Here is a 57220-nt window from a genome sequence, read left to right as displayed (position 1 = left end):
GCCAGCCTCGCGCTGGCTTTTTCTTTATCCGCCCAAAGCGCCGGCATTGCCGGACCAACAAGTGCGCTATGGGAATGGGCTACAATTGGCAACCGGTCAGGCCGAATATTTGCCGCAACCCGCCCGCAGCGGCGCGGAGTATCGGAACCGGATCCAGCTGTACCGCCGATCGGCTCGAAGCTGAACGTCTTCCTTGAGGAGTGGCATCCATGGCAATCCTGGTTCTCGGCCTGATCCTTTTCCTCGGCATTCACCTGCTGCCGACGCTGCCCCGCATGCGAAACCGCCTGTTTGCAAGCTTCGGCGAGAAGCCTTACAAGGGGATGTTTTCGTTGATTTCCGCACTGGGCCTGGCATTGATCGTCATCGGTTACGCCCGCGCGCCGGCTGATGCGCGCCTGTTCGATCCGGTTGCCGGCGCGATCGCGATCGCACCGCTTGCCGTCACTATCGCTTTCATCCTGCTGGCCGCGGCCAACATGAGGACGTACATACGCCGTGCGCTCAGGCACCCGATGCTGATCGGCCTCGGCATCTGGGCGGCGGTGCATCTGCTGGCCACCGGCCAAACCAGGTCGACCTTGCTATTCGGCGCTTTCCTGGCGTATGCGCTGATCGACATCATTTCCGCCGCCGCGCGCCATGCGGTCAAGCCGTTCCAGCCGGTCGCCAGGCAGGACGCCATCGCGGTGGCCGCCGGCATACTGCTGGCCTTGCTGGTGATGGGCTTCCATCGCCTGCTGTTCGGCGTGAAGGCAGTGCCCTGGGGCATTTGAGGGTTTCCACTGCCGCCGACATCAGCGCCTAAAACCCAGCACGAACACGCCCAGCGCGACCAGGCCGATGCCCAGCCATTCGCGCCAATTAGGCCGCTCGCCGAGGAACAGCACGGCGAAGATCGCCACCAGCACCAGGCTCAGCTTGTCCACCGGCGCCACCTTCGAGGCGTCGCCGATTTTCAGCGCCCGGAAGTAGCACACCCAGGACGCGCCGGTGGCCAGGCCCGAGAGCGTCAGGAACAGCCAGGTCTTGCCGCTCAATGCGAATGGATTGCTCCATTTGCCGGTGAATAGCACGAACAGGGACAGGACGATGATGATGATGAAGGTGCGCACCAGCGTCGCCAGATCGGAGTCGATTCCCTCCAGCCCGATCTTGGCGAAGATCGCCGTCAGGGCGGCAAAGATGGCGGAGAAGATTGCCCAGTAAAACCATTCGCTGGATGCCTGCATGATATCGGTGTGCCGCTCGGAATAAAGACCGTTGCATTGTCGCATCCGACGCCGGCATTGCCCATCGGTACCTTTCTTGCATGCCTTGCGGGGAATTTCGACCGCCTCACCCATCCAAACTAAAATCCTCGTTGATATTTTCAATGATAATGATTATCATTTGTATCGTCGATATTAACCGGGAACCATGATGCTATTGCGCTCGCTCTTTCTGTCTCTCTTGCTGTTGTCGTCCGCAGCCTTTGCCGCCGACGAGGTGGTGCTGACAATCAAGGACCACCGTTTCGTGCCGACCGAGTTGAAGGTGCCGGCTGGCAAGAAAATCAAGCTGGTGGTGGAAAACCAGGACGCGACCGCCGAAGAATTCGAAAGCCACGACCTGAACCGCGAAAAGGTGATCGCGCCAAAATCGAAGGCCACGATCTTCATCGGCCCGTTGAAGGCCGGCACCTACAAGTTCTACGGCGAATTCAACCAGGCCACTGCGCAGGGCGCGGTGATCGCGGAGTAAGCACTTATGTTTGGCGCTTCGATCATCGTCTTTCGGGAGTCGCTGGAAGCGGCGCTGTTGATCGGCATCATCGCCGCCTCGACGCGCGGCTTGGCGCAGCGCGACCGCTGGCTGGCGCTCGGCATCGGCGCCGGGCTGGCCGGATCGCTCTTGGTGGCGGCGGCCACGCAATCGATCGCCAACCTGGCCGACGGCAGCGGCCAAGAGCTGTTCAATGCGGCAATCCTCGGCGTCGCGGTGCTGATGATCGGCTGGCACAACGTCTGGATGGCTTCGCACGGCAAGGAAATGGCCGGCAAGGCGAAGCAGGTTGGCGCCGACATCCGCAGCGGCCGCCAGGACTTGTCGGCAATTGCGGTGGTGGTGGCACTGGCGGTGTTGCGCGAGGGCTCGGAAAGCGTGCTGTTCCTGGAAGGCATGAGCGCCGCCGCCACCGATAGCGGCGCCTCGATCCTGGCCGGCGGCGCCATCGGGCTGTTGGCCGGCGCCGCGCTGGGTGTGATCGTCTACCGCGGCTTGCTGCGGATTCCGCTACGCTGGTTCTTCTCGGTCACCAGCGCACTGCTGCTGCTATTGGCGGCCGGGCTGGCGAGCCAGATGGCGAAATTCCTGATCCAGGGTGATTTCATTCCGGCGCTGGCGTCGCCGGTGTGGGACACCTCGGCGCTGCTGTCCACCGGCTCGCTACCGGGGATTGCGCTGCACGTGTTGATCGGCTACGACGCCCGCCCGAGCGGCATGCAATTGCTGTTCTATGCCGCCACCTTCGGCCTGATTGCGCTGGCCACGGCCTGGGTGCGCCGCCAGCAAGGCGCCTCCCTCCAGTTGCGCCCGCAATGACGGCGAAGTCGCTGCCGGCTGGCACGCCGGCAGCGACTCATATACTCGATCAATCTACTCCGAATTCCGCCTGTAAAACGGCGACTTTCGGCACATACTCCTTTATTTGATGGCGTACCACGCTCCCGCCTCGCTGGATTACGGCTACGGCTGGCGCAGCCGCTCCACCAGCGCCGCCAGCCGCGGCTGCACTTCGTGCAGCAGGTAATCGGGCGACAGGTGGAACGCCGGGCCGCCGCAGTTGATGGAGAGCGGCGCGCTGCCGTCGGCCGGCCGGAACGCGATCGCGATCGCATTGACGTCCGGCTGCCAGCAGCCGAACGAAGTGCTGCAACCGAGCCGCGCCGATTCCTCCAACGAGCGCATGATGCCGTCGTAAAGCGCCGGCCACGCCATTTCATCCAGTTCGCGCACCCGCTCCAGGATGTCGTTGCGCTCGCTATCCGAAAGGATTGCCAGGTAGGCGCGCCCCATTGCGGTGCTGGCGATCGGGATGCGCGAGCCGACGTCCAGGCTCAGGGTCAGCGCGGTCTGGCTGCGGCGGTTTTCGATGTAGATCATGCTGAGCCGGTCGCGCATGCCGAGCGACACCATGCTGCGCGAAAAATCGGCCAGTTCCTGCATCAGCGGCCGCGCCAACTGGCGGATATCCAGCTTGGCCAGCATTGCCGACGACAGCGCCAGGGTGGCGCTGCCGAGTCGGTACTTGCCGCTGGCCGCCTCGTATTGCAGATAACCGGCCTTGGTCAGCGTATAGGTCAAGCGCGAGACGGTCGACTTCGGCAGCTTGCAGCGCTCGGCCAGTTCCTGGTTGCCCAGCAGGCGATCACCGGAACGAAAGCAGGACAAGAGTTCCAGCCCGCGCGCCAGCGCCGTCACGAAGTGGCGGTCTTCCTTGATGTTGGCCGTCTGCGCCGCCGGCTGCACCTGCCCGGGCGCGGTATTGCGTTCGTGTTCAGCCATCGGCTCATGTTGGAAAGAGGAAAAATCTCCCGTATTTTAAATTAATATTCCGCTGTGCAGAATATTGATCTCACCAATAAAGCCTCGCGCAAATCCAGCCGACAACAATCAAATTCACAGAACTTAGTCCATATTCGGTCCAGATTTACGCATTTATACCGCCAATTCCTGGTTCATTGACACACGGACAGCAAAGCAAATACAGTTTTACTTTAGGATCTCCATTCCACTTTGCAGAACAAATGCCGTTCCGAGTCGATATCACCGGCATTCCCACGAACAGGACCACGAGACGAGCCCTACTCCGCGCTACTAACGGGACGCGCCCAGACCGTCGTCGGCACGTCATAAAACACCGGAGTATTTTTGATACCGCATGAATTACGGGCGGAAATCGAATATTTTTAGGCATACTCCTTATATCTGAAAGTCGGCAAGGGCCCCGCCTGCGCGCCGGCAAGCCGAGAAGAACAAGGACACAATGAGGACGTTATGGACCTGAATTTCACCGCCACCGAACTTGCCTTCCGCCAGCAGGTGCGGAATTTCCTGGCGCAAGCGCTGCCGGCCGACATCAGCCACAAGGTGCACAACGGCCTGATCCTCGAGCGCGACGATTACGTGCGCTGGCAACGCATCCTGCACGCGCAGGGCTGGGGCGGCCCGGCCTGGCCGGTGGAATTCGGCGGTCCCGGCTGGAGCGTCGTGCAGCAATACATCTTCGAGGAAGAATGCGCGGCCGCCGGCTGCCCGCGCACGATTCCGTTCGGCCTGAAGATGGTGGCGCCGGTGATCATGGCCTTCGGCTCGAAGGCGCAGCAAGAGCGCTTCCTGCCGAAGATCCTGGCCGCCGACGAATGGTGGTGCCAGGGCTATTCCGAACCGGGTGCCGGCTCCGACCTGGCTTCGGTCAAGACCCGCGCCGAAAAAATCCGCACCGACGACGGCGCGTTCTACCTGGTCAACGGCCAAAAAACCTGGACCACGCTCGGCCAGTACGCCGACTGGATCTTCTGCCTGGTGCGCACCGACCCGGCGGCCAAGGCGCAGCGCGGGATTTCGTTTTTGCTGATCGACATGAAGTCGCCCGGCGTCACGGTACGGCCGATCATCACGATGGACGGCGCGCACGAAGTCAATGAAGTCTGGCTGGAGAACGTGCGGGTGCCGGCGGCAAACCTGATCGGCGAGGAAAACGCCGGCTGGACCTACGCCAAGTTCCTGCTCGGCCACGAGCGCACCAACATCGCCGGTATCGGCATCGCCAAGCGCGAGCTGGCGCGCCTGAAGCGGATCGCCGCGCAGGAGACCAAGAACGGTGCGCCGCTGTTGCGCGACCCGCTGTTCGCGGCGCGCATCGCGCAGATCGAGATCGATCTGACGGCGCTGGAAATCACCAACCTGCGCGTGCTCTCGGCCGAGGCCGAGCGGCGCGCACCGGGGCCGGAAGCCTCGATCCTGAAGATCAAGGGCACCGAAATCCAGCAGGCGATCAGCGAACTGCTGGTGCAGGCGGTCGGCCCCTACGCGCTACCCTTGCGGCGCGAGGCGATGGCCGCCGGCTACCAGGGCGAGCAAGTCGGCCCCGACTACGCCGTCTCTCTGGCGGCGAATTACCTGAACATGCGCAAGCTGTCGATTTACGGCGGCTCGAACGAGATTCAGAAAAACATCATTGCGAAAATGATCCTGGGGATCTAAAGCGTTGCTAGACCGAGCTTAGCGAAGCGGCACCCTGCCCCCGACAGATAACAGCACTGAACACAGCCGTACTCCGCGCCAATAGAACGACACCAGGAACCACCATGGATTTCACCTTCAGCGCAGAACAGCAGATGCTGCTGGAAACCACCCGCCGCTTCATCGCCAAGGACATCGGCTTCGAAGCCCGGCGCCGGAATGGCGCGCAATCGGCGGACGGCTTGTCCCGCGCCGCCTGGCAGGGTTTCGCCGACCTTGGCCTGCTGGCCTTGCAGGTGCCGGAAGCCGATGGCGGCCTCGGCGGCGGCGCGATCGAGACCATGCTGGTGATGGGCGCGCTGGGCGAAGGGTTGGTGCCGGAACCTTATCTGGCGAGCGCGGTGCTGGCCACCCGCGCCATCGCCGCGCTCGGCAACGCCGAGCAGCGCGCCGCGCTGCTGCCGACGCTGGCCGCCGGCGAAACGATCGCAGTACTGGCGCATGACGAGGCGGCCACCCGCTTCGACTGGCGGGCGGTGGCCACGCACGCGCAGCCACACGACGGAGGCTACGTGCTGAACGGCCACAAGAGCGTGATCGTGCACGGGCCGTCGGCCGACACCTTGCTGGTGACGGCGCGCCTGGCGAATACGGAAGAACTGGCGCTGTTCGCGGTGCCGCGCGACGCCGCCGGCCTGCATCAGGGCGCCTACGCCACGGTGGACGGCATCCCCGCCAGCGAGATCCGGCTCGACCAGGTTGCGCTGCCGGCCGGCGCCCGCCTGGACGGCGCCGCCGATGCCACCAGCGCACTGGCGGAGATCCTCGACGCCGGCCTGGCCGCCATCTGCGCCGAAGCGGTCGGCGCGCTGGACCGGGTACTGGCGGCGACCGTCGAATACACCCGCACTCGCCAGCAGTTCGGCGTGCCGATCGCCAGCTTCCAGGCGCTGCAGCATCGGATGGCGAACATGGCGCTGCACATCGAACAGGCGCGCTCGATGAGCTATCTGGCGGCGGTGCGCTGCCAGGACCGGGATGCGGCGACGCGCAGCGCGGCGCTGTCGGCGGCCAAGGTGGTGATCGGCCAGGCCTGCCGCTTCGTCGGCCAGCAGGCGGTACAGCTGCATGGCGGCATGGGCGTCTCGGACGAACTCGACGTCAGCCATTATTTCAAGCGGCTGCTGGCGATCGAGCTGCAGTTCGGCAGCACCGACTGGCATCTGGAACGCTATGCGCGCCAGCTGTAAGTCGCTTCCAACTTCGGCCTAGTGCCGTCCCTGTTCATCCTTGGCGAGCGGGATGGCCGCCCCGGTATTGCGCTTGCGCAGCCGCAGGTTGAGCGCCTCCACCAGCACCGAGAACGCCATCGCTGAATAGACGTAGCCCTTCGGCACGTGATGGCCGAAACCGTCCGCAATCAGCACCACCGCCACCACCACCAGGAACGCCAGCGCCAGCATCTTGATGGTCGGATGCTCGGATACGAAGCGCCCGATCGGCGCCGCGAACAGCATCATCAAGCCGACCGAAACCACCACCGCCGCGATCATCACCTCGATCTGGTCGGCCATACCGACCGCGGTAATGATCGAATCCAGCGAAAATACGATGTCGATCAGCATGATCTGCAGAATCACCGCGGTAAATGTCGCCGCCACCTTGCCGCCGGCGTGCTCGCCGCCGCCTTCCAGCGTCTGATGAATTTCGCCGACGCTCTTCCACAGCAGGAACAGGCCGCCGGCAATCAGGATCAGCGCCCGCCCGGAAATTTCCTGCCCCCATATGGTAAACAGCGGCGCGGTAAAGCCGATGATCCAGGACAGCGTCAGCAGCAGGCCGATGCGCATGAACATCGCCGCAAACAGGCCAAGCCGACGCGCCATCTCGCGCTGATGCGGCGGCAGCTTGTCGACCAGGATCGAGATGAAGATGATGTTGTCGATGCCCAGCACCAGTTCCAGTGCGGTCAGGGTTGCGAATGCCATCCACACCTGTGGATCGGTCAACAGTTCCAGCATAAAAACCTTGCTAATCAATGAGTGAAACCGACATGCTAGCGTTTTCCAAGCTCTAGTAAAAGCGAAGATAATGGAAATATTACTTCCGAAAAACAGAATCTCATGAAATCCAGCGGGTTGAATTTTCGCCATCTGTATTACTTCTGGGTCGTGGCCCAGGAAGGCAGCGTCACGCGCGCCGCCGAGCGGCTGGGGGTGGCGGTGCAGACCATCAGCACCCAGCTCGGCTTGCTGGAAAAAGCGCTGGGGAAATCGCTGCTGGCGCCGCAAGGCCGGCGCCTGGCGCCGACCGCCGCCGGGCGCACCGCGCTGGCGTACGCCGACCAGATTTTCTTGCTGGGCGAACAGATGCAGGAAGCGCTGGCCGACGATGATGTGAATGCGGTGCGCCTGACCGTCGGCATTTCGAATTCGCTGCCGAAACTGATCGCCCATCGGCTGCTGCAGGCAGCGCTGCGGCTGCCGCAGGCGATTCGGCTGGTGTGTTATGAAGATCAGTTCGAGTCGCTGCTGGCCGACCTGGCCCTGCACAAGCTGGACGTGGTGCTGGCCGATCGCCCGGTCAGCCCGGGCGCCGCGCTGCGCGTCTTTTCTCACCTGCTGGGCGAGAGCGAGCTGACGCTGTTCGGCACGCCGGAACTGGCGCGGCGCTTTCGCCCCGGCTTTCCAGCCAGCCTGCAGGGCGCACCGCTTCTGCTGCCGACCCGCAACAATGCGATGCGCGGCCGCATCGAGCAATGGTTCGAGGCCAACGGCCTGCAGCCGGAAATCACCGGCGAATTCGAAGACAACGCGCTATTGAATACCTTTGGCCACAGCGGCCTCGGCCTGTTTTTCGCGCCGGCCGCGATGGCGCGCGAGGTCAAGGAGCAGCTCGGCGCGCTGCCGGTGGGCATCATCGCCCAGTTGCGCGAACCGGTATACGCGATTTCCAGCGAGCGCAAGATCCGCCATCCGGCGGTGGCGGCGATCCTGGAAGCGCCGCATGGCGGCCTGTTTGCGCCGCCCGGACGTGGATAAAACCCAGCCTTGGCGGGGTCGCCCGGCGCCGAGGCGGACAGCACCGGATGGTATAATCTGCCCCTTGCGCGCGGCGCCTGTTTGCCCCCGATACCCGTCATTTCCCGGCACGCTTGATTCGCATCGAGGGCGCGAGCATCGCGCCTTCCGGCCGCCCAGACTGCGACGCCGATACCCTCGTACACGAAACGGAGTTTGCCATGTGGGCTTCCCGCCTGTTCACCGTCTTCTGCCTGCTGCTCGGCAGCCTGCCGGCGCAGGCCTTCGAGCGGCCGTTTCCGCCGAGCGCGAGGCGCGGAACGATGACGCCGGCGCCCTATCCGGCGATCATCATCAACAACCAGCAGTTGACGCTCTCGGCCGGCGCCCGCATCTGGAACCAGGACAACCTGATCGAAATGCCGGCGGCGCTGCGCGGCCAGAATCTGCCGGTGAATTACACGCAGACCAATCAGGGCGAAGTCGACCGGATCTGGATCCTGACCCCGACCGAAGCCAGCGCGCCGGCGCCGAACCCGAATTCGCAAAATCAGCCCTCCAATTTGATCCGATAAGCCATGCCCAAGAAACTATTCATCAAGACCTTCGGCTGCCAGATGAACGAGTACGATTCGGCCAAGATGGCCGACGTGCTGCGCGTGTCCGACGGCATGACCCGGACCGAGCGCCCCGAAGACGCCGACGTGATCCTGCTGAATACTTGCTCGATCCGCGAAAAATCGCAGGAAAAGGTGTTTTCCGACCTTGGCCGGCTGCGCGAGCTGAAGCAGCACAAGCCGGATCTGGTGATCGGCGTCGGCGGCTGCGTCGCCTCGCAGGAAGGAGCGGCGATCGTCAGCCGGGCGCCCTACGTCGACCTGGTGTTCGGGCCGCAGACACTGCACCGGCTACCACAGATGATCGAAAAGCGGCGCAGCAGCGGCCGCTCGCAGGTCGACATCAGCTTCCCGGAGATCGAGAAATTCGACCACTTGCCGCCAGCCCGGGTCGAAGGCCCGACCGCGTTCGTGTCGATCATGGAAGGCTGCAGCAAATACTGCAGCTATTGCGTGGTGCCCTATACCCGTGGCGAAGAAGTCTCGCGCCGCTTCGACGACGTGCTGACCGAGATCGCCGGCCTCGCCGAGCAGGGCGTGAAGGAAGTCACGCTGCTGGGACAGAACGTGAACGCGTTTCGCGGGGCGATGGCGGATGGCGAAGTGGCTGATTTTGCGTTGCTGATCGAATACATCGCCGACATCCCCGGCATCGAGCGCATCCGCTTCGTCACCAGCCACCCGAAGGAATTCACCCAGCGCCTGATCGACACCTACGCCCGCGTGCCGAAACTGGTGAATCACCTGTACCTGCCGGCGCAGCACGGTTCGGACAAGATCCTGGCGGCGATGAAGCGTGGCTACACGGTGCTGGAGTACAAGTCGATCATCAGCCGGCTGCGCCAGGTACGACCCGAGATCGCGATTTCAAGCGACTTCATCGTCGGCTTCCCGGGCGAGACCGAGGAAGATTTCGCGGCCCTGATGAAGCTGATCGACGACATCGGCTACGACAGCAGCTTTTCCTTCGTGTTCAGCGCCCGCCCCGGCACGCCGGCGGCGAACCTGCCGGACACCACGCCGCAGGAGGTCAAGCTGAAACGGCTGCAGCATCTGCAGGCGGTGGTGCAGGCGAACGCGCAAAAATTCAGCCAGGCGATGGTCGGCACGGTGCAGCGCATCCTGGTCGAAGGCCGCTCGCGCAAGGACCCGAGCGAACTGCAGGGGCGTACCGAAAACAACCGCGTCGTCAACTTCCCTGCCGGCAGCGACGCCGCCAGCCTGATCGGGCAATTGATCGACGTCAGGATCGTGCAAGCCAACCCGAATTCGCTGCGCGGCGAGTTGGCTGCCCACCCAACGGTATCCCACGCTTGAAAAAATCACCTATCCAGCCGCTGCATTTCACTCCGGAACCGGTCGACAATACCCGGCTCGCGCACCTGTGCGGGCCGATGGATGAAAACCTGCGGCAGATTGCCGCCGCGCTTGACGTCACGATGTTCCGGCGCGGCGAGAAATTCATCGTCAGCGGCACGCAGGCGGCGCAGGCGGTGGAATTGCTGGCGCGATTCTACGAGCTGGCCGGCAAGCCGATTTCGGTCGAGGACATCCAGTTGGCGCTGGTCGAACAGCGTGCCGCACGGGCGCCGCGCCCGCCGGCACGCAAGAGCCGGCCCGAACAGGCGGTGGAGGCGATGCCGGCCGAGACCGAATCGCCGATCCTGAAAACCCGGCGCAGCGACCTGCGCGGCCGCACGCCGCACCAGAGCCAGTATATCCGCGCCATCCTGGAGCACGACGTCACCTTCGGCGTCGGCCCGGCCGGCACCGGCAAGACCTATCTGGCGGTGGCCTGCGCGGTCGATGCGCTGGAACGCGACGCGGTCAAGCGCATCGTCCTGACGCGGCCGGCGGTGGAAGCCGGCGAACGGCTCGGCTTTTTGCCGGGCGACCTGGCGCAAAAGGTCGATCCCTACCTGCGCCCGCTGTACGACGCGCTGTACGACCTGCTCGGCTTCGACCGCACCCAGAAGATGTTCGAAAAGCAGGCGATCGAAGTGGCGCCGCTGGCCTACATGCGCGGACGCACGCTGAACCACGCCTTCATCATTCTGGACGAGGCGCAAAACACGACGCCGGAACAGATGAAAATGTTCCTGACCCGGATCGGCTTCGGCAGCAAGGCGGTGGTCACCGGCGACATCACCCAGATCGACTTGCAGCGCCACCAGAAAAGCGGCCTGATCGACGCGCTCGACGTCCTGCAGGAGGTGCGTGGCATCGCCTTCACGCGTTTTTCCAGCAGCGACGTGGTGCGCCATCCGCTGGTGGCGCGCATCGTCGATGCCTACCAGGCGGCCGGCGACGATGCGCAGCCGTCCGCGCCCCTGACGCTGAAGAAACCGGCCAGGCATGCGACGAGAAAATAAGCTGTCGCTGTCGGTGCAATATCCCGACCCGCGTCTGAAAGCGCAGATCACGCGCCCGCTGCTGCGGCGCTGGGTCCATGCCGCGCTGCTGGCGCCGGCCGAACTGGCGATCCGCTTCGTCGATGCCGCCGAAGGCCGGGCGCTGAACCGCGACTACCGCGGCAAGGACTACGCCACTAATGTCCTCACCTTCGCCTACAGCGAGGACGTGGAACTGGCCGGCGCGGCCGGCAGCGAGCTGCCGACGCAAGCCGACCTGATCCTGTGCACCGACGTACTGCAGCAGGAAGCCGCCCAGCAGCGGAAATCGATCGAAGAGCACACCGCGCACCTGGTAGTGCACGGTGTGCTGCATGCGCAGGGCTACGACCACGAAACCGACGCCGAAGCGCTGGAAATGGAGCGGCTCGAAACCGAGATCCTAGCCGGCCTCGGCTATCCCGATCCCTACCAAACGCGCTGATTCTCCGCCCCCGCCGGCTATAAAGCAGCCGGGCCGCGACGCCTAGCGCCATCCATTTTTTTACACGCCGGCTTGCGGCGCATCATGTCTTTTTTCGATGCCAAAAAGGCACGTAGTCGCGACTTGTCCTAAAATTGCCGGGCGACCGAGCCGGTGCTTCGCCAGCCAACAGTCGCACTTGCCAGGGGACATTTCATGGCCCGCACCACACCAATCGAGCGCTACCGCAACATCGGCATTTCGGCTCACATCGACGCCGGAAAAACCACGACCACCGAGCGCATCCTGTTCTACACCGGCGTCAGCCACAAGCTGGGCGAGGTACACGAGGGCGCCGCCATCATGGACTGGATGGAGCAGGAGCAGGAGCGCGGCATCACCATCACCTCGGCCGCCACCACCGCGTTCTGGAGCGGCATGCACCACGATCAGCCCTTGCACCGGATCAACATCATCGACACCCCGGGCCACGTCGATTTCACGATCGAAGTCGAACGTTCGATGCGGGTGCTGGATGGTGCGCTGATGGTGTACGACGCGGTCGGCGGCGTGCAGCCGCAGTCGGAAACCGTCTGGCGCCAGGCCAACAAGTACCATGTGCCGCGGCTGGCATTCGTCAACAAGATGGATCGCGTCGGCGCCAATTTCCCGCGCGTGGTACAGCAGATGCGCGAGCGGCTGGGCGCCAACCCGGTGCCGATCCAGCTTCCGTTCGGGTCCGAGGACGCCTTTGTCGGCGTGATCGACCTGGTCGAGATGCAGGCCATCGTCTGGGACGAAGAGTCGCGCGGGATGCAGTTCCGCTATGAAGAAATCCCCGCCGCCCTGTTGCCGGCCGCAGCCAGGGCGCGCGAGCGGCTGCTGGAGGCTGTGGCCGAAGCCTCCGACGCGCTGACCGACAAGTACCTGAACGGCGAAACCCTGATGGTGGCCGAAATCAAGGCGGCGCTGCGCCAGCGCACGGTGGCCGGCCAGATCGTGCCGGTGCTGTGCGGCTCCGCCTTCAAGAACAAGGGGATCCAGGCGGTCCTGGACGCGATCATCGATTACCTGCCGTCGCCGCTCGACATCCCGGCCGTTGCCGGCCACGACGAACACGGCGAGACGGTGCTGCGGCGCGCCGCCGACGACGAGAAATTCTCGGCGCTGGCGTTCAAGATCATGACCGATCCCTTCGTCGGCCAACTGATTTTCCTGCGCGTGTATTCCGGCGTGCTGCAATCGGGCGATACCGTCTACAACCCGATCAAGGGCAGCCGCGAGCGGGTCGGCCGCCTGCTGCAGATGCACGCCAACCACCGCGAGGAATTGAAGGTGGTGCGCGCCGGCGACATCGCCGCCGCGGTCGGCCTGAAGGACGCCACCACCGGCGACACGCTGTGCGCGCCGGATGCGCCGATCACGCTGGAACGCATGGTATTTCCGGAGCCGGTGATTTCGCAGGCGGTGGAGCCGAAAACCCGCGCCGACCAAGAAAAGATGGGCCTGGCCTTCAACCGCCTGGCGCAGGAGGATCCGTCGTTCCGCGTTTCCACCGACCCCGAATCGGGCCAGACCATCATCGCCGGCATGGGCGAGCTGCACCTGGAAATCCTGGTCGATCGGCTGCGGCGCGAGTTCGGCGTCGAAGCCACGGTCGGCAAGCCGCAGGTGGCCTACCGCGAAACCATCCGCAAGACCTGCGACGAGGTCGAAGGCAAGTTCATCAAGCAGTCCGGCGGGCGCGGCCAGTACGGCCACGTGGTGCTGAAGCTGGAGCCGCAACCGCCCGGCACGGGCTATGAATTCGTCGACGCCATCAAGGGCGGCGTGGTGCCGCGCGAATTCATCCCGGCGGTGGACAAGGGCATCCGCGAAACCCTGAACGCTGGCGTCTTGGCCGGCTATCCGGTGGTGGATGTCAAGGTGACGCTGACCTTCGGCTCCTACCACGACGTCGATTCCAATGAAAACGCGTTCCGCATGGCCGCCTCGATCGGCTTCAAGGACGGCATGCGGCGCGCCGATCCGGTCTTGCTGGAGCCGGTGATGGCGGTCGAAGTCGAGACGCCTGAAGAGTTCATGGGCAACGTCGCCGGCGATCTGTCCGGGCGGCGCGGCAGCATCCACGGCATGGACGACCTGGCCGGCAACATCAAGGTGGTCAAGGCCGAGGTGCCGCTGGCCGAGATGTTCGGCTATTCGACCACGCTGCGCTCGCTGACCCAGGGCCGCGCCACCTATACGATGGAATTCAAGCACTACGCGGCCACCCCGCCGCAGATCGCCAGCGCAGTGATCGGAGCGCGCGGCCGCCCGTAACGGATTATATACTCCAACACTCGAAGCATTTTATCGCACATAAAATAACGGTTTTTACAACATACTCGCAAAATTTTATTTATTGTCGGGGGATTGAACAGGAATTTTTCGACAGCCGGCGGACGCTGACGCGGCTGCCGCCGTTCGGATTTGCAAACCATTTGTTGTATCCTGTACGCTTCGCAACAACTTCCCAAGCCCGGCTCGCGCCATATGCCCGACTATCCTAGTGACGCCAGATCCTCTGACGCCAAACCCCACCGGTCATTATTCGAACGTCTGACCGCACTGATTTCCCCCGAACCCGAGAACCGCGCCGAACTGCTGGAAATCCTGCAGGACGCGCATGCGCGCAACCTGATCGACGCCGACGCCTTGTCGATGATCGAAGGCGTGTTCCAGGTGTCCGACCTGTGCGCGGCCGACATCATGATTCCGCGCTCGCAGGTGGACATGGTCGACATCAACAAGCCGATCGAGGACTGGCTGCCGATGGTGCTGGAAACCGCGCACTCGCGCTTTCCGGCGGTAGCCGGCGAGCGCGACAAGGTGATCGGGATCCTGCTGGCGAAGGACTTGCTGCGCTACTACGCGGAAGAATCGTTCGATGTGCGCGACATGCTGCGCCCGGCCGTGTTCATCCCGGAATCGAAGCGGCTGAACGTGCTGCTGCGCGATTTCCGCGCCAACCACAACCACATGGCGATCGTGGTCGACGAGTATGGCGGCGTCGGCGGCCTGATCACGATCGAAGACGTGCTGGAACAGATCGTCGGCGACATCGAGGACGAGTACGATTACGACGAGGCCGAAGACAACATCCTGCCGCTCAAGGAAGGCCGCCACGGCCCGCGCTGGCGGGTCAAGGCGCTGACCGAAATCGGCCAGTTCAACGAAGTCCTGCACACCGATTTCCCGGACGAAGACGTCGATACCATCGGCGGCCTGGTGGCCAACCACCTAGGGCGCGTGCCGCACAAGGGCGATCGCTTCGACCTCGACCGGCTGCACTTCGAAGTGCTGCGCGCCGACGCGCGCCAGGTGCACGTGCTGCTGGTGGAGAAATTGCCGTCGAATGCTGCGGATGCGGTGTGACGCCGGCGGCGCTGCCTGACCGTCCGCGCCTGGCGCCGACGCGGGTGCTGGCAGCGCTGGCCGCCGGCGCCGGGGCGTTGCTGGCCTTCGCGCCATTCGGCCTGTGGCCGCTGCAGATCGCCACGCTGGCGCTGCTGTTCTGGCTGGCGCGCAGCGCCACCGTCAAACAGGGTGCGCTGCTGGGCTGGCTGTACGGCTTTGCGTTGTCGGTATGCGGCGTGCACTGGCTGTATGTCAGCCTGCATGATTACGGCGGCATGCCGGCACCGATGGCAGTGCTGGCGGTGCTGCTGCTGGCAGCTTATCTCGGCGCCTGGAGCGCGCTGGCGATCGGCGCCGCGCTCTGGCTCGGGCGCCGCTGGCGCGCCACCCCGGCCCTCTCGCTGCTGTTGCTGCTGCCGGCCTGCTGGAGCCTGAGCGAATGGCTGCGTGGCTGGGTGTTGACCGGCTTCCCGTGGCTGGCTTCCGGCTACGCCCATAGCGACAGCCCGCTGGCGGGCTATGCGCCGCTGCTGGGCGTGTATGGGGTGGCCCTGGTGGCGGCCTTCGGCGCCGGCGCGCTGGCGCTGCTGCCGGCCAAGAGACTCCCACTCGGAATCGCGCTGGCGCTGCTGCTGGCCGGCGCCGGACTGCGCGCGCTGCCCTGGACCGAGGACCACGGCCAGCCATTGACGGTGCGCCTGCTGCAAGGCGCGGTGCCGCAGGAGATGAAGTTCGAGCGGGCACAACTGGAGGCTTCGCTCGGCCTGTATCGCGACATGATCAGCGCCCAGCCGGCCGATCTGGTGGTGACGCCGGAAACCGCGATTCCGGTGCTGCTGGAACGGCTGGCGCCCTCCTACCTGGAACAGTTGCGGGGTTTCGCCCGGCAAACCGGAAGCCATCTGCTGCTCGGCGCCCCGATCGGCGACTCGCCGCTGCACTACACCAATAGCGCGGTCGGCATCGCGCCGGCCGCCGGCGCGCCGACGCCCAACTACAACTACCGCTACGACAAGCACCACCTGGTGCCCTTCGGCGAATTCATTCCGTTCGGCTTTCGCTGGTTCGTCGACATGATGCACATTCCGCTCGGCGATTTCGCGCGCGGCCCGCTGCTGCAGCCGGCGTTCGCGGTGCGCGACCAGCGGGTGCTGCCCAACATCTGCTACGAAGATCTGTTCGGCGAGGAAATCGCCGCCCAACTGGCGGCCGGCCTGGCTTCCGGCACCGCGGCAACGCTGCTGCTGAACATGTCCAACATCGCCTGGTTCGGCGACACCATCGCGCTGCCGCAGCATTTGCAGATTTCACAACTGCGGGCGCTGGAAACCGGGCGGCCGATGCTGCGCGCCACCAATACCGGCGCCACCGCGGTGATCGATCGCCATGGCCGCGTCAGCGCGCAACTGCAGCCTTACACGCGCGCCACGCTGGCGGCCACGGTCCAGGGCAGCAGCGGCGCCACGCCGTATATCCGGTTCGGCAACAAGCTGGTGCTGGGACTGATTTTGCTGGCTCTGGCCAGCGCCTGGCTGCTGGCACGGAAAGGGTGGATTGCGGCCGGCGCGCACGGATAAGCGCCCGGGCGAGCCTCAAAACCGCTAAAATCGCAAGCTTTGGCACTACAGCACGGCCCGCTACGCCCTGCGGCCGCGGCGCCCATCACGATGCTCACATTTCAACAAATCATTCTCAAGCTGCAGGACTACTGGGACGCCCAAGGCTGCGCGCTGCTGCAGCCATACGACATGGAAGTCGGCGCCGGCACCTCGCACACCGCCACCTTCCTGCGCGCGATCGGACCGGAACCGTGGCGCGCCGCCTATGTGCAACCGTCGCGCCGGCCCAAGGACGGCCGCTACGGCAACAACCCGAACCGCCTGCAGCATTACTATCAATACCAGGTGGTCTTGAAGCCGGCGCCGGAAAACATCCTCGACCTGTATCTCGGCTCGCTGCAGGCGCTGGGGCTGGACCTGAAGCAGAACGACGTGCGCTTCGTCGAGGACGACTGGGAAAACCCGACGCTGGGCGCCTGGGGCCTGGGCTGGGAAGTCTGGCTGAACGGCATGGAAGTCACCCAATTCACCTATTTCCAGCAGGTCGGCGGCCTCGACTGCAAGCCAGTGCTGGGCGAAATCACCTACGGCATCGAGCGCCTGGCGATGTACCTGCAGGGCGTGGAAAACGTCTACGACCTGACCTGGACCGAATGGGAGGAGCGCGGCGTCAACCGAAAACTCAGCTACGGCGACGTGTTTCACCAGAATGAAGTCGAGCAATCGACGTTCAATTTCGAATACTCGAACGCCGAGTTCCTGTTTTCGCTGTTCAACAACTATGAGGCGGAAGCCAAACGCCTGCTCGAGGTGCCGCTGGCGCTGCCGGCCTACGAAATGATCCTGAAGGCGGCGCACACCTTCAACCTGCTGGATGCGCGCGGCGCGATTTCGGTCACCGAGCGCGCCGCCTACATCGGCCGCATCCGCAACCTGTCGCGCGCGGTGGCGCAGGCGTATTACGAATCGCGCGAAAAGCTGGGCTTCCCGATGTGCGGGGATGGGCGTGTTGCCGCATAGCTGATCGTTCCCGCGCCGGCGGGACCCCGCGTCGTTAACTAATTTTGCCAAGCCACTGGATTCCCGCCTGCGCGGGAATGACAGCGATAAAAGAAGATGAACCAAACACTGTTAGTCGAATTGCTGACCGAAGAACTACCGCCGAAGGCGCTCGCCAACCTGGGCGAGGCCTTTGCCGCCGGCATTTTCAACGGCCTGAAGGCGCGCGATTTCGTCGCCGCCGACGCGGTCGCCACCGCCTACGCCACGCCGCGCCGCCTGGCGGTCGCGATCAGCCAGGTGCGCCCGATGTCGCCCGATAAATCGATCCGGGAAAAGGTGCTCCCAGTATCGGTCGCGCTCGACCAGGAAGGCCAGCCGACCGCGCCGCTGGCGAAAAAGCTGGCGGCGCTCGGCTTCCCCGATCTGCCACTGTCGGCGCTGGAGCGCGCCGCCGACGGCAAGGCCGAGAGCTTCTTCTACACCCATACCGCGCCCGGTGCGGCGCTGCACGACGGACTGCAGGCGGCGCTGGAAGAAACCCTGGGCAAGCTGCCGATCCCGAAGCTGATGAGCTATCAGCGCCCGGACGGCACCACCGTGCAGTTCGTGCGCCCGGCGCACCGGCTGATTGCGCTGCACGGCGGCAACGTGGTGCCGGTGGCGATCCTCGGCCTGGCCGCCGGCCACACCACGCTCGGCCACCGCTTCCTGGCACCGGGCGAATTGACGATTTCCGATGCCGACAGCTATGCCACCACGCTGGAAGCGCACGGCAAGGTGATCGCCGGCACCTCGGCGCGCAAGGAAAAAATCCGCGCCGCGCTGCTCGACCGCGCCGGCGACGACCAGGTGCTGATGCCGGAGGCGCTGCTTGACGAAGTCACGGCGCTGGTCGAATGGCCGGTGGTGTATGCCTGCAACTTCGAGGATGAATTCCTGGCAGTGCCGCAAGAATGCCTGATTCTGACGATGCAGACCAACCAGAAGTACTTTGCGCTGACCGATGGCAACGGCCGCCTGCGCTCGCGCTTTTTGATCGTCTCCAACATCGAAAGCGCCGACCCGCAGCACATCATCGGCGGCAACGAGCGCGTGGTGCGCCCGCGGCTGTCGGACGCGAAATTCTTTTTCGAGCAGGACCAGAAGAAGAAACTGGCAGAGCGCGTGCCCGGCCTGGCCAGCGTGGTGTACCACAACAAGCTCGGCACCCAGGCGCAGCGCACCGAACGGGTGAAGACGCTGGCCGGCGCGATCGCCCGCGCGCTGCGGGAGGCAAAGCTGGATGCCGACATCGCGCTGGCCGAGCGCGGCGCGCTGCTGGCCAAGGCCGACCTCCTGACCGACATGGTGGGCGAATTCCCCGAGCTGCAAGGCATCATGGGCACCTACTATGCACGGCATGACGGCGAGCCGGAAGAAGTCGCGCTGGCCGCTTCCGAGCATTACCAGCCGCGTTTCGCCGGCGACGCCCTGCCGGCGAGCATGACCGGCACCGTGGTGGCGCTGGCCGACAAGCTGGAAACCCTGGTCGGCATCTGGGGCATCGGCCTGCACCCGACCGGCGACCGCGATCCATTCGCGCTGCGCCGCCATGCGCTGGGCGTGCTGCGCATGCTGCTGGAAAAGAAACTGCCGTTGTCGCTGGACGCCTTGCTGGCGCACGGCGTGCGACTGTTTGCCGGCAATCCGCATTTCACCGATCCGAGCGCGGCGCTCAAGCATTTCCTGTACGACCGCCTGCGCGGATTGCTGCGCGAGCGCGGCTACCATCCGAACGAAATCGAGGCGGTGGTGGCCGGGCAGCCGGATACGCTGACCAACTTGATCGAACGGCTGGAAGCGGTGCAAGCCTTCGCCCTCCTGCCGGACGCCGAGGCGCTGGCAGCTGCCAACAAGCGCATCACCAATATCCTGAAGAAAACCGAGCTCGCCAGCACCAGCGTGCACAACGGCCTGCTGCGCGAGGTGGCGGAAGAAGCGCTGCATTCGGCCATGACGCTATTGAAACCGCAGGTCGATAGCGCTTTTGCCGCCGGCGACTTTGCCGGCGCGCTGAAGGCGCTGGCGCGGCTGCGCAGCAACGTCGACACCTTCTTCAACGACGTCATGGTGCTGACCGAGGACGAACAATTGCGCAACAACCGGCTGGCGCTGCTGTCGAATCTGCACCGGATGATGAATCAGGTGGCCGACATTTCCAAGCTGGCGGCCTGAACTTTCCAACCTCGACCGACCGCACTCATGAAGCTGATCATTCTGGACCGCGACGGCGTCATCAATCATGATTCCGACGAATTCATCAAGTCGCCGGCGGAGTGGACTCCGATCGAAGGTTCGCTGGAAGCGATCGCGCGCCTGAACCAGGCCGGCTACCGCGTGGCCGTCGCCACCAACCAGTCTGGCATTGCGCGCCGCCTGTTCGACATGGTGACGCTGAATGCGATCCACCAGAAACTGCACGTGCGCGCGCAGCACGTGGGCGCCCGCATCGATGCGATTTTTTATTGCCCGCACGCAGCCGACGACGATTGCGGCTGCCGCAAGCCGAAAGCCGGCTTGTTGCAGGAAATTGCGCGCCGTTTCGATACCAGCCTGCAAGGTGTGCCAAGCGTCGGCGATTCGCTGCGCGATCTGCAAGCCGGGGTCGAGGCCGGTTGCCAGCCCTACCTGGTGCTGACCGGCAAGGGCGAAAAAACCCGCGCCGCCGGCGGTTTGCCGCCCGGTACAATGGTCTTTCCGAATCTGGCAGCGGTGGTCGATCAAGTGCTGAAAACCCCCGCGCCCGTTCCAGCCTGAAGCCTTCCCCCCGTTTTTCCCGGAGATTGCATGTTGCGCATCACTTTGTTCCTGCGTTCGCTACTGTTTGTGTTGCTGATGCTGGCTGCCACCGTGATCTGGGTCTGGGCCTGCCTGCTGGCGGCGCCGCTGCCCTACAACCAGCGCTATTACGTGACCGGACGCTGGAATGTGTTCGTGATCTGGCTGGCGCGCGTGTTGTGCGGCATCCGCTACCAGTTCAAGGGTTATGAAAACCTGCCGGATGGGCCGGCGATCCTGCTCTCCAAGCATCAATCGGCCTGGGAAACGATTTTCTTGTTGCCGAACATGCGCCGCCCGCTGGTTTTCGTCTTCAAGAAGGAAATTCTCTACATCCCGTTTTTCGGCTGGGGCATGGCCTTGCTGCGGATGATCCCGATCGACCGCAGCAAGGGACGCGATGCCTTTGCCAGCGTGGTCGAGCGCGGCAAGAAACGGCTGGCCGACGGCCAGTGGATCATCATGTTCCCGGAAGGCACGCGCACCGCAGTGGGCAAGCAGGGCAACTACAAGGGCGGCGGCGCGCGGCTGGCGATCGAAACCAATACGCCGGTGATCCCGATCGCGCTCAACTCGGGCGAATGCTGGCCGAAGAATTCGTTCATCAAAAAGCCGGGCCTGATCACGGTATCGATCGGTCCGCCGATCTCGCCGCAAGGCACGAACGCCGTGGCCCTGATGCAGCAAGTTGAAAACTGGATAGAATCCGAAATGCGCGTGATTTCACCGCACGCCTATCCCGACCAATAACGTCTCGCCCGATGCCTTGAAACTGCTGCGCCGACGCTCGTCCGACCCCAACCAGCTTGAACTGCAGCTTGACCTGTTTGGCGTCGACCCGGTGCCGCCGCCACGCACGCCGGATGCGGCCGTCAGCCCGCCTTCTGTCACTGCCGCGCCATCGCCTGCGCTACCGACGGCACCCGGCCGACGCCGCATCCGCCTCGAACCGCATGACCTGGACTACGTGCTGCTGCGCTCCAAGCGCCGCTCGATCGGTTTCGTCATCGACGACGACGGCCTGCGCGTGACCGCGCCCCGCTGGCTGGCGCTGGCCGAAATCGAGCACGCCCTGCGCGCGCGCCAGCGCTGGATCTTCGCCAAGCTGGCCGAGCGGCGCGAGCGCTCGGCACGCCGCCTGCTGCCGCACATGCAGTGGCGCGACGGCGCCAGCCTGCCCTTTCTCGGCCGCGACCTGACACTGCGCCTGCACGCGGCGCAGCATGGCGCGGTCAGCCATGACGCCGCCGTCGGCACGCTGACGCTGAGCCTGCCACCCGACGCCGACCAGCAGCAATTGAAGGACCGGGTGCAAGCCTGGCTGCAAGCGCAGGCCAGGCAGATTTTTAGCGAGCGCCTGCCGTTGTATGCGGCAAAATTGGGGGTCGGCTACCGCAGCCTGACGCTATCGTCGGCCGCCACGCAGTGGGGTTCCTGCACCGCCGACGGCCGCATCCGGCTCAACTGGCGACTGATCCATTTTTCCCTGCCGCTGATCGATTACGTGATCGCGCACGAACTATCGCACTTGCGCGAAATGAATCACAGCCCGCGCTTCTGGGCCACGGTGCAGTCGATTTTCCCGGAGTTCGAAACCGCCAGAAAAGCCTTGCGCGAGCAAGCGCCGGACACGCTACCGATTTTCTAGCGCGCAAAAAAACAGATACTCCCAGAAAAATCGATCAATTCCGGTCGTAAAATGGATACTTCTACTACATACTCCATGACTTCCGAAAATTTCCCGGTAACCGGCGCGCTATTCTGCCGGCGCCATCAGGCCGCTTGCTCCTTGCGTTCGATCAATTCGATCTTGTAGCCATCCGGGTCCGTCACGAAGGCGATCACGGTGGTGCCGCCCTTGACCGGGCCGGCTTCGCGCGTCACATTGCCGCCTGCCGCCTTGACCGCCGCGCAGGCCTGGCGCGCGTCATCCACCGCAATCGCGATGTGGCCGTAGGCGCTGCCGAGTTCGTACTGGTGGACGCCGTGGTTATAGGTCAGCTCAAGTTCGGCATGCTCGGGATTGCTGCCGTAACCGAGGAAGGCCAGCGTATATTTGTATTCGGTATTTTCGGAAGTGCGCAGCAATTTCATGCCAAGCACCCTGGTATAAAAGTCGATCGAGCGTTGCAGGTCGCCGACCCGCAGCATGGTGTGCAAAATGCGCATGGGAATCCTGTCGCGGAAAGTGGTCCAGGCGATGATTGTATCCGCGGCGCGCGCGGCCCGTTTGCCGCCCATGCAAAAAGGGCGGCCTGAAATTGCCGCCCTGCATCACCCTGCCGCGACGACCGTCAACTGCCGATCAGCGCGGTCTTCAGTTCGGCCCCGGCCGGCTTCTCGCCCAGCCAGATGCGCAGAAAAGCGTTATAGAACGCCAGATCCGGCAGGGTTTCGCCGACCTGCTTGTCGTTGACATAGATTTTCATGCCGGAATTCGGGATCCAGTCGCAGGTAATCGAGTCACCCTTGCCGAGCTTCTGAATCGACGCAAAGATTTCACCCATCTTGACCGTTTGGTTGACGAATTTCGATTTTTCCGTCTTCTCGGTATTCGCGTTCAAGCCATCCATGAACGCCTGCCCCAATTCCTCGCTGTTGACGTCGCGCATCAACACCAGCCGCATGCGGCGCGGACCACTCGAGGCCAGGATGTCGGCCACGGTCTTCTTCTTTTCCTGCAGGTACAGGCCAGCGGCATACACTTTGAACACCGCCCAGTAACGGATGCCGGCACCATTCAGTTTCAGTTCCTGATTGGCGACCCGCACACTGTCATCCAGCTTGACGCCACCCACCTCGGCGGCCTGGGGTCCGGCGCCGAATGCCATCATGAAACCCGCCACGAGGACGATGCGCTTCCAGTGCTTCTGTACTTTCATCCTGCCTCCACGTCTAAATGAACACTTCCGATACCGATTAAAACTCCTGCCACTCCTCGCCGCCATGGGCCACCGCCACCGGAACGGCGGCGGCTTGTCTGCCAGCGACCGCTTGCGCCGCGATTGCCGGGCGCGGCCGCACCGCCGGCGCGTCCGGCACGGCTGCCGGCGGCGTCCGCCCCACCAGATTGTTCAGCTTGAAGACGCTGACCAGTTGCGCCAGGCTGGCGGCCTGCTTCTGCATGGCCTCGGCCGACGCCGCAGCTTCTTCCACCAGCGCGGAGTTTTGCTGCGTTACCTGCTCGACCTGGCCAATCGCGGTGTTGAGTTGAGCGATGCCTTCGTTCTGCCCCTGGTTGGCGGCGGTGATCTCCATCATGATGTCGGTGACGCGCTTGGCGCTGGTCACCACTTCTTCCATGGTGGTGCCGGCCTCGTCGACCAGCTTGGCGCCGGCACCGACTTTTTCGGTCGAGTCGCCGATCAGGGTCTTGATTTCCTTGGCCGCCGCAGCCGAGCGCTGCGCCAGGCTGCGCACCTCGGAGGCGACTACCGCAAATCCTTTTCCCTGTTCGCCGGCACGGGCCGCCTCCACTGCCGCATTCAACGCCAGGATGTTGGTCTGGAAGGCGATGCCGTCGATGACGCCGATGATGTCGACGATCTTCCTGGAGGACTTGTTGATCGAATCCATCGTCTGCACCACCTGCGCCATCACCGTGCCGCCTTTCTCCGCGATTTGCGAAGCGGAGCCGGCCAGTTGATTGGCCTGGTGCGCATTCTCGGCATTCTGCCGCACCGTCTGCATCAGCAGTTCGGTCGAGGCCACGGTCTGCTGCAGGGCGCCCGCCTGCTCCTGGGTGCGTTTGGAAAACTCCATATTGCCGCTCGCGATCTCTTCCGACGCGGAGGCAATCGTGTCGGTGCCGATACGCACCTCGCCTACCAATCTCGACAGGCTCTCGTTCATGTTGCGCAACGCTTCCATCAGCTCTCCGGTTTCGTCATGCGTGCTGACCCGGATCTCGCTGGTGAGGTCGCCGGCGGCAACCCGCTTGGCAACCCCGACCGCTTCGCGCAGCGGCCGCGTGATGCGGCGCGTGGTAAGGAAGCCGACGATCACGCTCAGCAGCACGGCGCCCAGCGCCAGGGCCAGGATGAACATTCCGGTACGCGCGGCGGCGGCGCTCGAATTTTCCCCCGCCAGCGCCATTTCACTGTCTTCGTACTTGATGAATCCGTCGAGCTGCTCGAAATACTTCCCTTGCAGGGGGCGCACGGAAAACATCAGCTTGATCATCGCGTCGTCTTTGTTGTTTTCATTGATCAGCGAAACAAACTTGTCTTGCGCCGGCACGAATTTGTCGCGCAACTCGGCAATCGCCTTGACGTGTTCGCGCCCCTTGGCGTCGGCGATGATGGTGTTCAGCTTGGTAATGGCGTCGTCGACCTGCTTGTTGCGCGCGGCAATGTTGGCCAATTCTTTTTTGATCTGCGCGTCGTCGGTCATGATCAGCACGTTCAGCATGCTGCGGGTACTCTCATTGAGATCGGCCTTGATGGTGTTGACGATCACCGTCTTCGGGTACCTGTCCTGCACCATCAGATTGACTTCCGCGCTCAGATCCGCGATACGCAAATACGCGAGGCTGGCCAGCAAAATAAGGAGGGCAGTGACAACGCTAAACCCCAGTGCCAAACGCTGGCCGATGCGCAAGCGGTTCAGTTTCATTTTTCATTCCTTCTATTGCTGCCTTGGCGAATCGGCAGTGTCTCCGGGCCCGGGCACCCAATGGCCGATTGATTATAGCTTTCTTCAAAACAACTTTTGGCCTTCTTCCTGGAATAGAGGGAGTGCTCGAAAATCGGGTGATCGCAGCGCACTGCGGCAGCCGCCCTCGCTCCGGAAACCGCCGCATGCAGCCATGCCGGTCCCGGCGCTGCGGGGCGTTGTCACCCATGTTGGAGGAACTACGCTGACCAACGGGCAGTTGGGCCGCACACGGAGACGATATCTCCGCCCAGGTGCGGCGCAAAGCACTGAACTGCCGAAAATGATGGTGCCGAACCGATACCGGACAGCGTCGCCTTTTTCAACCCCACCGCAGCCGCATGCAGCGTCAGTTCCCGACGAATTTTTCGCCGAGCAGATTCAGCTTCAACTGGGCGTCCGCCGGGTTATCACCAAGCCAGATTTTCAGCAGCGCGTTGTAAAACGCGATGTCCGGAAGCGGCTCGGAGATTTTCTTGCCATTGTGGGTCGAAACGGTGCCGACGCCGGGTATCCAGTCGACCCCGATCACATCGCCTTTTTTCAATTCCGGGATCGTCGCAAACATTTCCCCGAACTGCATCATTTGCGTCACGATTTTGGTCCGCTCCTGCAGCGTCGAGTTTTTCTTGATGCCGGCCATGAAGGACTGGCCGAGTTCTTCGTTGGTCAGATCGCGCATCATCACCAGGGTCACCCGTTTGGCGCCCGGCGCCGCCAGTACGTCGGCCACCGTAGTCTTCTTTTCGGCCAGATACAGGCCGGCGGCATATACCTTGAAGACGACCTTGAAGCGCACGCCGGCGCCGTTCAGCTTCAATTCCTGGTTGGCCACGCGCACGCTGTCGTCCAGCTTGACGCCGGCGACTTCCGCCGCCTGCACACCCGGCACCAAAGCCAGCGCGCCAAGCAGCGAAGCAAATACCAAAAGCCGTTTGCCCAGAATGTCTCTTTTCATTTTTACTCCCATGTAGCCACGGCGCCCGAGGGCAGTCAATAAAGGAACGGTCGTTTTATTTTTATGGGGTTCAGCATAGTGAAGAAATGTCTATAGTGCAACTGGTAAATTGCCCCCTGACGATTTCCGATCGACGATAAAAAAGCCGCCGGTCAAAAAACCGGCGGCCTGCCAAAAATCGGACTGCAAGAGAAAACCGTCCGCTATTCGAAAAACTCCTTGACCTTGTCCTTCCACGATTTGCTCTGTGGACTGTGGCGTGCGCCGCCTTCGGTGGTTGAGCGCTCGAATTCGCGCAGCAAATCTTTCTGCTGCTCGGTCAGCTTGACCGGGGTTTCCACCGCCACGTGGCAGAACAGGTCGCCGGCATAGCCTGAACGTACGCCCTTGATGCCTTTGCCGCGCAGGCGGAATATCTTGCCGGACTGGGTGCCCTCCGGAATCGTGAAGGACGCCTTGCCGTTCAAAGTCGGCACTTCGATCTCGCCGCCGAGCGCCGCGCGCGCGAACGAGATCGGCATTTCGCAATGCAGATCGTCGCCTTCGCGCTGGAATACCGGGTGCGGTTTGATGTGGATTTCCACATACAGGTCGCCGGCTGGGCCGTTGTTCAGGCCCGGTTCGCCATTGCCGGAAGAGCGGATGCGCATGCCGTCATCGATCCCGGCCGGGATCTTGACTTCCAGCGTCTTGTTGCGCTTGATGCGCCCGGCGCCGCTGCAGGCGTTGCAGGGATCGGCGATCATCTTGCCGCTGCCGTGGCATTTCGGGCAGGTTTGCTGGATGCTGAAAAAGCCTTGCTGCATGCGCACCTGGCCGTGGCCGCCGCAGGTGCTGCAGGTGGTGGGAGAGGTGCCGGGCTTGGCGCCGGAACCGTGGCAGGTGTCGCAACTGTCCCAGGACGGCACCCGGATCGTGGTGTCGAAGCCGTGCGCTGCCTGCTCCAGCGTGATTTCCAGGTTGTAGCGCAGATCGGCGCCGCGATACACCTGCGGCCCGCTGCGGCCGCGACCGCTGCCGCCGCCAAAGATATCGCCGAAGATGTCGCCGAAGGCATCGGCAAAGCCGCCGGCGCCGTTGGCGCCGAAACCGCCGCCGCCCATGTTGGGATCGACGCCGGCATGGCCATAGCGGTCATACGCTTCCCGCTTTTGCGGATCGGACAGCATTTCGTAGGCTTCCTTGGCCTCCTTGAACTTGTCTTCCGCGCCCTTGCTATCCGGATTGCGGTCCGGATGATGCTTCATCGCGAGCTTGCGATACGCCTTCTTGATCTCGTCGTCGGAGGCATTTTTCGCCACGCCCAATACTTCGTAAAAATCGCGCTTCGCCATCGTTTCGGCACCTTGTCTGTCTAAGCAAAAAAGCCGAGCGGAAGCATTTCGCTTCGACCCGGCGCGTCAAGACGGCCGCCAAATTCCTGCGGCCGCCCGACCATGGACACCTTACTTGTTGTCCTTGACTTCCTTGAAGTCGGCATCCACCACGTCGTCTTCCTTGGCCCGGCCCTCGCCGGCATCCGCGCCGCCGGCGCCCGTGCCAGCACCCGCCGCGCCGGCTGCCTGCTGCTGCGCCTGCATGTCGGCATACATCTTCTCGCCCAGCTTTTGCGCAGCAGTGGAAACCGCGGCCGACTTGGCATCGATCGCCGCCTTGTCGTTGCCTTTCAGGGCTTCTTCCAGTTCCTTGATCGCGGCCTCGATCTTGTCCTTTTCGCCGCCTTCCAGCTTGTCGCCGTGTTCGGCGAGAGCCTTCCTGGTCGAGTGCACCAGCGCGTCGCCCTGGTTGTGCGCTTCGGCCAGTTCCTTCAGGCGCTTGTCTTCTTCGGCGTTGGCTTCGGCGTCGCGCACCATCTTCTGGATTTCATCTTCGGTCAAGCCGGAGTTGGCCTTGATCGTGATCTTGTTTTCCTTGCCGGTCGCCTTGTCCTTGGCGCCGACGTGCAGGATGCCGTTGGCGTCGATGTCGAAGGTGACCTCGATCTGCGGCGTGCCGCGCGCAGCCGGCGGAATACCTTCCAGGTTGAATTCGCCCAATGCCTTGTTGCCGACCGCCATCTCGCGCTCGCCCTGGTAGACCTTGATGGTGACCGCCGGCTGGTTGTCGTCTGCGGTCGAGAACACCTGGGAAAACTTGGTCGGAATCGTCGTGTTCTTCTGGATCATCTTGGTCATCACGCCGCCCAGCGTCTCGATACCGAGCGACAAGGGCGTAACGTCCAGCAGCAGCAAGTCCTTGCGGTCGCCGGACAAAACCGAGCCCTGGATCGCGGCGCCGACCGCCACAGCTTCGTCCGGGTTGACGTCCTTGCGCGGCTCCTTGCCGAAGAATTCCTTGACCGTTTCCTGCACCTTCGGCATCCGCGTCATGCCGCCGACCAGGATGATGTCGTCGATGTCGGTGACCTTGATGCCGGCGTCCTTGATCGCGATCCGCACCGGGTCGATGGTCTTGGAAATCAGTTCCTCGACCAGCGATTCCAGCTTGGCGCGCGTCATTTTCAGATTCAGGTGCAAGGGCGCGCCGTTCGCCATCGCAATGTACGGCTCGTTGATCTCGGTCTGCTGCGAGGACGACAATTCGATCTTGGCGCGCTCGGCCGAGGCCTTGATCCGCTGCAGCGCGATCGCGTCCTTCGACAGGTCGAGGCCGTTGATCTTCTTGAACTCGTCCAGGATGTAATCGATCATGCGCTGGTCGAAGTCTTCGCCGCCCAGGAAGGTGTCGCCGTTGGTGGACAGCACTTCGAACTGCATTTCGCCGTCGACATCGGCGATCTCGATGATCGAGATGTCAAAAGTGCCGCCGCCCAGGTCATACACCGCGATCTTGCGGTCACCCTTGCCGCTCTTGTCGAGGCCGAACGCCAGCGCCGCAGCGGTCGGTTCGTTGATGATGCGCTTGACATCCAGGCCGGCGATGCGGCCGGCGTCCTTGGTGGCCTGACGCTGGCTGTCGTTGAAGTAGGCCGGCACCGTGATCACGGCTTCGGTGACTTCTTCACCAAGATAGTCTTCCGCGGTTTTCTTCATCTTGCGCAGCACTTCGGCCGAAATCTGCGGCGGCGCCAGCTTCTTGTCGCGCACCGAGACCCAGGCGTCACCGTTGTCGGCCTTGATGATCGAAAACGGCATCAGGTTGATGTCCTTCTGCACTTCCTTTTCGTCGAACTTGCGGCCGATCAGGCGCTTGACCGCGTACAGCGTGTTCTTCGGATTGGTCACCGCCTGCCGCTTGGCCGGTGCCCCGACCAGGATCTCGCCGTCCTCCTGATAGGCGATCACGGACGGCGTGGTGCGCGCGCCTTCGGAGTTTTCGATGACTTTCGGCTGGCCGCCTTCCATGATGGCGACGCAGGAATTGGTGGTACCCAAATCGATGCCGATGATTTTGCCCATGATTTTTATTCCTTTATTCCTTGATATGACGGATAACTAAAGCTCGGATGTTTTTAATATGCGGAAAAGAAGAGCGCTTTCAAGCACCGTTTTGGAGAATTTTTAGCCGGTTTTTTCCTGGGCCACAGTCACCAGTGCCGGGCGCAGCAGGCGATCGGCGATGGTATAGCCTTTTTGCAGCACTTCGACCACGGTATTCGGTTCCTGCTCGGCCGCCACCAGCGACAAGGCTTGGTGTTTCATCGGGTCCAGCTTCTCGCCAGCTGGCGGGTTGACCTCCAGCAGCTTGTGTTTTTCAAATGCCGTATTCAACTGTTTCAGCGTCATTTCAACCCCGGCCTTCAACGACTCGACAGACGGCGTATCGATTTTCAGGGCCGTTTCCAGGTTGTCGCGGACCGGCAGCAAGGCTTCGGCGAAACTTTCGATGGCGAACTTGCGCGCGCGGGCAACCTCGTCCTGGGCGCGCCGGCGACCGTTTTCAACTTCGGCCTTGGCGCGCATGAAGGCATCTTCCATCTCGGCCGCCTTGGCTTCCGCCTTGGCCAGCTTGTCCGTCAGTTCGTCGGCGGCGGGCGGGGCGGCGTCAATCGCGGCGCTTTCTTCAGCCACGGTCGGTTCCAACTGATTATCCTTGTCTTGCATTCAAAAATCTCCCACGGTCAGTCACGGAATTCATACCAAAAAAATAAATGGGGCTAGCCCCCGGTATTTTCAAGGGATCGCCAGACGGGCATCACTTGCAAGATTGTCACGTTCGGTTACACAAGTTACGGGAGCGAGCGGGTATTCAGGTCAGATCGGCGGCATGCTGGAAAAAATGGAAATGCCCTTCCCCATACCGTACTGTCGGGGTGAAACCCTTGAAACTGTCCCTGATTTCCGCCGCGGTCTTTCTCTACACCGTGCTAGCCACGATCTGGATCTGCTATGCGGAACTGGTCGCGCTCTACTGAGATGCAGCCCGCCATTCTAGCAAACCCCCTTCTCAGCCTTCGGCGGCCTTTGGCGTTAATCCAGAAAAATCGGGGTATGCCTTAAAAGCGACCTGTTGGGCTTAAAAACAGGGCGGACCTGAAAATACCCTTACAAGTATGCTATTTGTCTGCGCCCAGACGCAAGGCCGCTGCACGGCTGGTGGCCCGCTCCGCCATCCGGCTGCCGGCATCTTGCGCGGTTTCGCTCGGCCAGCCCTGCAGATGCTGTTCGGCAATGTCCGCCAGGGCGGCAATCCACTCCGGCGACTCGTTCAAGGCCCCAATGTAGTGAAATTCGCTGCCGCCGGCCTGCAGGAACTCGCCCTTGACTTCCATGCCGATTTCTTCCAGCGTTTCCAGGCAATCGGCGACGAAGCCGGGGCAGATCACGTCCAGGCGCCGCACCCCTTGCCTAGCCAACGCCTGCACGGTGGCACTGGTATACGGCTGCAGCCACTCGGCCTTGCCGAAACGCGACTGGAAGGTGACCACGTATTGATCTTCGGCAAGACCCAACTCCTGCGCCAGCAGGCGCGCCGTTTTCTGGCATTCGCAATGGTAGGGATCGCCCAGCAGCAGCGTGCGCTTCGGCACACCGTGAAAGCTCATCACCAGCTTTTCCGCCCTGCCATGTTGCTGCCAGTGCGCCAGCACTGATTGTTTCAGGGCGCGCAGATAGCCGGGATGGTCATGGTAGTGCTTGACCAGACGCAGTTCCGGCACGTTGCGCACCGTTGCGTAGTGGCGGAACACGGCGTCGTAGGTGGAGCCGGTGGTGGCGCCCGAATATTGCGGGTAGGCCGGCAGGATCAGGATGCGTTGGCAGCCTTCGGCCTGCAGCCTGGCCAGCACCGTCGGCAACGCCGGTTCGGCATAGCGCATGGCGTAGGCGACTTGCAACTGATGGCCGCGCTCGCCCAGGTAACCGCGCAGCAACTGCGCCTGCTTTTCGGTATGCACCTTCAGCGGCGAGCCTTCCGCGCTCCAGATCAACTGGTACTTGGCCGCCGAGCGCGCCGGCCGCAGCGGCAGGATGAAACCGTGCAGAATCAGCCACCAGAGCACGCGCGGGATTTCGACCACGCGCGGGTCGGACAGGAATTCCTTCAGATAGCGGCGCAGGGCGCCCGCGGTCGGCGCATCGGGCGTGCCGAGATTGATCAGCACCAGCCCGGTTTTGGCCGGGGTGCCGTGGGTATAGGGAGGTTCTGGGCGAAAGGACATGGGGATGCGATCGATCAATGAGGGGTGCGGGCGCCGATCAACGGGCGCCGATCGCGGGTTCAACTACAGCGCCAGCAATTCGCGCGCATGCTTGCGGGTGGTGGCGGTAATTTCCAGCCCGCCCAGCATGCGCGCGATTTCCTCCACGCGCGCCTTGCTGTCCAGCAGCGCGATATGCGAGGTGGTCTTGCCGCCGTCGCTGCTCTTGCTGACCTGAAAATGCTGGTTGGCCTGGCTCGCCACTTGCGGCAGGTGCGTCACGCACAGCACCTGGCGCTCCCGCCCCAGCCGCTTCAGCAGGCGCCCGACCACTTCCGCCACGGCGCCGCCGATGCCGCTGTCGACTTCATCGAAGATCAGGGTTTCAGCCTTGCTGCCGTTGACGCTGGCGGTCGACGTGATGACTGAAATCGCCAGCGCGATGCGCGCCAGTTCGCCGCCGGAAGCGACCCGCGCCAGTGCGCGCGGCGCCACGCCGGCATGCCCGGCCACCAGGAACTCGACCTGCTCCAGCCCGTAACTGGCCGCTTCGCACGGATTCAGCGCGACCGCGAAGCGGCCGCCGCTCATCGAAAGCTCCTGCATCGCGGCACTCACCGCCTCGCCCAAAGCCGCACCGGCCTTGGCGCGGGCCTTCGACAGCTTGCGCGCGAGTGCCTGGTAGTCGGCTTCCAGCTTGTCCTCTTGCGCGCGCAGTGAATCGAGATCGCTGACGTTGGCCAATTGCCGCAACTGCGCCGCCAGCGACTCGAATTCCTGCGGCAGCTCTTCCGGCGCGACGCGGAACTTGCGCGCGCTCGAGTGGATCGCTTCCAGCCGCGCCTCGACCGTGCGCAGGCGCTCCGGATCGAGCTCGACCCGGCCCAGGTAATCGTTCAACGCATACACCGCTTCCTGCAACTGGATACAGGCCGGCTCCAGCGCCTCGGTCACCGGCTTCAAGGCGGCGTCGATCCCAGCCAGCTTGCCCAGCCTCTGGTTCAGCGCCGCCAGTTGCGACAGCAGCGGCTGCTCCGCTTCCGAAATCAGGTTCAGCGCCTCCTGCGCGCCTTCGATCAGGCTGGCGGCGTGCGACAGCCGGCTATGCTCGTTGCTGATCTCGGCCCATTCGCCCGGCTTGACCGCCAGCTTTTCCAGCTCGCCGACCTGCCACTCGAGCCGCTCGCGCTCGGCCAGCACGTTCTTGGCATTGCGCTCGAACTCGAGCCGCTGGCGCCGCACCGCCTGCCAGTCGCGCCAGGCCTGCGCCACCGCCAGTGCCTGCGGCTGCAGGCCGGCCTGGGTATCCAGCAGCAGCCGTTGCGCATCGGCGCGCAGCAACGATTGGTGAGCATGCTGGCCGTGGATGTCGACCAGCATCTCGCCCAGCTCGCGCAACTGGGCGGCGGTGGCGGCGCTGCCGTTAATGAAGGCGCGCGAACGACCGGCGTTGTCGATCACGCGGCGCAGCAGCACGCCGCCTTCCTCGCCCTGGAATTCGTTGGCCGCGAGCCAGGCGTCGAGCGCCGGGCCAGCGGCGAAATCGGCGCTGATGTCGGCCCGGGCCGCGCCTTCGCGCACCACGCTGGCGTCACCGCGCCCGCCCAGCGCCAGCATCAGCGCATCGATCAGGATCGACTTGCCGGCGCCGGTTTCGCCGGTCAGGACCGAAAAACCGCGGCCGAACTCCAACTCGAGGGAATCAACGATGACAAAGTCGCGAATCGAAAGTGTGCGCAGCATCTGGATTGCGTTTCAGGCATTCGCCTCGGACACGAAGCTGGTTGGAGGAACAGCGGCGCCAGCAGTACGGCCTGCTGGCGCAGCGGCAATTATTTTAACTGACCCTCTACCGCCGGGTACTCGTGCCAGTGCAACTTTTGCCGCAGCGTGGCGTAATAGCTCCAGCCCTGCGGGTGCAGGAAGGTGATCGTGTGCGGCGAGCGGCGAATCCGGATGCGGTCGTGGTGGGCCAGGCTGGCCAGCGACTGCATGTCGAAATTGACGCTCATTTCGCGCCCGCTGACCACTTCGATTTCGATTTCGCAGGAATCCGGCAGCACGATCGGCCGGTTCGACAAGGCATGCGGCGCGATCGGCACCAGCACGATGCCGTGCAGGGTCGGATGCAGGAGCGGGCCGCCGGCCGACAGCGAGTAGGCGGTGGAACCGGTCGGCGTGGCGACGATCAAACCGTCCGAGCGTTGGTTGTACATGAAACAGCCGTCGACTTCGACTGCCAATTCAACCATGCCGGAAGTGGCGCCGCGCGACACCACCACGTCGTTGAACGCCAGGCCGCTGAAAATCTGCCGGCCTTCGCGCCAGACCGAGCCTTCCAGCAATGTGCGCCGCTCCGATTCCACCTTGCCTTGCAGCATGTCGGCCAGCACCGGAATCATGCGTTCCAGCGGGATGTCGGTCATGAAGCCCAGCCGGCCCTGGTTGATACCGATCAGCGGCACATCGTACGGCGCCAGTTGGCGCGCGATGCCGAGCATGGTACCGTCGCCGCCAAGCACGATGGCGGCGTCCGCGTGCTGGCCGATCTCCGCCGGCGTCATGGTCAGGGGCGTCGACAGAGGGATATTGCGCGCGGTTTCGGTCTCGAACACCACCGTATGGCCGTTGCTCTTCAGGAAATCGGCGATTTCCGATAGCGGCTGGGAAATGCCGGCGGCCAGATACTTGCCGATGATCGCAATGGTTTTCGGTAAGAATGGGGCGCCGGTGGATTTGAGGGGCTGCATGCCGGCGATTAGACCATAATTCAGATGCAACTTGAAAGAGACGGAAACGAACCGATGTACAGACTATGAAGACTTCCCCGATCAAGGCAGTGCTGTTCGATCTCGACGATACGCTGTGGTCGATCATGCCGGTGATTGCGCAAGCCGAAATCGTGCTGCACGACTGGCTGGCGGCCCATGCGCCGGCGGTGGCCGAGCGCTTCTCGATCGACGTCCTGCGCCAGCAGCGCCTCCAGTTGATGGCCACCGATCCGCGCTACCAGATCGACCTCTGGGCGCTGCGCCATGCGGCGCTGTGCCGCGCGTTCGCCAGCGCCGGCGAGGAACTGGCCAAGGTGGACCAGGCGATGGCGGTATTTTCGGCGGCGCGCAACGCGGTGACGCCGTTCGACGATGTCCATCCGGTGCTGGCGCAGTTGCGCGGGCAGGTGCCGCTGGGGGCGGTCACGAACGGCACCGCCGACTTGGAAGTGATCGGCCTCGCGCATTACTTCCAGGCCACGTTGTCGGCGCCGCGCCTGGGCTGTGCCAAACCGGGAGCCGCCATCTTTCACCTGGCATGCGACGCGCTGGGCGTGGCGCCGGCGCAGGCGCTGTATGTCGGCGACGATCCGCGGCTGGACATCGAAGGCGCGCAACGCGCCGGCCTGCAGACCATGTGGATCAACCGTTTCGGGCGGGAATTGCCACCGCATGTGGTGCCGGACGCGCAGTGCACCGACCTGCACCAGTTGCGGCAGTGGCTGGCGCCGCGCACGGCGCTGGCGGCAGCATCCGCCGGCCGCTAGAATAACGCCATGCAACTCGATACCCGCGCTCAAACCCTGCTCAAAGCCCTGGTCGAGCGTTATATCGCCGACGGCCAGCCGGTGGGCTCGCGCGCGCTGTCGCAGATTTCCGGGCTCGACCTGTCGCCGGCGACGATTCGGCATGTGATGGCCGATCTGGAGCAGATGGGCTTCGTCTGCAGCCCGCATACTTCGGCCGGACGGGTGCCGACGCCACGCGGCTACCGGATGTTCGTCGACACCCTGCTGACGGTGCAGGCACTGGACGAAGGCGCGGTCAACACCCGCCTGCCCTCGCGCCAGCAAGCCGGTTCGCCGCAAAAAATCATCGCCAGCGCGGCGCAGATGCTGTCGTCGCTGTCGCAGTTCGCCGGCGTGGTGCTGACGCCGCGGCACGAATCGGTGTTCCAGCAGATCGAGTTCCTGCGGCTGTCGGCGCGCCGCATCCTGCTGGTGATCGTCAGCCCGAACGGCGACGTCCAGAACCGCCTGCTGCTGACCGAGGTCGATTACACGCCGGCGCAACTGATCGAATCGGCAAATTACATCAACCAGCATTACGGCGGCTTGCATTTCGATGAGGTGCGGCGCCGCCTGCAAGGCGAACTGCGCCAGTTGCGCGACGACATGGCGCGCCTGATGCAGGCCGCGGTCGAGGCCGGCAGCGACGCCATGGCGGACCAGGGAGAAGAAGTCGTGATTTCCGGCGAGCGCAACCTGCTGTCGGTGTCCGACCTGTCGTCCAACATGACGTCGCTACGCGAACTGTTCGACCTGTTTGAGCACAAGACCAGCCTGATGCAGTTGCTCGACCTGTCGAGCAAGGCCACCGGGGTGCAGATATTCATCGGCGGCGAGTCGCAACTGGTGCCGCTGGAACAGATGAGCGTGGTGACCGCGCCATATCAGGTGGACGGCCAGATCGTCGGCACGCTGGGCGTGATCGGCCCGACGCGCATGGCGTACGAGCGCGTGATTCCGATCGTCGACATCACCGCCAAGGTCTTGTCGAACGCCCTCAGCCAGCCGTAATCATCCTATACCGGGTTGTGTATTTTTCGGCTCGGTCGTAAACTGGGTGAAAATTGCCGTTTTTTTCAGATACTCCCTGATTTTGAACATCAGCGGTTGCCACCGGGAGCGCTCTCGCGATATGGGCAATCGGGCTTGATGCAATTGCAATACAGCGCCAGCGCATGATCGGCGATACGAAATCCGCGCTCGGCGGCGATCTGCTGCTGGCGTTTTTCAATCTCGTCGTCATAGAACTCTTCGACATGGCCGCAATCCAGGCACACCAGGTGATCGTGGTGCGTACCCTCGTTCAGCTCGAACACCGCCTTGCCGGTTTCAAAGTGATTCCGTTGCAGCAAACCGGCCTGTTCGAACTGGGTCAGGACGCGATACACGGTGGCCAGCCCGACATCCATGCTTTCCGCCAGCAAGGTCTTGTAGACGTCTTCTGCGCTCAGATGGCGCACCGGGCTGCTCTGGAAAATCTCCAGGATCTTCAAACGCGGCAAGGTCGCTTTCAGGCCGCTGGCTTTCAGTTCAGAAGGATTGTTGGTCATCGCTCACTCGGTTCCAGGTATCTTGCTTTATCATATAGCGTTTTAGCATAAACGCTTAACTTTGGATTTCCTATGCGAATGCCGCGTCCCGCTTCTCCTCGCGCCGCCCGCGCCGCGCTGACGTTCTGCCTGCTGGCGGCGGGCCTCACCCTGGCCGGCTGCGCGTCGAAAAATCCGCTGATGGATGATGCACCGGCCGTCGCGCAAGCGCCGGCAGCGGCCACCGCGAGCGCCGCACCGCAGGTTGCCGCACCAAGCGCGCCGGCGAGCGCGAGTGGCGCCGGCACCGGCGCCAAAAATGCCACGGCAAGCGCGAATTCCGGCGTGCAAACCACGCACAACCGCCGCTTCCTGGGGATTTTTTCGCCCTACCGGGTCGATATCCAGCAGGGTAATTTCGTTTCCCAGGAAATGCTGGCCCAGTTGAAGCCCGGGATGACGCAGGAGCAGGTGCGCTTCGTGCTCGGCACGCCATTGCTGAACGACATGTTCCACGCCAATCGCTGGGATTATCTGTTCCGCCTGCAAAAAAGCAATGGCGACGTCACCACCAGCCGGGTGACGGTGATTTTCGAGAACCAGCGCATGGTGCGCTATGAAGGCGGCAACCTGCCGAGCGAGCAGGACTACCTGGCGCGCATCGCCGGCACCCCGCCCAAATCGACCGCCGAGTCCAGCGCGCCGCAGGCACCGGCGGCCGCCAAGCAATGATTCCGCTGCAAACAATCCTATGAATCCAATGAAAATCGCCGTCGCCGGCGCCTCCGGCCGCATGGGCCGCATGTTGATCGAAGCCATCGGCAACGCCACCGACGCCTGCCTGGTGGGCGCGCTGGACGTGGCCGGCGCGCCCAGCCTAGGCACCGATGCCGCCGCCTTTCTCGGCCGGCCGGCCGGGGTGCCGATCGAATCCGAACTGGCGACCGGATTGGCGCAGGCCGAATTCCTGATCGATTTCACGCGCCCCGAGGGCACCCTGCATCATCTGCAGTATTGCGCCGAGCACGGCATCAAGATGATCATCGGCACCACCGGTTTCGATGCCGCCGGCAAGGCGGCGATCGCCGCCGCCGCCCAGCGCACCGCGATCGTGTTCGCGCCCAACATGAGCGTCGGCGTCAACGTCACGATGAAGCTCCTGGAAATGGCGGCGCGCAATTTTGCCGAAGGCTACGACATCGAGATCATCGAGGCACACCACCGGCACAAGGTCGATGCGCCGTCCGGCACCGCGCTGCAGATGGGCGAAGTGATCGCCGGCGCGCTCGGGCGCAAGCTGGATGAAGTCGCTGTGTACGAGCGGCACGGTGTGACCGGCGAGCGCGATCCGTCCTCGATCGGCTTTGCGACGATCCGCGGCGGCGACATCGTCGGCGACCACACGGTATTGTTCGCCGGCATTGGCGAACGCATCGAAATCACCCACAAGTCGGCCAGCCGCGTCACCTATGCGCACGGCAGCCTGCGCGCCGCGCGCTTCCTGCGCGACCAGGCGAGCGGACTGTTCGACATGCAGGACGTGCTCGGCCTGCGCTGAGCCGGCGCCCTTGGCCGGGCAGCCGGCTAAGCGGCCGATCGATCTTGACGGACCATCATGAACCAGACTCTTGCCAATCCAGCTTCCGGTTTCGCCCACTACTGGGCGCAGGGCGATGCGGTGTCGCACGCGGTCGCCTATGTGCTGTTGCTGATGTCGATCCTGTCCTGGTACTACATCCTGACCAAGAGCTGGAGCGCTTGGCGCATGCGGCGCAGCACCGGTGCGCTGGAAGCCTTCTGGCAGGCGCCGACGCTGGCCGACGCCATTGCGCTGCTGCTGCCGATCGACCGCGAAAGCATTTACACGCCGCTTGCCGCGCAGAGCGTGCAGGCGGCCAACGCCAGCGCCCAGGGCGGGTCATTGAACGCCGCTTCCGACCAGAGCGAACTGATCACGCGCACGCTGCGGCGCGAGATCAACCGCGTCTCGGCGCGTCTGGAAAATGGCCTGACCGCGCTCGCCTCGGTCGGCGCCACCGCGCCCTTCGTCGGCCTGTTCGGCACGGTCTGGGGCATCTACCACGCGCTGCTGGCGGTCTCGACCGCTGGCACGGTGCAGATCGACAAGGTCGCCGGCCCGGTCGGCGAAGCACTGATCATGACCGCGCTCGGATTGGTGGTGGCGATCCCGGCGGTGCTCGCCTACAACGCCTTCACCCGCCTCAACCGGCTGACGCTGGCCGAACTGGACGGCTTTGCGCATGACCTGCACGCGCACCTGACGGTCGGCGCCCGCGTCGCCAAAGCGGAATAGCCATGACTTTCGGCGGCTTCAACCACAACCAGCAGGCGGCGCCGATGGCCGACATCAACGTCACGCCGATGGTGGACGTGATGCTGGTGCTGCTGGTGATTTTCATCATTACCGCGCCACTGTTTACGCACGCGATCAAGCTCGACCTGCCGACCGCGCAATCGGCGCCGGCGCCGGAAAAACCGGAAACCATTTCGCTCTCGATCGACGCCCAGGGCCGGATTTTCTGGGACGATGCCGCGCTCGACAGTTCCCAGCTGGATGCCCGGATGGCGGCGGCCGCCAAAAAAACGCCGCAGCCGGAACTGCACTTGCGCGCCGACAAGAGCACGCGCTATGAAGTGATCGCCGAAGTGATGTCGGCCGCGCAGAGCAGCGGCCTGACCAAGATCGGCTTCGTCACCGAGCCCAAGGCGGCCGCCGCCGCGCCGTCGAACAAGGAATAGCGATGGCGCAAGTGCGACTGGATGGCGCCGCGCTGACCGACTGGGATGCGTTCCATGCGGCATCGAAGGCGGCATTCGGCTTTCCCGATTTTTACGGCCGCAACATGGACGCCTGGGTCGATTGCCTGTCCTACCTGCGCGATGACGACGCCATGTCGTCATTCCGGCTGCAACCGGACGAAGTGCTGCAAATCAAGGTGCTGCACGCCGATCTGCTGCGCCAGCGGGCGCCGGAAATCCTGGCCGAACTGGAATTCTGCGTCGCCGCGATCAACGAGCGCTATGCCGATTACGGCGAAAAGCCGGCGCTGGAACTGATGTTGCGTTAGTTCACAGCATCGTCCTGCAAGGCCACATTCACCGACTCCAGTTGCGCCTCATCCAGCTCGCCCCCCAGCGCCGCCAGCCGCAGCCGATCCAGCAGCAGGCCGATGCGCGCCTGCAACAGCATCAACTCGGCATTCGCCGCATCGTTTTCCGCATTCAGCAAATCGAGCGTGGTGCGGTCGCCGACCTCGTTGCCGAGGCGGGTGGCGTCCAGCCGCGCCTGGCTGGCTTTGGACGATTCGGCCAGCGCCTGCACGCGGCCGGCGCCCACCGTCAGGCCCAGCCACAGTGAACGCACCTGCAATGTCACCTGCTGCCGCGTATGGCTGGCATCGGCGTCGGCCTTGGTAGCCAGGGCCAGCGCCTGGTCCTGGCGCGCACTGCGGTAGCCGCCGGTATATAGCGGGATCGTCAACTGCACCCCAATCATGCGCTCGTTGCCGGTATTGCTGGCACTGCCGAAATCGCCGTTGCCGGCCAGCCGGTTGCGCCCGACCTGCAGCACCAGGTCGAGCGAAGGCGAGGCTTGCGCGCTGAATTTGGCCGCCTCCTGTTTCGCCACCGCGATACCGGCGATGCGCATCTGCAGATTCGGGTTGCGCTGCTGCGCCCTGGCCAGCCATTGCTCCAGGCTGCCTCCGGTCGACGGCGCCGCCGCGTCGCTTGGACGGCGCAGCGGCGCCTGGCCGGCGGGCAGCCCGGTCAGATCCGCCAAGGCCGCCTGCTTGACCTGCAGATCGGCGTCGGCCGCCAGCACCTGGGCCTTGACCGCTTCGGCGCGCGCCGCCGCCTCGTGGGTATCGGTGACCTTGACGTCGCCCAGTTGAAAGCGCTCGCGGGTTTCAGCCAAGGCCCGCTCCACCGCCGCCTGTTGCCGGCGCAGCACGCGCAGCGTGTCGGCCGCCAGCACGACGTCGAAATAGCGCTCGGCGACGCGCAGCATCAGCGCCTGACTGGCGTTGCTCCACTCGATTTCGGCGATATCCGCCGCCAGTTCCAGTTGGCGCGCCTGGGCGCTGCGCTCGCCGCTGAGCAGCGGCTGGCGGGCGGAGAGCGCCCAGCGCTGCATGGTGCCGTTGTTGACCGAGGTATCGAACGAGACGCCGTTCGACGACCCCATGCCCGGCGCAGAAAAACTGGCACCGCGCGTGGCGCTGTCGCTGCTGGCCAGGCCGGCGCCGGCAGTGAGTTCGACCGACGGCCGCCACAGCGCGCCGGACTGGCGCCGTTGCGCGGCGCCGGACTGGCGCGCGGCCTGGGCCGCGGCGAATTCCGGATCGTGCTGTTGCGCCGCGCGCCAGGCCTGCATCAGGTCGGCCGCCGATACCGGAGCGGCGGCCGACCACAACAAGGCGGCACCAAGCAGGACGCCGGAGCGGATTCGCTGCATGCTGCCTTCCTTAGCCGCAGCTGGTGCCGGGACGGGCACCCAGCTTGCGCAGGATGGTTTCCATCAGACACCATTTGGTGAACCCGCTTTGCAGCAGGTTGGCGCCGACGAAAGCGGTAAACGCCAGCCACCACTGGCTGACGAAAACCGGGCTGCCGGGGATGCCCAGGGCCAGCGAAGCCAGGATGAAGATGCCGGCGACGACATGAACGATTTGCCAGGAACTCATGGTGTTTCTCCTTTGTGGGTGAGTGAATCGAGACGGTTGCGGTAGGCGACGAAGTACAGCAGCGGAATCACGACCAGCGTCAGCATGGTCGAGACCAGGATGCCGAAGATCAGCGAGATCGCCAGCCCGTTGAAGATCGGGTCGTCCAGGATGAAGAAGGCGCCCAGCATTGCCGCCAGCCCGGTCAGCATGATCGGCTGCGCGCGCGTGATCGCGGAGTGCACCACCGCCTGCTTGAATGGCACGCCGGCGCGCACCTGCAGGTTAATGAAATCGACCAGCAGGATCGAATTGCGCACGATGATGCCGGCCAGCGCGATCATCCCGATCATGCTGGTGGCGGTATATTGCGCGCCCAGCAGGGCGTGGCCCGGCATGACGCCGATGATGGTCAGCGGGATCGGCGCCATGATGATCAGCGGCGTCAGGTAGGAACCGAACTGCGCCACCACCAGCAGGTAGATCAGCACCAGCCCGACCGCATAGGCGGCGCCCATGTCGCGGAAGGTTTCGTAAGTGATCTGCCATTCGCCGTCCCACTTGAGCGCGTATTCCCGATACGGATCGTCCGGCTGGCGGATGAAGTATTCGCGAAACTGGCCGCCGCCCGGCACCGCGACCTTGGCCAGCGCCGAGCGCATCTGGAACATGCCGTACAGCGGGCTGTCGACCTTGCCGGCCATGTCGCCGACCACGTAATTCACCGGCAGCAAGTCCTTGTGGTAGATCGGCTGTTCGCGCAGCGTATCGCTGACCGTCACCAGTTCGCGGATCGGCACCAGCTTGCCGGAGGCCGAGCGCACCGCCAGTTGCAGCAGCGCATCGAGGTCGCCCTGGCGCTCGGCCGGGAGTTGCAATACCGCGGCCGCCGGATACTTGCTCTGGTCGTGCAGGTAAGTCACGGCTTCGCCGGCCAGGCCGGCGCGCAGCGTACTCACAATGGCCTGCTGCGGCACGCCCAACAGCGCCGCCTTGCGCCGATCCACCAGTAGCACGCTGCGCGGGGCGTCGGCGATGCTGCTATCGTCGATGTCCACCACGCCGGCGGTTTTGGCAAACGTCGCGCGCACCGCCTGCGCCACCTGGAGCCGCCCGGCCGCGTCGGCACCGTAGATTTCGGCGACGATCGGCGCTTGCACCGGCGGTCCGGGCGGCACCTCGGCCAGCTTGACGTTGGCGCCGAAGCGGCGGCCGATTTCCTGCAGCGCCGGGCGCAGCCGCATCGCGATCGCATGGCTTTGCTCGGCGCGCAGGTGCTTGTCGACCAGGTTGACCTGCAGGTCGCCAACGTTGCCGCCGCTGCGCAGGTAATACTGGCGCACCAGGCCGTTGAAGTTGATCGGCGCCGCGGTGCCGGCATACGCCTGGTAATCGGTGACTTCCGGCACGGTGCCGAGATAGGCGCCCAGTTCGCGCAGCACGGCGGCGGTTTGCTCAACCGGCGTGCCGGCCGGCATGTCGACCACCACCTGGAATTCGGACTTGTTATCGAACGGCAGCATCTTCAGCAACACCAGGCCGGTGGCCGGCAACAGCAGCGACAGCGCGATCAGCACCGCCACCCCCAGCCCCAGCAGGCGCCGGTTGCGCGTGCCGCGCGCATCGTCCAAAAAGGGCCGGAAAATGCGCTCGAATAGCGGCGCCAGGCGCGCCGCCAGGCCGTGTCCGGCAGCATTGGCGGCGGCCGGCGCGGCACTCTTCATCCACAGGCGCGCCAGCCACGGCGTGACCGAAAAGGCGATCGCCAGCGACAGCAGCATGCCCATGCTGGCATTGATCGGGATCGGGCTCATGTACGGCCCCATCAGGCCGGAGACGAAGGCCATCGGCAGCAGCGCCGCGATCACGGTCAAGGTCGCCAGGATGGTCGGGCCGCCGACTTCATCCACCGCGCCAGGAATGATCTGGGCCAGCGATTTTTCCGGAAAGAGCTGCTGGTGGCGATGGATGTTTTCCACCACCACGATGGCGTCATCGACCAGGATGCCGATCGAAAAAATCAGCGCGAACAGCGACACTCGGTTCAAGGTGAAGCCCCAGGCCCAGGAGGCGAACAGGGTCACGGTCAGCGTCAGGATGACGGCGGCGCCGACGATCGCCGCCTCGCGCCGGCCGAGCGCGATAAATACCAGCGCCACCACCGAGAGCGTCGCGAACAGCAGTTTCTGGATCAGCTTCTGCGCCTTGTCGTTGGCGGTGGCGCCGTAGTTGCGCGTTTCCGCCACCTGCACGCCGTCCGGAATCACCGTGTTTTTCAGCGCTTCGACGCGCCGCATCAGCGCATTGGCGACGTCGATTGCGTTCTCGCCCGGCTTCTTGGTGATCGCGATGGTCACCGCCGGATATTCCGCCGCACGCGCGCCACCTTCCTTGCCAGCCACGCCGTGCCATACATACTGGCTAGGCGGCAATGCGCCGTCGCTCACAAATGCTACGTCTTTCAGGAATACTGGCTTGTTGTTTCGTACACCGACCACCAATTCGGCCAGCTCGCGCGCATTCTGCAGGAACGGCCCGGATTCGATCGCAATCGCCTGGTTGGCGACCAGCAGCTCCCCCACCGGCAAGCCGAGATTGGCCGACTGCAATGCCGCCCGCAGATCGGCGACGGTCACGCCGGAGCCGGCCATGCGCGCCGGATCGAGCTCCACCAGCAGCGCCCGTCCCGGGCCGCCGATGGTATGCACGTCGCGCACGCCGGGCACGCGCTTGAGTTCGGCCTCGATGCTGTGCGCGACCCGCTCCAGATCGTAGGCGCCGCCAGCTTGGCTCTGGTCGTACAGGGTCAGGCTGACCACCGGCACGTCGTCGATGCCTTTCGGCTTGATCAGCGGATCGAGCACGCCCAGGCCTTTCGGCAGCCAGTCGGCGTTCGAGTTGACCGCGTCGTACAGCCGCACCAGCGCCTCGGTGCGCGGCACCCCGACCTTGAACTGGACCGTCATCACCGCCAAGCCCGGCTGCGACACCGACATCACATGCTCGACGCCGGCCATGCGCGACAGCACCTGCTCGGCCGGCGTCGCCACCATCTGCTCGACATCGCGCACCGAGGCGCCGGGAAACGGCACCAGCACGTTGGCCATCGTGACGTTGATCTGCGGCTCCTCTTCGCGCGGCGTCACCAGCACGGCGAAGGCGCCCAGCAGCAGCGCCGCCAGCGCCAAGAGCGGCGTGATCTGCGCGCGCTGGAAGAAGGCGGCGATGCGGCCGGAAATTCCGAGTGACTTGCTCATCGTCGGACCTCAGCGCGAACGCGCAGCCGCTTGCGGATCGAGCGCCACGCGCTCCCCAGCCGCAACGCCGGCCAGTATCTCGATCGCCTCGCCACGCGCGGCGCCCAGGCGCACCTGGCGCAGCAAGGGCTGGCCGCTCTGGCCGATGACATACACGCCGCTCAGTTCGGCGCGGCGCACGACCGCGCTGGCCGGCACGAACAGGCGTTGCGCGCCGTTCGCCGGCAGCGGCAGCCAGACGCGCGCGAACATGCCCGGCGCCAGATCGGCCGCGGGCGGCAGATCGACCCGGATCTGCGCCGTGTGCGTGGCCGCGTCCACCGTCGGCAGCAACTGCACTTTCCCCGACGCCGGCCAGCGGCGCTGCTCCGGCAGGCCGGGCAGTTCCAGCCTGACGGCTGGCGCCGGCCCCAAGCGCGCCACCACCGTTTGCGGCACCGCGACAGTCACTCGCAGCGCGGCCGGATCATACAGCGTGAGCAACGGCCGCCCCGGCATCGCCATGTCGCCCAGCACCACCGGCACATCGGCAACCACGCCGGCATACGGCGCCTTCAGCACGAAAAACCCGGATTGCGTGTGGGCCGCGCTGGCTTGCGCCAGTTGCGCCGCCACCTCGGCGGAAGTGGCGCGAAACTGGGCCTCGGCGCGCTCGAGCGCGGCCTGGCTGATGTATTGCTTCTGGTACAGGCGGCGCTGACGTTCCAGCTCGGAACTGGCCAGCGCCAGCGAGGAACGCGCGGCCTGCACCTGGGCTTCGCTGGCGGCCGCACTCTGATTGGCGGCGCGGGCATCGATGCGCAGCAAGACCTGGTTCGCCGCTACCCGGTCGCCAGCCTTGACGTTGACCGCGACCACCGCTCCGGATACCTGGGCCGCCAACGCGGTTTGCCGCAATGCTTCGACCACGCCGTCGTAGCCGGCATGCTCGGCCTCGCCGGAAACCTGGACCTCGGCACTGGCCAACTCCGCCGCTGTCGCCGATAGCGACGCGCACCATACCGCACCAAGCATTACTGCGCCGAACAGGTATTTCCTCCGCATGCCACCCCTCCCGAATCAATTTGCCGACCGCGCTGCATCGCTCGCGCCATTCCGGCACATTATGTAACTATTTGCTTAAATAAGCAAACAGCTTAATTGTACTCGAGGAGCGGACCGGTGTTTTGATCGCCAGCAAGGCTGCCGCCACGAACTAGCCGTGGCTACCGGTCCTTCAGCTTCAGGATGCCGAGCGCCTTCAGCACATATTTCTCGTAAATCGGCTCCGACGTACCCTTTTTCATCTTGCGCATGAAATATTTTTCAAACGCGACCTTCGCCAGGTGCACCCACTTCCCTTCGGCGAACCAGTTGACGTTGCGCGGCGGAATCTGCGGCAAGGCGACGAAGGCCACCCCGGTGTCGCCAAAATCGGCCAGACAAATCGCGTTCCAGGTCGCCTTGGCATCCGGCTCGCGCCCCTGCAATTGCTGCTGGATGTTGCGCGCGGTGGCAGTCACCATCGACTCGATCATGTAGCCGGTCTTGGGCGCGCCGGTCGGCACCGGCGTCGCCTCGACCGGCGGGATCGCGACACAGACGCCGACCGCGTAGATGTTTGTGTATTTGGGATTGCGCTGATGCTCGTCGATCAGGATGAAGCCGCGCGGGTTGGTCAAGCCCTCGATGCCGAACACGGCGTCGACGCCCTTGAAGGCCGGCAGCATCATCGAATAAGCGAACGGCAACTCGTGCTGTTTCTTGACTGCGCCATTTTCGTCATGCTCGGCCACCAACATCTTGCCCTCTTCCACCTTCAACACCTTGGCGTTGCAGATCCACTTGATATGGCGTTCGCGCAGCGCCGACTCCAGAATGCCCTTGGAGGCGCCAACCCCGCCCAGCCCGAGATGGCCGATGTACGGCTCCGGCGTCACGTAAGTCATCGGCACCCGGTCGCGGATCTTGCGCCGACGCAAGTCGGTATCCATGATGAAGGCGAATTCATAGCCCGGCCCGAAGCAGGACGCGCCTTGGGCCGCACCAACCACCACCGGTCCCGGCGCCGCCACGAATTTGTCCCATGCCTGGCCGGCGGCGGCCGCGTGCTCGACGTGGCAGATCGATTGGGTATATCCGGCCGGACCCAGGCCCTCGATCTCGTCAAAGGCCAGCTTCGGCCCGGTAGCGATCACCAGGAAATCATAGTCCAGCATCCGGCCGTCGCCCAGTTCGACCTGGTTGCGCGCCGGATGCAGGCGTTTCGCGCCGGCACCATCGAACGCAATGCCGCGCCGTTCCAGGTACGGCGCCAGCTCCAGTTCGATGGCACTGCGCTGGCGCCAGTTGACCGCGACCCAGGGATTGGACGGAACGAAGTGAAAGGTGCCGGTATTCGACACCACGGTGATGCGATCGCCGGGACGCAGCAGCGGCTTCAGTTCGTAAGCCATCGGCATGCCGCCGATTCCCGCACCCAGTATGACGATATGAGCCATGCTTCCTCCAGATGTTGAACGAACAGCCATTTCTCCATTTTCACTGGCCCGCCGGACGGGCAGTTCCCAATCCATTCTGTAACTATTTATTTAATTACGCAAGTGCTTGATTAGTTAATTGTGTACATCCAGGTAGGTTTCGGGCAGACTGTGAGCCTTTGGTGCGAATTGGAATTTCGGCATGGACGACCTACCGGTAGAAGCGCTGGCGCAGGTGGCGAATTATTTTCAGGCGCTGTCGGACCCGACCCGACTGCGCATCCTTACCCTGCTGCAAGACGGCGAACGGAATGTCGGCGAGCTGGCGCAGTTGTGCGACTTCACCTCCGCCAACATTTCCCGCCACCTGGCAATCCTCGGCAAGCACGGCCTGGTGGCGCGCAGCAGTCGCGGCACCAGCGTGTATTACCGCATCGCCGACGAGTCGGTGTATGCGCTGTGCGACCTGGTGTGCGGCAGCATTGCGCGCCAGTTCGAGCAAACCGCGCTGGCGCGGCATCCGTTCATGCAGACAAGAAGAGCCGCCAAGGCGAAAAAATGATGGCCGCGGCGCGATAGGCGCGAGCAAGGCGGAACTGGAAGAAGCGCTCGGCATGGCCGTGTACCTGGGCGGCGGCCCATTGCTGATGTACTCGCCGAATGCGGTTGCCGCCTTCGGGGAATTCGCCGGCGCCAGGTAAGGCGGGGCGGTACTGGATGCCGGCTCAAGGGCTGGCCGGCCTCAATTGGACTCCCACGAAAGCCGCCACCACGCCCGCGCAAGGCAAGGATGCGAGCCAGTATAATGTCCGGTTCGTAATTACTTTTTGGCCGCATCCGTCATGCAAGAAAAATACAGCCCCGCCATTGTCGAAAAATCGGCACAGGATCATTGGCAAGCGATCGACGCCTACAAGGCGGTGGAAAACGATCCGCGCTTCCCGAAAGGCAAGTTCTACGCCTGTTCGATGCTGCCCTACCCGTCCGGCAAGCTGCACATGGGGCACGTGCGCAACTACACGATCAACGACGTGATGTACCGCTACCTGCGCATGAACGGCTACAACGTGCTGATGCCGATGGGCTGGGATGCGTTCGGCATGCCGGCCGAGAATGCAGCGATGGCCAACAACGTGCCACCGGCGCAATGGACCTATGCCAACATCGCGCACATGAAGCAGCAGATGCAGGCGATGGGACTGGCGATCGACTGGTCGCGCGAAATGACCGCCTGCAAGCCGGAGTACTACCGCTGGAACCAGTGGATGTTCCTGAAGATGCTGGAAAAAGGCATCGTCTACAAGAAGACTGGCACCGTCAACTGGGACCCGGTGGACCAGACCGTGCTGGCCAACGAGCAGGTGATCGACGGCCGCGGCTGGCGCTCCGGCGCGCTGATCGAAAAGCGCGAAATCCCGATGTACTACGCCAGGATCACCGACTACGCCGAGGAACTGCTCGATCACGTCGAGCACAAGCTGCCCGGCTGGCCGGAGCGCGTGCGCCTGATGCAGGCCAACTGGATCGGCAAATCGACCGGGGTGCGCTTCGCCTTCTCGCACGAGATCAAGGACGAGACCGGTACGCTGATCAACGACGGCAAGCTGTGGGTGTTCACCACGCGCGCCGACACCATCAAGGGCGTCACCTTCTGCGCGGTGGCGCCGGAACATGCATTGGCCGCGCATGCCGCGCAGTCGAATCCGGGACTGGCCGCCTTCATCGCCGAATGCAAGAAAGGCAGCGTGATCGAAGCCGACATGGCGACGATGGAAAAGAAAGGCATGCCGACCGGATTGTTCGTCAGCCATCCCTTGACCGGCCGCCAGGTCGAAGTCTGGGTCGGCAATTACGTGCTGATTACCTACGGCGACGGCGCCGTGATGGGGGTGCCGGCGCACGACGAGCGCGACTTCGCGTTTGCCCTGAAATACAAGCTGCCGATCGAACCGGTGATCGCGATCGAAGGCAAGACATTCTCGCCGGAAGCCTGGCACGACTGGTATGGCGACAAGGAAAACGGCCGCTGCGTCAATTCCGGCAAATACGACGGCATGACGTACCAGCAGGCGGTCGATGCGATCGCGGCCGACCTCGCCGCGCTCGGCCTGGGCGAAAAGAAAGTCACTTATCGCCTGCGCGACTGGGGCATTTCGCGCCAGCGCTACTGGGGCACGCCGATCCCGATCATCCATTGCGCGGACTGTGGCGACGTGCCGGTGCCGGAACAGGACTTGCCGGTGGTGCTGCCGGAAGATTGCGTGCCGGACGGCAGCGGCAATCCGCTCAACAAGCATGAAGGCTTTCTGCACGTCGATTGCCCGAAATGCGGCCAACCGGCGCGGCGTGAAACCGACACCATGGACACCTTCGTCGATTCGTCCTGGTACTACATGCGCTACTGCGTCCCCGGCGCCAACGCGATGGTCGATGCGCGCAACGATTACTGGATGCCGATGGACCAGTACATCGGCGGCATCGAGCACGCAGTGCTGCATCTGCTGTACGCGCGCTTCTGGACCAAGGTGATGCGCGACTTCGGCCTGGTCAAATTCGACGAACCCTTCGTCAACCTGCTGACGCAGGGCATGGTGCTGAACGAAACCTATTACCGCGAAGACGGCAGCGGCAAAAAAACCTGGTTCAACCCGGCCGAAGTCGAACTGACTTTCGACGACAAGGGCCGGCCGCATACGGCATTGCTGAAGGCCGACGGCCAGCCAGTGGAAATCGGCGGCATCGAAAAAATGGCGAAGTCGAAGAACAACGGCATCGATCCGCAAGCCCAGATCGATCAGTACGGCGCCGATACCGCGCGCCTGTTCACGATGTTCGCCTCGCCGCCGGAGCAGACGCTGGAATGGTCGGGCGCCGGCGTCGAAGGCGCCAACCGCTTCCTGCGCCGGGTGTGGGCGCGTTGCTATGGATTTTCGCAAGATTTAACGAACAGAAACCTGTCGCTTGACACTCTGCTCAAGTTTGATTTCTCGGGCCTGAAAAACAAGTATCAGAAAGACTTTCGTCGTCAACTGTATTTAATCCTGCAACAGGCAGACCATGATTTAAAGCGGATTCAATACAACACGGTGGTATCGGCGTGTATGAAGATGCTGAACCTACTTGAATCCGATCTGAAAACTGCAGCCAGCGCTCCGGCCGCCATTGGGAGCGAACATATCGACAGAAGCAAAGATGCTGAGATTGAATCGGCACTGGCGGCCGAAGGCCTGTCGATCTTCCTGCGCGTGCTGTATCCGGTCGCGCCGCACATCACGCACGTGCTGTGGCAGGAGCTCGGCTACGCCAAGTCACAGGGCGAAATCCTGGATGCGCCGTGGCCGCAGGTGGACGCCGCCGCGCTGGTGCAAAACGAAATCGAGCTGATGATCCAGGTCAACGGCAAACTGCGCGGCAGCATCACCGTGCCGAAGGAGGCCGACAAGGCTGCGATCGAAGTGGCGGCGCTGGCCGACCAGCACGTACAGAAATTCGTCAGCGGCGCGCCGAAGAAAATCATCGTCGTCCCCGGCAAGCTGGTCAACATCGTTGTCTAACCCTGCCACGGATTTCCTCATGCGCATCGACCGCCGCACCGCTCTTCGCTGGACACTCACCACCGGTGCCGCCAGCCTGCTGGGCGCCTGCGGCTTTCAGTTGCGCGGGGCCAGCCAGACCGCGCTGCCATTCAAGACCATTTATCTCGGCTTTCCCGACAACTCGCCGCTCGGCACCGAATTGCGGCGCTACATCCGGGCCGGCGGCAGCACGGCCGTGGTCAAGACCGCGCAGGAAGCAGAGGCCATCCTCGACGTGCTGTCGGAGACCCGGGAAAAAGTCATCCTGTCGTTGAACAGCCAGGGTCGGGTGCGCGAATATGCGCTGTACTACAAATTCAATTTTCGGGTTCGCAACAACGGCGGCAAGATTTTCCTGGCACCGACCAACATCACGTTAAAGCGCGATATCAGCTTCAACGAAGCGCTGGTGTTGTCGAAGGAAGCCGAGGAAGCGTCGCTGTACCGCGACATGCAAAGCGATCTGGTGCAGCAAATCCTGCGCCGCCTGGCGGCGCTGAAATCGGCGCCGACGGGATAGGCAATGCAACTACGGCCCGACGCCCTGCCGTCGCACCTGAGCAAGCCGCTGGCTGCGCTGTATGTGATTTGCAGCGACGAGCATCTGCTGGCGCTGGAGGCGGCCGATGCGATCCGCAAGGCGGCCCGCGCGCAAGGCATTGCCGAACGCGAGGTGCTGCAGGTTGACCGCAGCTTCAAATGGGGTGAACTGCTGGCCGCCAATCAGTCGCAATCGCTGTTCGGCGACAAGAAACTGATCGAACTGCGCATCCCGACCGGCAAGCCGGGCAAGGATGGCGGCCAGGCGCTGCAAAGCTATGCGGCAAGCCTGGGGCCGGACAATGTGACGTTAATCACGCTGCCCAAACTGGACTGGGCCACGCAAAAAGCGGCCTGGGTCGCCAGCCTGCAGCAAGCCAGCGTGTACATCGAAATTCCGCTGGTGGAGCGCGCGCAGTTGCCAGCGTGGATCGGCGCCCGCCTGGCTGTCCAGCAGCAAAGCGCGGAACGGCAGGCGATCGATTTCATCTGCGAGCGGGTCGAAGGCAACCTGCTGGCCGCGCACCAGGAAATCCAGAAACTGGCGCTGCTGTACCCGGCTGGCAAGCTGAGCTTTGCGCAAGTGCAGGACGCGGTGCTGAACGTGGCGCGCTACGATGTCTTCAAGCTGAACGAAGCGATGCTGGCGGGCGACAGCGCGCGCCTGGTGCGCATGCTGGACGGCCTGAAAGGCGAAGGCGAGGCGCTGCCGCTGGTGCTATGGGCGATGAGCGAGGAAATCCGCACCTTGCTGAAGCTGAAAGCGGCCACCGCGCAAGGCCATGCGCTCGGCGCGCTGATCAAGCAATACCGCATCTGGGGCCCGCGCGAGCGCCTGATGGCGCCGGCGCTGCAACGCCTGCAACTGGCCAACCTGCAGGCCGCGCTGCGCGATGCCGCGCAAATCGATAAGATGATCAAGGGCCTGCGGGCGCCGAAATTCGCCGGCGATGCGTGGGATGCGATGTTGCAGTTGGGATTGAAAGTCGCGCGCGGAAGCTGACGCCGCCGCTGTTGACTTTGCCGTTGCTTTTGACGTGCCCCCGCACAAACGGGAAGCCGAAGGCCAGCGTCCTTGCGGTCGCCTTCTTTTGCCTACTTTTCTTGGCGAGACAAGAAAAGTAGGTGGCTGCCGGGCCACCCCCGGCCAGTCACCACGGAGTAGCAACCGAATCAGTAAGCGATGAACGCCGCGGGATTCCCGCCTAAACCCGCGGGAACGACAAGGCATGGAGTATGTGGAAATTTAATAATTTTTACGCCCGAGATAAGCGCCATATCATGGGAGTATATGAAACATCAGCATAGCGCCCGGGCGCTACCATCAGCCATCGCATCAACCGCAACCGAGCACACCATGAACATCGAACAATACATCACCGACCTCGGCCAACGCGCCCGCGCCGCCTCGCGCTCCATGGCCCGCGCCGACACCGCCGCCAAGAATCGCGCGCTGCTTCTGATCGCCGCCGCCATCCGGCGCGATGCCGACGCCTTGCGCCGTGCCAATCAGCAAGACCTGGAAGCCGCGCGCGCCAACGGCCTGGCGCCGGCATTGCTGGACCGCCTGACACTGTCCGAGCAGGCGATCGCCACCATGGCCGAAGGCCTGGAACAGATCGTCGCGCTGCCGGATCCGATCGGCGAAATCTCCAACATGAAATACCGCCCGAGCGGCATCCAGGTCGGCCAGATGCGCGTGCCGCTGGGCGTGATCGGCATCATCTACGAAGCGCGCCCGAACGTCACGGTGGACGCCGCCGGCCTGTGCATCAAGAGCGGCAACGCCACCATCCTGCGCGGCGGCTCGGAGGCGATCCACTGCAACCAGGCGCTGGCCAAGCTGGTCAAGGAAGGGCTGGAGGGCGCCGGCCTGCCCGCCGACGCGGTGCAGATCGTCGAGACCACCGACCGCGCCGCGGTTGGCGCGCTGATCACGATGCCGCAATACGTCGACGTGATCGTGCCGCGCGGCGGCAAGGGCTTGATCGAACGCCTGATGCGAGAATCGACGGTGCCGATGATCAAGCACCTGGACGGCATCTGCCATGTCTACATCGACGACAACGCCGACCTGGCCCGCGCGTTGCCGGTCGCCTTCAACGCCAAGTGCCACCGCTACGGCACCTGCAATACGATGGAAACCCTGCTGGTGGCGCGCGCCATCGCGCCGCAGGTGCTGCCGCAACTGGCGAAGCTGTACGCGGAAAAGGAAGTCGAATTGCGCGCCGACGCCGAAGCGCGGCAGATCCTGGCCGGCTATCCGCACCTGGCCGCCGCCACCGAGGAAGACTGGCAAACCGAATACCTGGCGCCGATCCTGGCAGTGAAGATCGTCGCCGGCATCGAGGAAGCGATCGAGCACATCAATACCTGGTCTTCGCACCACACCGATACCATCGTCACCGAAAACTACTCGCGCGCGCTGCGTTTCCTGCGCGAAGTCGATTCCGCCTCGGTGATGGTGAACGCCTCGACCCGCTTCGCCGACGGCTTCGAATTCGGCCTCGGCGCCGAGATCGGCATCTCCAACGACAAGCTGCACGCGCGCGGTCCGGTCGGACTGGAAGGGCTGACTTCGCTGAAGTACATCGTGCTCGGGCATGGTGAGGTGCGTGAATAAGTTTGCCATGCAACGAAGTGTTGCCTTGCAAGGCAACACGCTTCGCGAAATCCCTGCTCCACCACGGCCAGGTGCGACAATAAATCAAGGCCGCTCAATATCATCACAAAGGAATACCGGATGCTCTGGATCAAATCGCTGCACATCGTCTTCGTCATCTCCTGGTTCGCCGGCTTGTTTTATTTGCCGCGCATCCTGGTCAACCTGGCCGAGGAAGCTGACGCCACGGCGATTGAACGCCTGATCCTGATGGGGCGCCGGCTGTATCGCTTCATGTCGCTGCTGGCGGTGCCGGCGGTGGCGTTCGGGCTGTGGCTCTGGCTGGTCAACGGCATCGGCAAGGGCCCCGGCAATGGCTGGCTGCACGCCAAGCTGCTGCTGGTATTGCTGGTGATCGGCTATCACCACGCCTGCGGTTCGCTGTTGAAAAAATTCGAGCACGGGCGCAATACGCGCAGCGGCAAATGGCTGCGCTGGTTCAATGAGGTGCCGGTGATCCTGCTGCTGGCGATCGTGGTGCTGGTGGTCGTCAAACCCTTCTGAGGAGATAAGCGTGACCAAGAAATGTGAGTATTTTTTCGCACCCCAGTCGACCTGGGCGTATATCGGGCATCAACGTTTCGTCTCCCTGGCTGCAAAATACGACGCGCAGGTTGAACTCAAACCGTGCAACCTGGGTAAGGTGTTCAGCGTTTCCGGCGGCTTGCCGCTGGCGTCGCGACCGCCGCAACGGCAGGCATACCGTCTGGCCGAAATGAAACGCTGGTCGGAGTTCCTGCAACTACCGCTGAACCTGCAACCAAAGTTCTTCCCGGTGCAGCCCGATCTGGCAGCCAAAACCATCATCGCCGCCCAACTGGCGCACGGCACCGATGCCGCGCTGGCCCTGACCGGCGCCATCATGCGCGCGGTATGGGCGGAAGAGAAAAATATTGCCGACGCCGCCACGCTGGAGGCGATCGCGGCCAGCCTCGAGCACGACGGCCGCGCGCTGTTGAAATCCGCCGAAACCGCCAGCGTCGAAGCCGAATACCAGCGCTTCACCGACGAAGCCATCGCCGCCAGTGTGTTCGGCTCGCCCTGGTATGTGGTCGACGGCGAAGGCTTCTGGGGCCAGGACCGGCTCGATTTCGTCGAGCGCGCGCTGGCGAAGTAAGGCCTGCCGCGACGCCGGTTTTTCAATCATGTTTTTCGGTCGCGCGAACGCTCCATCGGCAGCGCGCCCATACGGATAAAGAGTTCCCCATGTCTCACTCCCCCCTGTCACATTCGCATTCCTTTTTCTGCCCCTGCCCGCGCGGCCTGGAAGCGGCGCTGGCCGAAGAACTGGGCGAGATCGCACAGTCCGGCAAGACGTTGAAAGTGCACAACCAGGTGCCGGGCGGCGTCCACTGCTCCGGCACGCTGGCCGACGCCATGCGCATCAACCTGCATTCGCGCATCGCCTCGCGCGTGCTGTTGCGCATGGCGCACGCCGGCTACCGCAACGAAAACGACGTCTACGACCTGGCGCTGGCGCAGCCGTGGGAAGACTGGTTCGGCGTGCAGCACACGATCCGCATCGACGTCACCGCGATCAAGTCGCCGCTGAAAAGCCTGGAATTCACCACGCTGAAGATCAAGGACGCGATCTGCGACCGCTTCCGCGACATCTGCTCGCAACGGCCGTCGGTCGATACCAAGACGCCGGACATGCGCATCGTCGGTTTTCTCGACGCGCATAATTTCACGCTCTACCTCGACACCTCGGGCGAGGCGCTGTTCAAGCGCGGCTGGCGGCTGGAAACCGGCGACGCGCCACTGCGCGAAAACCTGGCGGCCGGCCTGCTGCGGGTGGCCGGCTGGAAGCCAGGAACGGTGTTGCTGGACCCGATGTGCGGCTCCGGCACCATCCTGATCGAGGCCGCGCAGATGCTGGCCGGGATTCCGCCCGGCGCCAAGCGCGAATTCGCATTCGAGAAATTTCTTGGCTTTGATGCCGACCAGTGGCGCGCGATTAAGGCCGAGGTCAAGCCGCAGCCGCTGCCGGCGGCGCCGACCATTTTCGGCAGCGACATTTCCGGCGACATGGTAACCATCACCCGCAACAACCTGAACAAGGCCGGTATCCCGTTCGAAGTACCGCTGAAGCAGATCGAGGCGCAGGAAATCAAGCCGCCGGAGTTGCCGCCCAATGCGCAGCCGGGCCTGATCGTCACCAACCCGCCGTATGGCGAGCGGATCGGCGTGCGCGGCGATGCCGCGCTGCCGACCGACGAACTGATCGCGGCCTTCTTCAGCGCCTTCGGCACCATGCTGAAGCAGCGCTTCGCTGGCTGGCGGGTGTTCCTGTTCTCGGCCGATTTCGGCTTGCCGAAACTGTTGCGCCTGAAGGAATCGCGCAAGACGCCATTCTTCAACGGCGCGCTCGAATGCCGGCTGTTCCGCTTCGACATGGTGGCCGGCTTCAACCGGCGCGAGCAGGCAAAACCGGCCAAGCCGCAGCCAGACTGAGCTGGCGCAGCGGCAGCTCGGCAGACGTTGCAGCATGTCATAGCCGATTGCGCTATTCTTGATTTTTTACCCAACATCGCCGGAGACCTTCATGTTGCAAGCCGTCAAAAACCAACTCAAGCTGAACGAACCAGCGCTGCTGCGCCATCAGTCTTATGTGAACGGCGCCTGGATCGACGGCAGCGCCAGCTTCGAGGTCACCAATCCGGCCGACGGCAGCCGCCTCGGCACCGTGCCGAACCTGGGCGCGGCCGAGGCGCAGACGGCAATCGACGCCGCGCACGCGGCTTTCCCGGTGTGGGCCGCGAAAACCGGCAAGGAACGCGCCGCCATCATGCGCAAATGGTTCGACCTGATGCTGGCCCATGCCGACGACCTGGCGGCGCTCATGACCGCGGAACAGGGCAAGCCGCTGGCCGAGGCCAAGGGCGAAGTGCTGTATGGCGCCAGCTTCATCGAATGGTTCGCGGAAGAGGCCAAGCGCGTCGCCGGCGACGTGCTGGCCTCGACCTGGCGCGACAAACGGATGGTGGTCCTGAAGCAGCCGATCGGCGTCTGTGCCTCGATCACGCCGTGGAATTTCCCGATCGCGATGATCACGCGCAAGGTGGCGCCGGCCATGGCGGCCGGCTGCACCATCGTCATCAAGCCGGCCGAGCAGACGCCGCTGTCGGCGCTGGCGCTGGCCGAACTGGCGCAGCGCGCCGGCATCCCGGCCGGCGTCCTGAACGTCGTCACCGCCGACGCCGAGCATTCGATCGAAGTTGGCCAGGTGCTCTGCAGCAGCCCGATCGTGCGCCATCTGTCGTTCACCGGCTCGACCCCGGTCGGCCGCATCCTGATGCAGCAGTGCGCGC

The 57220-nt window shown here is 63.8% G+C and carries 53 protein-coding genes (1 of these 53 cut by a window edge); 34 read left to right on the top strand and 19 right to left on the bottom strand.

Features of this window, described 5'->3' with window-relative positions; translation table 11 throughout:
* Positions 1-209: 209 nt before the first annotated feature.
* Positions 210-776, top strand: a complete 567-nt coding sequence (locus ACK2VC_RS12955) for an NnrU family protein (protein ID WP_486730774.1) — start codon at positions 210-212, stop codon at positions 774-776.
* A 21-nt stretch (positions 777-797) separates the two neighbouring features.
* Here the strand turns inward: ACK2VC_RS12955 and ACK2VC_RS12950 are convergent, their stop codons facing one another.
* Positions 798-1232: an EamA family transporter gene (locus ACK2VC_RS12950; RefSeq protein ID WP_486730773.1), complete on the bottom strand. Its 435-nt coding sequence runs from the start codon at positions 1230-1232 to the stop codon at positions 798-800.
* Between the two features lie 187 nt (positions 1233-1419).
* On the opposite strand from ACK2VC_RS12950, the gene ACK2VC_RS12945 reads away from it, so the two are divergent.
* Together ACK2VC_RS12945 and ACK2VC_RS12940 are read left to right on the top strand one after the other, a co-directional pair.
* Positions 1420-1743 (top strand): cupredoxin domain-containing protein, encoded by a 324-nt coding sequence (locus tag ACK2VC_RS12945; protein WP_486730772.1) that lies wholly within the window; start codon positions 1420-1422, stop codon positions 1741-1743.
* A 6-nt stretch (positions 1744-1749) separates the two neighbouring features.
* Positions 1750-2583 (top strand): FTR1 family iron permease, encoded by an 834-nt coding sequence (locus tag ACK2VC_RS12940; protein WP_486730771.1) that lies wholly within the window; start codon positions 1750-1752, stop codon positions 2581-2583.
* Positions 2584-2727: 144 nt separating this feature from the next.
* Here the strand turns inward: ACK2VC_RS12940 and ACK2VC_RS12935 are convergent, their stop codons facing one another.
* Complete coding sequence (locus ACK2VC_RS12935; protein ID WP_486730770.1) at positions 2728-3546, bottom strand: IclR family transcriptional regulator; 819 nt, start codon at positions 3544-3546, stop codon at positions 2728-2730.
* A 492-nt stretch (positions 3547-4038) separates the two neighbouring features.
* Between ACK2VC_RS12935 and ACK2VC_RS12930 the strand changes: the two genes are divergently transcribed.
* Together ACK2VC_RS12930 and ACK2VC_RS12925 are read left to right on the top strand one after the other, a co-directional pair.
* A complete protein-coding gene (locus tag ACK2VC_RS12930; protein WP_486730769.1) occupies positions 4039-5247 on the top strand; it encodes an acyl-CoA dehydrogenase family protein in 1209 nt (402 codons plus the stop codon).
* Positions 5248-5351: 104 nt separating this feature from the next.
* A complete protein-coding gene (locus ACK2VC_RS12925; protein WP_486730768.1) occupies positions 5352-6476 on the top strand; it encodes an acyl-CoA dehydrogenase family protein in 1125 nt (374 codons plus the stop codon).
* Positions 6477-6494: 18 nt separating this feature from the next.
* Here the strand turns inward: ACK2VC_RS12925 and ACK2VC_RS12920 are convergent, their stop codons facing one another.
* Entirely contained in the window at positions 6495-7247 is a 753-nt protein-coding gene (locus ACK2VC_RS12920) for a TerC family protein (RefSeq protein ID WP_486730767.1), read from the bottom strand.
* Between the two features lie 102 nt (positions 7248-7349).
* Here ACK2VC_RS12920 and nhaR point away from each other — a divergent pair, with 102 nt between their 5' ends.
* The 13 genes from nhaR to ACK2VC_RS12855 all read left to right on the top strand — a co-directional run bounded on the left by nhaR (position 7350) and on the right by ACK2VC_RS12855 (position 22102).
* Positions 7350-8267 (top strand): transcriptional activator NhaR, encoded by a 918-nt coding sequence (nhaR, locus tag ACK2VC_RS12915; protein WP_486730766.1) that lies wholly within the window; start codon positions 7350-7352, stop codon positions 8265-8267.
* A 200-nt stretch (positions 8268-8467) separates the two neighbouring features.
* The gene (locus ACK2VC_RS12910; RefSeq protein ID WP_486730765.1) at positions 8468-8821 is read left to right on the top strand and encodes a hypothetical protein; all 354 of its coding nucleotides are present in this window, start codon (positions 8468-8470) and stop codon (positions 8819-8821) included.
* A gap of 3 nt (positions 8822-8824) precedes the next feature.
* Entirely contained in the window at positions 8825-10180 is a 1356-nt protein-coding gene (miaB, locus tag ACK2VC_RS12905) for a tRNA (N6-isopentenyl adenosine(37)-C2)-methylthiotransferase MiaB (protein ID WP_486730764.1), read from the top strand.
* Positions 10177-11235, top strand: a complete 1059-nt coding sequence (locus ACK2VC_RS12900) for a PhoH family protein (protein ID WP_486730763.1) — start codon at positions 10177-10179, stop codon at positions 11233-11235. The genes miaB and ACK2VC_RS12900 overlap by 4 nt, the downstream gene beginning before the upstream one ends.
* Positions 11219-11698, top strand: a complete 480-nt coding sequence (gene ybeY / locus ACK2VC_RS12895; RefSeq protein WP_486730762.1) for an rRNA maturation RNase YbeY — start codon at positions 11219-11221, stop codon at positions 11696-11698. The genes ACK2VC_RS12900 and ybeY overlap by 17 nt, the downstream gene beginning before the upstream one ends.
* Positions 11699-11893: 195 nt before the next feature.
* On the top strand, positions 11894-13999 hold the full coding sequence (fusA, locus tag ACK2VC_RS12890; RefSeq protein WP_486730760.1) for an elongation factor G: 2106 nt from the start codon (positions 11894-11896) through the stop codon (positions 13997-13999).
* A gap of 213 nt (positions 14000-14212) precedes the next feature.
* Positions 14213-15094, top strand: a complete 882-nt coding sequence (locus ACK2VC_RS12885) for a CorC family transporter (protein WP_486730759.1) — start codon at positions 14213-14215, stop codon at positions 15092-15094.
* The gene (gene lnt, locus ACK2VC_RS12880; protein ID WP_486730758.1) at positions 15091-16653 is read left to right on the top strand and encodes an apolipoprotein N-acyltransferase; all 1563 of its coding nucleotides are present in this window, start codon (positions 15091-15093) and stop codon (positions 16651-16653) included. Before ACK2VC_RS12885 ends, lnt begins: the two co-directional genes overlap by 4 nt.
* A 90-nt stretch (positions 16654-16743) precedes the next feature.
* The gene (glyQ, locus tag ACK2VC_RS12875; protein ID WP_486730757.1) at positions 16744-17655 is read left to right on the top strand and encodes a glycine--tRNA ligase subunit alpha; all 912 of its coding nucleotides are present in this window, start codon (positions 16744-16746) and stop codon (positions 17653-17655) included.
* A 96-nt stretch (positions 17656-17751) separates the two neighbouring features.
* Complete coding sequence (gene glyS / locus ACK2VC_RS12870; protein WP_486730756.1) at positions 17752-19851, top strand: glycine--tRNA ligase subunit beta; 2100 nt, start codon at positions 17752-17754, stop codon at positions 19849-19851.
* 27 nt (positions 19852-19878) lie between these two features.
* The gene (gene gmhB / locus ACK2VC_RS12865; protein ID WP_486730755.1) at positions 19879-20433 is read left to right on the top strand and encodes a D-glycero-beta-D-manno-heptose 1,7-bisphosphate 7-phosphatase; all 555 of its coding nucleotides are present in this window, start codon (positions 19879-19881) and stop codon (positions 20431-20433) included.
* 30 nt (positions 20434-20463) lie between these two features.
* Positions 20464-21204 carry a lysophospholipid acyltransferase family protein gene (locus tag ACK2VC_RS12860; protein WP_486730754.1) on the top strand — a complete coding sequence of 247 codons (741 nt, stop codon included), beginning with the start codon at positions 20464-20466 and terminating at the stop codon, positions 21202-21204.
* A gap of 16 nt (positions 21205-21220) precedes the next feature.
* Entirely contained in the window at positions 21221-22102 is an 882-nt protein-coding gene (locus ACK2VC_RS12855; protein WP_486730753.1) for a M48 family metallopeptidase, read from the top strand.
* A gap of 125 nt (positions 22103-22227) precedes the next feature.
* Here ACK2VC_RS12855 and gloA read toward each other — a convergent pair whose 3' ends face one another.
* From gloA to ACK2VC_RS12805, 10 genes are all read right to left on the bottom strand, one after another.
* Positions 22228-22623 carry a lactoylglutathione lyase gene (gloA, locus tag ACK2VC_RS12850; protein WP_486730752.1) on the bottom strand — a complete coding sequence of 132 codons (396 nt, stop codon included), beginning with the start codon at positions 22621-22623 and terminating at the stop codon, positions 22228-22230.
* 125 nt (positions 22624-22748) lie between these two features.
* Entirely contained in the window at positions 22749-23336 is a 588-nt protein-coding gene (locus ACK2VC_RS12845; RefSeq protein ID WP_486730751.1) for a chalcone isomerase family protein, read from the bottom strand.
* 37 nt (positions 23337-23373) lie between these two features.
* On the bottom strand, positions 23374-25068 hold the full coding sequence (locus ACK2VC_RS12840; protein ID WP_486730750.1) for a methyl-accepting chemotaxis protein: 1695 nt from the start codon (positions 25066-25068) through the stop codon (positions 23374-23376).
* Positions 25069-25456: 388 nt separating this feature from the next.
* Positions 25457-26065: a chalcone isomerase family protein gene (locus ACK2VC_RS12835; RefSeq protein ID WP_486730748.1), complete on the bottom strand. Its 609-nt coding sequence runs from the start codon at positions 26063-26065 to the stop codon at positions 25457-25459.
* 203 nt (positions 26066-26268) lie between these two features.
* Positions 26269-27399, bottom strand: a complete 1131-nt coding sequence (gene dnaJ, locus ACK2VC_RS12830) for a molecular chaperone DnaJ (RefSeq protein ID WP_486730747.1) — start codon at positions 27397-27399, stop codon at positions 26269-26271.
* A gap of 111 nt (positions 27400-27510) precedes the next feature.
* Positions 27511-29463: a molecular chaperone DnaK gene (dnaK, locus tag ACK2VC_RS12825; protein ID WP_486730746.1), complete on the bottom strand. Its 1953-nt coding sequence runs from the start codon at positions 29461-29463 to the stop codon at positions 27511-27513.
* Between the two features lie 102 nt (positions 29464-29565).
* A complete protein-coding gene (grpE, locus tag ACK2VC_RS12820) occupies positions 29566-30108 on the bottom strand; it encodes a nucleotide exchange factor GrpE (RefSeq protein ID WP_486730744.1) in 543 nt (180 codons plus the stop codon).
* Between the two features lie 452 nt (positions 30109-30560).
* A complete protein-coding gene (hemH, locus tag ACK2VC_RS12815; RefSeq protein ID WP_486730743.1) occupies positions 30561-31664 on the bottom strand; it encodes a ferrochelatase in 1104 nt (367 codons plus the stop codon).
* A gap of 63 nt (positions 31665-31727) precedes the next feature.
* Complete coding sequence (recN, locus tag ACK2VC_RS12810; protein WP_486730742.1) at positions 31728-33386, bottom strand: DNA repair protein RecN; 1659 nt, start codon at positions 33384-33386, stop codon at positions 31728-31730.
* An 89-nt stretch (positions 33387-33475) separates the two neighbouring features.
* Positions 33476-34393, bottom strand: coding sequence for an NAD kinase (locus tag ACK2VC_RS12805; protein WP_486730741.1), 918 nt, complete (start codon positions 34391-34393; stop codon positions 33476-33478).
* Between the two features lie 65 nt (positions 34394-34458).
* Between ACK2VC_RS12805 and ACK2VC_RS12800 the strand changes: the two genes are divergently transcribed.
* Entirely contained in the window at positions 34459-35181 is a 723-nt protein-coding gene (locus ACK2VC_RS12800; RefSeq protein ID WP_486730740.1) for an HAD family hydrolase, read from the top strand.
* Positions 35182-35190: 9 nt separating this feature from the next.
* Complete coding sequence (hrcA, locus tag ACK2VC_RS12795) at positions 35191-36213, top strand: heat-inducible transcriptional repressor HrcA (RefSeq protein WP_486730739.1); 1023 nt, start codon at positions 35191-35193, stop codon at positions 36211-36213.
* Positions 36214-36302: 89 nt separating this feature from the next.
* On the opposite strand, the gene fur is transcribed toward hrcA, so the two are convergent.
* Positions 36303-36752 (bottom strand): ferric iron uptake transcriptional regulator, encoded by a 450-nt coding sequence (gene fur / locus ACK2VC_RS12790; RefSeq protein ID WP_486730738.1) that lies wholly within the window; start codon positions 36750-36752, stop codon positions 36303-36305.
* Between the two features lie 78 nt (positions 36753-36830).
* On the opposite strand from fur, the gene ACK2VC_RS12785 reads away from it, so the two are divergent.
* From ACK2VC_RS12785 to ACK2VC_RS12765, 5 genes are read left to right on the top strand one after another with little or no spacing between them, the layout of a single operon-like run.
* Positions 36831-37463, top strand: coding sequence for an outer membrane protein assembly factor BamE (locus tag ACK2VC_RS12785; protein WP_486730736.1), 633 nt, complete (start codon positions 36831-36833; stop codon positions 37461-37463).
* A gap of 19 nt (positions 37464-37482) precedes the next feature.
* A complete protein-coding gene (gene dapB / locus ACK2VC_RS12780) occupies positions 37483-38289 on the top strand; it encodes a 4-hydroxy-tetrahydrodipicolinate reductase (protein ID WP_486730735.1) in 807 nt (268 codons plus the stop codon).
* Positions 38290-38346: 57 nt separating this feature from the next.
* Complete coding sequence (locus tag ACK2VC_RS12775) at positions 38347-39045, top strand: MotA/TolQ/ExbB proton channel family protein (protein WP_486730734.1); 699 nt, start codon at positions 38347-38349, stop codon at positions 39043-39045.
* 2 nt (positions 39046-39047) lie between these two features.
* Positions 39048-39491 (top strand): ExbD/TolR family protein, encoded by a 444-nt coding sequence (locus tag ACK2VC_RS12770; protein ID WP_486730733.1) that lies wholly within the window; start codon positions 39048-39050, stop codon positions 39489-39491.
* A gap of 2 nt (positions 39492-39493) precedes the next feature.
* Complete coding sequence (locus ACK2VC_RS12765; RefSeq protein WP_486730732.1) at positions 39494-39820, top strand: barstar family protein; 327 nt, start codon at positions 39494-39496, stop codon at positions 39818-39820.
* Here the strand turns inward: ACK2VC_RS12765 and ACK2VC_RS12760 are convergent.
* The 5 genes from ACK2VC_RS12760 to ACK2VC_RS12740 form a co-directional block, all read right to left on the bottom strand.
* The gene (locus ACK2VC_RS12760) at positions 39817-41208 is read right to left on the bottom strand and encodes a TolC family outer membrane protein (RefSeq protein ID WP_486730731.1); all 1392 of its coding nucleotides are present in this window, start codon (positions 41206-41208) and stop codon (positions 39817-39819) included. The two genes, ACK2VC_RS12765 and ACK2VC_RS12760, sit on opposite strands and share 4 nt — an antisense overlap.
* Before the next feature lie 10 nt (positions 41209-41218).
* Positions 41219-41437: a YgaP family membrane protein gene (locus tag ACK2VC_RS12755; RefSeq protein WP_486730730.1), complete on the bottom strand. Its 219-nt coding sequence runs from the start codon at positions 41435-41437 to the stop codon at positions 41219-41221.
* Complete coding sequence (locus tag ACK2VC_RS12750; protein ID WP_486730729.1) at positions 41434-44673, bottom strand: efflux RND transporter permease subunit; 3240 nt, start codon at positions 44671-44673, stop codon at positions 41434-41436. The genes ACK2VC_RS12755 and ACK2VC_RS12750 overlap by 4 nt, the downstream gene beginning before the upstream one ends.
* A gap of 9 nt (positions 44674-44682) precedes the next feature.
* Positions 44683-45717, bottom strand: coding sequence for an efflux RND transporter periplasmic adaptor subunit (locus ACK2VC_RS12745; RefSeq protein WP_486730728.1), 1035 nt, complete (start codon positions 45715-45717; stop codon positions 44683-44685).
* A 161-nt stretch (positions 45718-45878) separates the two neighbouring features.
* Positions 45879-47153 (bottom strand): NAD(P)/FAD-dependent oxidoreductase, encoded by a 1275-nt coding sequence (locus tag ACK2VC_RS12740; RefSeq protein WP_486730727.1) that lies wholly within the window; start codon positions 47151-47153, stop codon positions 45879-45881.
* Between the two features lie 181 nt (positions 47154-47334).
* Here ACK2VC_RS12740 and ACK2VC_RS12735 point away from each other — a divergent pair, with 181 nt between their 5' ends.
* The 9 genes from ACK2VC_RS12735 to ACK2VC_RS12695 form a co-directional block, all read left to right on the top strand.
* Entirely contained in the window at positions 47335-47694 is a 360-nt protein-coding gene (locus tag ACK2VC_RS12735; RefSeq protein WP_486730726.1) for an ArsR/SmtB family transcription factor, read from the top strand.
* Positions 47695-47974: 280 nt separating this feature from the next.
* Positions 47975-50686: a leucine--tRNA ligase gene (gene leuS / locus ACK2VC_RS12730; protein ID WP_486730725.1), complete on the top strand. Its 2712-nt coding sequence runs from the start codon at positions 47975-47977 to the stop codon at positions 50684-50686.
* A gap of 19 nt (positions 50687-50705) precedes the next feature.
* The gene (locus tag ACK2VC_RS12725; RefSeq protein WP_486730724.1) at positions 50706-51227 is read left to right on the top strand and encodes an LPS-assembly lipoprotein LptE; all 522 of its coding nucleotides are present in this window, start codon (positions 50706-50708) and stop codon (positions 51225-51227) included.
* Positions 51228-51230: 3 nt separating this feature from the next.
* Entirely contained in the window at positions 51231-52250 is a 1020-nt protein-coding gene (holA, locus tag ACK2VC_RS12720) for a DNA polymerase III subunit delta (RefSeq protein WP_486730723.1), read from the top strand.
* Positions 52251-52604: 354 nt separating this feature from the next.
* On the top strand, positions 52605-53870 hold the full coding sequence (locus ACK2VC_RS12715) for a glutamate-5-semialdehyde dehydrogenase (RefSeq protein ID WP_486730722.1): 1266 nt from the start codon (positions 52605-52607) through the stop codon (positions 53868-53870).
* Between the two features lie 120 nt (positions 53871-53990).
* On the top strand, positions 53991-54413 hold the full coding sequence (locus ACK2VC_RS12710; protein WP_486730721.1) for a CopD family protein: 423 nt from the start codon (positions 53991-53993) through the stop codon (positions 54411-54413).
* Between the two features lie 10 nt (positions 54414-54423).
* Positions 54424-55026 carry a DsbA family protein gene (locus ACK2VC_RS12705; protein WP_486730720.1) on the top strand — a complete coding sequence of 201 codons (603 nt, stop codon included), beginning with the start codon at positions 54424-54426 and terminating at the stop codon, positions 55024-55026.
* Positions 55027-55115: 89 nt separating this feature from the next.
* A complete protein-coding gene (locus tag ACK2VC_RS12700; protein ID WP_486730719.1) occupies positions 55116-56363 on the top strand; it encodes a THUMP domain-containing class I SAM-dependent RNA methyltransferase in 1248 nt (415 codons plus the stop codon).
* Between the two features lie 91 nt (positions 56364-56454).
* Positions 56455-57220, top strand: partial view of an NAD-dependent succinate-semialdehyde dehydrogenase gene (locus ACK2VC_RS12695; RefSeq protein WP_486730718.1) — the 5' portion only. The gene runs 713 nt beyond the window's last position; only the first 766 of its 1479 coding nucleotides appear in the window; its start codon is at positions 56455-56457; the stop codon falls past the right edge of the window.

The organism is Herbaspirillum sp. WTB6 (genome assembly GCF_057457785.1).
Note: the sequence above shows the minus strand (reverse complement) of the source record. Positions and strands in the feature narration are given on the sequence as shown.

Coding starts and splice junctions, on each gene's coding strand:
- ACK2VC_RS12955 (WP_486730774.1), top strand. CDS start 210: ATGGCAATCCTGGTTCTCGGCCTGATCCTTTTCCTCGGCATTCACCTG.
- ACK2VC_RS12950 (WP_486730773.1), bottom strand. CDS start 1,232: ATGCAGGCATCCAGCGAATGGTTTTACTGGGCAATCTTCTCCGCCATC.
- ACK2VC_RS12945 (WP_486730772.1), top strand. CDS start 1,420: ATGATGCTATTGCGCTCGCTCTTTCTGTCTCTCTTGCTGTTGTCGTCC.
- ACK2VC_RS12940 (WP_486730771.1), top strand. CDS start 1,750: ATGTTTGGCGCTTCGATCATCGTCTTTCGGGAGTCGCTGGAAGCGGCG.
- ACK2VC_RS12935 (WP_486730770.1), bottom strand. CDS start 3,546: ATGGCTGAACACGAACGCAATACCGCGCCCGGGCAGGTGCAGCCGGCG.
- ACK2VC_RS12930 (WP_486730769.1), top strand. CDS start 4,039: ATGGACCTGAATTTCACCGCCACCGAACTTGCCTTCCGCCAGCAGGTG.
- ACK2VC_RS12925 (WP_486730768.1), top strand. CDS start 5,352: ATGGATTTCACCTTCAGCGCAGAACAGCAGATGCTGCTGGAAACCACC.
- ACK2VC_RS12920 (WP_486730767.1), bottom strand. CDS start 7,247: ATGCTGGAACTGTTGACCGATCCACAGGTGTGGATGGCATTCGCAACC.
- nhaR (WP_486730766.1), top strand. CDS start 7,350: ATGAAATCCAGCGGGTTGAATTTTCGCCATCTGTATTACTTCTGGGTC.
- ACK2VC_RS12910 (WP_486730765.1), top strand. CDS start 8,468: ATGTGGGCTTCCCGCCTGTTCACCGTCTTCTGCCTGCTGCTCGGCAGC.
- miaB (WP_486730764.1), top strand. CDS start 8,825: ATGCCCAAGAAACTATTCATCAAGACCTTCGGCTGCCAGATGAACGAG.
- ybeY (WP_486730762.1), top strand. CDS start 11,219: ATGCGACGAGAAAATAAGCTGTCGCTGTCGGTGCAATATCCCGACCCG.
- fusA (WP_486730760.1), top strand. CDS start 11,894: ATGGCCCGCACCACACCAATCGAGCGCTACCGCAACATCGGCATTTCG.
- ACK2VC_RS12885 (WP_486730759.1), top strand. CDS start 14,213: ATGCCCGACTATCCTAGTGACGCCAGATCCTCTGACGCCAAACCCCAC.
- glyQ (WP_486730757.1), top strand. CDS start 16,744: ATGCTCACATTTCAACAAATCATTCTCAAGCTGCAGGACTACTGGGAC.
- glyS (WP_486730756.1), top strand. CDS start 17,752: ATGAACCAAACACTGTTAGTCGAATTGCTGACCGAAGAACTACCGCCG.
- gmhB (WP_486730755.1), top strand. CDS start 19,879: ATGAAGCTGATCATTCTGGACCGCGACGGCGTCATCAATCATGATTCC.
- ACK2VC_RS12860 (WP_486730754.1), top strand. CDS start 20,464: ATGTTGCGCATCACTTTGTTCCTGCGTTCGCTACTGTTTGTGTTGCTG.
- gloA (WP_486730752.1), bottom strand. CDS start 22,623: ATGCGCATTTTGCACACCATGCTGCGGGTCGGCGACCTGCAACGCTCG.
- ACK2VC_RS12845 (WP_486730751.1), bottom strand. CDS start 23,336: ATGAAAGTACAGAAGCACTGGAAGCGCATCGTCCTCGTGGCGGGTTTC.
- ACK2VC_RS12840 (WP_486730750.1), bottom strand. CDS start 25,068: ATGAAACTGAACCGCTTGCGCATCGGCCAGCGTTTGGCACTGGGGTTT.
- ACK2VC_RS12835 (WP_486730748.1), bottom strand. CDS start 26,065: ATGAAAAGAGACATTCTGGGCAAACGGCTTTTGGTATTTGCTTCGCTG.
- dnaJ (WP_486730747.1), bottom strand. CDS start 27,399: ATGGCGAAGCGCGATTTTTACGAAGTATTGGGCGTGGCGAAAAATGCC.
- dnaK (WP_486730746.1), bottom strand. CDS start 29,463: ATGGGCAAAATCATCGGCATCGATTTGGGTACCACCAATTCCTGCGTC.
- grpE (WP_486730744.1), bottom strand. CDS start 30,108: ATGCAAGACAAGGATAATCAGTTGGAACCGACCGTGGCTGAAGAAAGC.
- hemH (WP_486730743.1), bottom strand. CDS start 31,664: ATGTCCTTTCGCCCAGAACCTCCCTATACCCACGGCACCCCGGCCAAA.
- recN (WP_486730742.1), bottom strand. CDS start 33,386: ATGCTGCGCACACTTTCGATTCGCGACTTTGTCATCGTTGATTCCCTC.
- ACK2VC_RS12805 (WP_486730741.1), bottom strand. CDS start 34,393: ATGCAGCCCCTCAAATCCACCGGCGCCCCATTCTTACCGAAAACCATT.
- ACK2VC_RS12800 (WP_486730740.1), top strand. CDS start 34,459: ATGAAGACTTCCCCGATCAAGGCAGTGCTGTTCGATCTCGACGATACG.
- hrcA (WP_486730739.1), top strand. CDS start 35,191: ATGCAACTCGATACCCGCGCTCAAACCCTGCTCAAAGCCCTGGTCGAG.
- fur (WP_486730738.1), bottom strand. CDS start 36,752: ATGACCAACAATCCTTCTGAACTGAAAGCCAGCGGCCTGAAAGCGACC.
- ACK2VC_RS12785 (WP_486730736.1), top strand. CDS start 36,831: ATGCCGCGTCCCGCTTCTCCTCGCGCCGCCCGCGCCGCGCTGACGTTC.
- dapB (WP_486730735.1), top strand. CDS start 37,483: ATGAATCCAATGAAAATCGCCGTCGCCGGCGCCTCCGGCCGCATGGGC.
- ACK2VC_RS12775 (WP_486730734.1), top strand. CDS start 38,347: ATGAACCAGACTCTTGCCAATCCAGCTTCCGGTTTCGCCCACTACTGG.
- ACK2VC_RS12770 (WP_486730733.1), top strand. CDS start 39,048: ATGACTTTCGGCGGCTTCAACCACAACCAGCAGGCGGCGCCGATGGCC.
- ACK2VC_RS12765 (WP_486730732.1), top strand. CDS start 39,494: ATGGCGCAAGTGCGACTGGATGGCGCCGCGCTGACCGACTGGGATGCG.
- ACK2VC_RS12760 (WP_486730731.1), bottom strand. CDS start 41,208: ATGCAGCGAATCCGCTCCGGCGTCCTGCTTGGTGCCGCCTTGTTGTGG.
- ACK2VC_RS12755 (WP_486730730.1), bottom strand. CDS start 41,437: ATGAGTTCCTGGCAAATCGTTCATGTCGTCGCCGGCATCTTCATCCTG.
- ACK2VC_RS12750 (WP_486730729.1), bottom strand. CDS start 44,673: ATGAGCAAGTCACTCGGAATTTCCGGCCGCATCGCCGCCTTCTTCCAG.
- ACK2VC_RS12745 (WP_486730728.1), bottom strand. CDS start 45,717: ATGCGGAGGAAATACCTGTTCGGCGCAGTAATGCTTGGTGCGGTATGG.
- ACK2VC_RS12740 (WP_486730727.1), bottom strand. CDS start 47,153: ATGGCTCATATCGTCATACTGGGTGCGGGAATCGGCGGCATGCCGATG.
- ACK2VC_RS12735 (WP_486730726.1), top strand. CDS start 47,335: ATGGACGACCTACCGGTAGAAGCGCTGGCGCAGGTGGCGAATTATTTT.
- leuS (WP_486730725.1), top strand. CDS start 47,975: ATGCAAGAAAAATACAGCCCCGCCATTGTCGAAAAATCGGCACAGGAT.
- ACK2VC_RS12725 (WP_486730724.1), top strand. CDS start 50,706: ATGCGCATCGACCGCCGCACCGCTCTTCGCTGGACACTCACCACCGGT.
- holA (WP_486730723.1), top strand. CDS start 51,231: ATGCAACTACGGCCCGACGCCCTGCCGTCGCACCTGAGCAAGCCGCTG.
- ACK2VC_RS12715 (WP_486730722.1), top strand. CDS start 52,605: ATGAACATCGAACAATACATCACCGACCTCGGCCAACGCGCCCGCGCC.
- ACK2VC_RS12710 (WP_486730721.1), top strand. CDS start 53,991: ATGCTCTGGATCAAATCGCTGCACATCGTCTTCGTCATCTCCTGGTTC.
- ACK2VC_RS12700 (WP_486730719.1), top strand. CDS start 55,116: ATGTCTCACTCCCCCCTGTCACATTCGCATTCCTTTTTCTGCCCCTGC.